Annotated in this window: 33 protein-coding genes (2 of these 33 only partly in view); 9 read left to right on the top strand and 24 right to left on the bottom strand. The window is 65.4% G+C overall.

Features of this window, described 5'->3' with window-relative positions:
• Both AC4LGL_RS14010 and AC4LGL_RS14005 read right to left on the bottom strand, forming a co-directional pair.
• Positions 1 to 19,189, bottom strand: partial view of a non-ribosomal peptide synthase/polyketide synthase gene (locus AC4LGL_RS14010; protein WP_491839207.1) — the 5' portion only. It extends 5,249 nt beyond the left edge of the window; 19,189 of the gene's 24,438 nt are visible here — the first part of the coding sequence; the start codon lies at positions 19,187 to 19,189; its stop codon lies off the left edge, out of view.
• Positions 19,179 to 19,409, bottom strand: a complete 231-nt coding sequence (locus AC4LGL_RS14005; RefSeq protein WP_055113977.1) for an MbtH family protein — start codon at positions 19,407 to 19,409, stop codon at positions 19,179 to 19,181. Before AC4LGL_RS14005 ends, AC4LGL_RS14010 begins: the two co-directional genes overlap by 11 nt.
• Before the next feature lie 656 nt (positions 19,410 to 20,065).
• Between AC4LGL_RS14005 and AC4LGL_RS14000 the strand changes: the two genes are divergently transcribed.
• On the top strand, positions 20,066 to 21,469 hold the full coding sequence (locus AC4LGL_RS14000) for a cytochrome P450 (protein ID WP_491839206.1): 1,404 nt from the start codon (positions 20,066 to 20,068) through the stop codon (positions 21,467 to 21,469).
• Between the two features lie 29 nt (positions 21,470 to 21,498).
• Here the strand turns inward: AC4LGL_RS14000 and AC4LGL_RS13995 are convergent, their stop codons facing one another.
• The 3 genes from AC4LGL_RS13995 to AC4LGL_RS13985 form a co-directional block, all read right to left on the bottom strand.
• Positions 21,499 to 22,764, bottom strand: coding sequence for a glycosyltransferase (locus tag AC4LGL_RS13995; RefSeq protein WP_491839205.1), 1,266 nt, complete (start codon positions 22,762 to 22,764; stop codon positions 21,499 to 21,501).
• A 39-nt stretch (positions 22,765 to 22,803) separates the two neighbouring features.
• Positions 22,804 to 23,643, bottom strand: coding sequence for a TylF/MycF/NovP-related O-methyltransferase (locus AC4LGL_RS13990; protein WP_491839204.1), 840 nt, complete (start codon positions 23,641 to 23,643; stop codon positions 22,804 to 22,806).
• Between the two features lie 214 nt (positions 23,644 to 23,857).
• Entirely contained in the window at positions 23,858 to 24,766 is a 909-nt protein-coding gene (locus tag AC4LGL_RS13985) for a class I SAM-dependent methyltransferase (RefSeq protein ID WP_491839203.1), read from the bottom strand.
• A 165-nt stretch (positions 24,767 to 24,931) separates the two neighbouring features.
• Here AC4LGL_RS13985 and AC4LGL_RS13980 point away from each other — a divergent pair, with 165 nt between their 5' ends.
• Positions 24,932 to 25,834 carry a GAP family protein gene (locus tag AC4LGL_RS13980; protein WP_491839202.1) on the top strand — a complete coding sequence of 301 codons (903 nt, stop codon included), beginning with the start codon at positions 24,932 to 24,934 and terminating at the stop codon, positions 25,832 to 25,834.
• A gap of 44 nt (positions 25,835 to 25,878) precedes the next feature.
• On the opposite strand, the gene AC4LGL_RS13975 is transcribed toward AC4LGL_RS13980, so the two are convergent.
• Entirely contained in the window at positions 25,879 to 26,667 is a 789-nt protein-coding gene (locus tag AC4LGL_RS13975; RefSeq protein ID WP_491839201.1) for a class I SAM-dependent methyltransferase, read from the bottom strand.
• A gap of 98 nt (positions 26,668 to 26,765) precedes the next feature.
• Positions 26,766 to 28,046 (bottom strand): glycosyltransferase, encoded by a 1,281-nt coding sequence (locus AC4LGL_RS13970; protein ID WP_491839200.1) that lies wholly within the window; start codon positions 28,044 to 28,046, stop codon positions 26,766 to 26,768.
• A gap of 315 nt (positions 28,047 to 28,361) precedes the next feature.
• Here AC4LGL_RS13970 and AC4LGL_RS13965 point away from each other — a divergent pair, with 315 nt between their 5' ends.
• Positions 28,362 to 29,120: a GAP family protein gene (locus AC4LGL_RS13965; protein WP_491839199.1), complete on the top strand. Its 759-nt coding sequence runs from the start codon at positions 28,362 to 28,364 to the stop codon at positions 29,118 to 29,120.
• A 22-nt stretch (positions 29,121 to 29,142) separates the two neighbouring features.
• Here the strand turns inward: AC4LGL_RS13965 and AC4LGL_RS13960 are convergent, their stop codons facing one another.
• The 9 genes from AC4LGL_RS13960 to AC4LGL_RS13920 form a co-directional block, all read right to left on the bottom strand.
• Complete coding sequence (locus tag AC4LGL_RS13960) at positions 29,143 to 30,420, bottom strand: glycosyltransferase (protein ID WP_491839198.1); 1,278 nt, start codon at positions 30,418 to 30,420, stop codon at positions 29,143 to 29,145.
• 110 nt (positions 30,421 to 30,530) lie between these two features.
• Positions 30,531 to 31,949, bottom strand: a complete 1,419-nt coding sequence (locus tag AC4LGL_RS13955; protein WP_491839197.1) for a hypothetical protein — start codon at positions 31,947 to 31,949, stop codon at positions 30,531 to 30,533.
• 65 nt (positions 31,950 to 32,014) lie between these two features.
• A complete protein-coding gene (locus AC4LGL_RS13950; protein WP_491839196.1) occupies positions 32,015 to 32,983 on the bottom strand; it encodes a sulfotransferase family protein in 969 nt (322 codons plus the stop codon).
• A gap of 260 nt (positions 32,984 to 33,243) precedes the next feature.
• Positions 33,244 to 33,582 carry a hemophore-related protein gene (locus tag AC4LGL_RS13945; protein WP_064887245.1) on the bottom strand — a complete coding sequence of 113 codons (339 nt, stop codon included), beginning with the start codon at positions 33,580 to 33,582 and terminating at the stop codon, positions 33,244 to 33,246.
• A 99-nt stretch (positions 33,583 to 33,681) separates the two neighbouring features.
• A complete protein-coding gene (locus AC4LGL_RS13940) occupies positions 33,682 to 36,549 on the bottom strand; it encodes an MMPL/RND family transporter (protein WP_491839195.1) in 2,868 nt (955 codons plus the stop codon).
• A gap of 40 nt (positions 36,550 to 36,589) precedes the next feature.
• Positions 36,590 to 39,490, bottom strand: a complete 2,901-nt coding sequence (locus AC4LGL_RS13935; protein ID WP_491839194.1) for an MMPL/RND family transporter — start codon at positions 39,488 to 39,490, stop codon at positions 36,590 to 36,592.
• Positions 39,487 to 39,897, bottom strand: coding sequence for an MmpS family transport accessory protein (locus tag AC4LGL_RS13930; protein ID WP_491839367.1), 411 nt, complete (start codon positions 39,895 to 39,897; stop codon positions 39,487 to 39,489). Before AC4LGL_RS13930 ends, AC4LGL_RS13935 begins: the two co-directional genes overlap by 4 nt.
• Before the next feature lie 500 nt (positions 39,898 to 40,397).
• On the bottom strand, positions 40,398 to 41,183 hold the full coding sequence (locus AC4LGL_RS13925; protein ID WP_491839193.1) for a hypothetical protein: 786 nt from the start codon (positions 41,181 to 41,183) through the stop codon (positions 40,398 to 40,400).
• Positions 41,184 to 41,192: 9 nt separating this feature from the next.
• Positions 41,193 to 42,146: a hypothetical protein gene (locus tag AC4LGL_RS13920; RefSeq protein WP_491839192.1), complete on the bottom strand. Its 954-nt coding sequence runs from the start codon at positions 42,144 to 42,146 to the stop codon at positions 41,193 to 41,195.
• Between the two features lie 244 nt (positions 42,147 to 42,390).
• Between AC4LGL_RS13920 and AC4LGL_RS13915 the strand changes: the two genes are divergently transcribed.
• Positions 42,391 to 43,719, top strand: coding sequence for an adenylate/guanylate cyclase domain-containing protein (locus tag AC4LGL_RS13915; RefSeq protein ID WP_491839191.1), 1,329 nt, complete (start codon positions 42,391 to 42,393; stop codon positions 43,717 to 43,719).
• On the opposite strand, the gene AC4LGL_RS13910 is transcribed toward AC4LGL_RS13915, so the two are convergent.
• The 8 genes from AC4LGL_RS13910 to AC4LGL_RS13875 are packed head-to-tail and all read right to left on the bottom strand — an operon-like array spanning position 43,716 to position 51,392.
• Complete coding sequence (locus tag AC4LGL_RS13910) at positions 43,716 to 44,201, bottom strand: Dps family protein (protein ID WP_491839190.1); 486 nt, start codon at positions 44,199 to 44,201, stop codon at positions 43,716 to 43,718. The genes AC4LGL_RS13915 and AC4LGL_RS13910 overlap by 4 nt on opposite strands.
• A gap of 59 nt (positions 44,202 to 44,260) precedes the next feature.
• Positions 44,261 to 46,045, bottom strand: a complete 1,785-nt coding sequence (locus AC4LGL_RS13905) for a DUF2339 domain-containing protein (protein WP_491839189.1) — start codon at positions 46,043 to 46,045, stop codon at positions 44,261 to 44,263.
• A 43-nt stretch (positions 46,046 to 46,088) separates the two neighbouring features.
• Positions 46,089 to 46,742, bottom strand: coding sequence for a response regulator (locus AC4LGL_RS13900; protein WP_491839188.1), 654 nt, complete (start codon positions 46,740 to 46,742; stop codon positions 46,089 to 46,091).
• Positions 46,742 to 47,899 (bottom strand): MacS family sensor histidine kinase, encoded by a 1,158-nt coding sequence (gene macS, locus AC4LGL_RS13895; RefSeq protein ID WP_491839187.1) that lies wholly within the window; start codon positions 47,897 to 47,899, stop codon positions 46,742 to 46,744. Before macS ends, AC4LGL_RS13900 begins: the two co-directional genes overlap by 1 nt.
• Positions 47,900 to 47,956: 57 nt before the next feature.
• Entirely contained in the window at positions 47,957 to 48,811 is an 855-nt protein-coding gene (locus tag AC4LGL_RS13890; protein ID WP_491839186.1) for a sulfurtransferase, read from the bottom strand.
• A 10-nt stretch (positions 48,812 to 48,821) separates the two neighbouring features.
• The gene (locus AC4LGL_RS13885) at positions 48,822 to 49,574 is read right to left on the bottom strand and encodes an amino acid ABC transporter ATP-binding protein (protein WP_064887265.1); all 753 of its coding nucleotides are present in this window, start codon (positions 49,572 to 49,574) and stop codon (positions 48,822 to 48,824) included.
• A 17-nt stretch (positions 49,575 to 49,591) separates the two neighbouring features.
• Positions 49,592 to 50,497 carry an amino acid ABC transporter permease gene (locus AC4LGL_RS13880; RefSeq protein WP_491839185.1) on the bottom strand — a complete coding sequence of 302 codons (906 nt, stop codon included), beginning with the start codon at positions 50,495 to 50,497 and terminating at the stop codon, positions 49,592 to 49,594.
• A gap of 7 nt (positions 50,498 to 50,504) precedes the next feature.
• Positions 50,505 to 51,392 carry an ABC transporter substrate-binding protein gene (locus AC4LGL_RS13875; protein ID WP_491839184.1) on the bottom strand — a complete coding sequence of 296 codons (888 nt, stop codon included), beginning with the start codon at positions 51,390 to 51,392 and terminating at the stop codon, positions 50,505 to 50,507.
• A gap of 207 nt (positions 51,393 to 51,599) precedes the next feature.
• On the opposite strand from AC4LGL_RS13875, the gene AC4LGL_RS13870 reads away from it, so the two are divergent.
• From AC4LGL_RS13870 to AC4LGL_RS13850, 5 genes are all read left to right on the top strand, one after another.
• On the top strand, positions 51,600 to 52,190 hold the full coding sequence (locus AC4LGL_RS13870) for an HdeD family acid-resistance protein (RefSeq protein WP_064887235.1): 591 nt from the start codon (positions 51,600 to 51,602) through the stop codon (positions 52,188 to 52,190).
• An 85-nt stretch (positions 52,191 to 52,275) separates the two neighbouring features.
• Positions 52,276 to 53,781, top strand: a complete 1,506-nt coding sequence (locus tag AC4LGL_RS13865) for a cytochrome ubiquinol oxidase subunit I (protein ID WP_491839183.1) — start codon at positions 52,276 to 52,278, stop codon at positions 53,779 to 53,781.
• A gap of 15 nt (positions 53,782 to 53,796) precedes the next feature.
• Positions 53,797 to 54,837: a cytochrome d ubiquinol oxidase subunit II gene (gene cydB, locus AC4LGL_RS13860; RefSeq protein WP_491839182.1), complete on the top strand. Its 1,041-nt coding sequence runs from the start codon at positions 53,797 to 53,799 to the stop codon at positions 54,835 to 54,837.
• Positions 54,838 to 54,857: 20 nt separating this feature from the next.
• The gene (gene cydD, locus AC4LGL_RS13855; RefSeq protein WP_491839366.1) at positions 54,858 to 56,441 is read left to right on the top strand and encodes a thiol reductant ABC exporter subunit CydD; all 1,584 of its coding nucleotides are present in this window, start codon (positions 54,858 to 54,860) and stop codon (positions 56,439 to 56,441) included.
• A protein-coding gene (locus AC4LGL_RS13850) for an ATP-binding cassette domain-containing protein (RefSeq protein ID WP_491839181.1) crosses the window boundary here: on the top strand, positions 56,428 to 57,671 show its 5' portion. It continues 289 nt past the right edge of the window; the window shows 1,244 of its 1,533 coding nt (coding positions 1–1,244); it begins with the start codon at positions 56,428 to 56,430; its stop codon lies beyond the right edge, outside the window. Before cydD ends, AC4LGL_RS13850 begins: the two co-directional genes overlap by 14 nt.

Below are 57,671 nucleotides of genomic sequence, written 5' to 3'. Positions count from 1 at the left end.
CCACCCGTTCGGGCATGCCGGCCAGGGCATCCTGCCAGTACGCCAGCTGCGAGGCGATCCGGCTCTGACTGTCGCCCAGGTCGCCGAACTGCGCGCGTTGCCACAACGTGTAATCGACGTACTGGACTGCCAGATCAGCCCAGCCGGGCGTCCGTCCAGAGCTTCGGCCCGCATAGGCCACCCCCAGGTCAGCCACCAGCGGAGTGACCGACCAACCGTCGGCAGCGATGTGGTGCACCACTGCCGCCAGTACGTGTTCGTCGTCGGCAAGGCGGAAGAGTCGCGCCCGCAACGGTATTTCGGCGGACAGGTCGAACGTGTGACCCGCGGCGTCGCCGATGGCCTGCTGCAACCGCTCCGTGGTCCAACCGGTGGCATCAACGACATCCCAGCCGAACTGGGCGTCCTCGACTGCCACCACCGACTGCCGCGGAATTCCGTCGACGGCCGGGAACACCGTGCGCAGGCTCTCGTGGCGGGCCACCACATCGGCCAGCGCCACACCCAACGCCTCGACATCGAGCGCCCCGCTGATCCGGAGTGCGGTCGGCATGTTGTAGACCGGTGACGGGCCCTGTAATTGGTCCAGGAACCACAGCCGGGACTGCGCGAACGACAGCGGAATCACCGCGGGCCGCTGACCGGCCACCAGCGGATCCAGGCGTGCCGATTCCCCGCCGATGCGGGGCGCCAGTTGTGCCACCGTCGGCGCTTCGAACAGCACCCGCACCGCAAGGCCGGTGTCCAGGGCCGTGTTCACCGCGGCGACCAGACGCATCGCAGACAGCGAATCTCCGCCGAGGTCGAAGAACGAGTCGTCAACTCCGACCCGCTCCACGCCGAGCACGCGGGCGTAGATCTCGGTCAGGATCTCCTCGGTGGGGTTCGCCGGGGCGCGGTAGTGGTCGATGTCCTGGTACTCGGGTGCCGGCAGGGCCCGGGTGTTCAGTTTTCCGTTGGGGGTCAACGGCAACGCCGCCAGGACGACCACGGCGGCCGGAACCATATAGGACGGGAGCTGCTCGGCGAGCTGGGCACGCAGCTTGCCCGGCTCCGCTGTCCCGGTCACATAACCCACCAGCCGCACGGTGTCGGGGCGGTCCGCACGAGCGACCACCGCCGCCTGATCGACGCCGTCCAAACCGGCCAGCACTGCCTGGATCTCGCCGAGCTCGATGCGGTATCCGCGGATCTTGACCTGCTCGTCAGCACGTCCCACATAGCGCAATTGACCGTCGGCGTCCCAGGACACCAGGTCGCCGGTGCGATACATGCGGGCGCCCGGTACGCCGAACGGGCAGGCGACGAAACGTGCGCCGGTCAGGTCGGCCCGGCCCATGTACCCGAGACCCACGCCGCGGCCGGCCACGTACAACTCCCCGACTACGCCGGGCGGCACCTGCCGCATCGATCCGTCCAGCACGAACAGCGCCGCGCCAGGTACCGGCGCACCGATCGACGGCGCCCCGGAACCGATGATCAAAGGCGCAGTCCTGGAAGCACATATCGTGGTTTCGGTCGGGCCGTAGGCGTTGACCATCACCCGCCCGGGCGCCCAACGGTCCACCGTGTCGGCCGAGCAGGCCTCACCGGCCACCAACAACGTCACCCCGGCCAACCGCTCAGGCGACAACATCGCCACCGCCGACGGGGTCTGGCTCAACACGTCGACCTGTTCGGCAACGAGCAGGGCCTGCAGGTCTTCTGGTGAGCGAGCCACCGATTCGGGCACGACCACCAGTCGGCCACCGTGCAGCAGCGCGCCCCAGATCTCCTCGACCGAGGCATCGAAGGCGTAGGAATGCCACTGCGTCCAGGTCTTTCCGGCCAGGAAGGTGTCCGGAGTCCCCAGCAGTTCGGTCACGTTGCGGTGGGTGATCGCCACGCCTTTGGGGACACCGGTGGTACCCGACGTGTAGATCAGATACGCGATATCGTCCGGGCTCGGCGCAGCGAGTCGGATGCCGGCGGCCCCGTCGAGATCCGGGTGTGCGGCCTCGGCGGTGTCACCGACGTCGATGACCAGCACGTCGCATCCGGCCAGCCGGTCGGCGAGACCCGCGGTGATGACCGCGGCGGCCGGCGCGGCGTCGGCGAGCATGAATTCGATCCGCGCATCGGGTAGCACCGGGTCGATCGGCAGATACGCCGCCCCGGTCCTGAGCACGGCCAGCATGGCCACCACCGCATCCGCCGAGCGCTCCGCCAGCAGTGCCACGCATGCCCCCGGGCCGACTCCATGGGCGGCCAGCTTGTGGGCCAACCGGTGTGCGGCAGTATCGAGTTCCAGGTAGGTCATGCTGCGACCATCGGCGGTGATGGCCACCGCCTCGGGTGCCCGGGCGACCTGTACGGCGAACAACTCCGGAATCGAGACGGCGGACCGGTCCGGTTCGGGGGTCGTCAGCACTGCCCGGTTGCCCCAGCCGTCGAGGCGGGCATGCTCGGCCTCGTCGAGCAGATCCAGAGACGACAGCCGCTGGGTGGGATCGGTTGTCATCGCTGCCAATACGCGTTGCCAGCGCGCGATCAGCGCCTCGATGCTGGCCGCGTCGAACACGTCGGTGCGGAATTCCACCGCCCCGCCGATCCCGGCGGGCTCACCGTCGGAGGTCCACCGTTCTCCGAGGGACAAGGTCAGGTCCATTCTGGCGGTCTGGGTGTCCACCGGCAGGGGTGTCACCTGAAGATCGCCCAGGGTCAGTCCGTCCGCCGGACCGGTGTCCTGCCAGGGAAGGTTCTGCCAAGCCAACGCGACCTGCACCAGCGGATGATGGGTGAGGCTCCGGGTCGGATTGAGGCGTTCCACCAGAACTTCGAAGGGCACGTCCTGGTTCTCGAAGGCGGCCAGGGTGCGAGTCCGCACCTGCGCCAGCAACTCCGCCACCGTGGGATCCCCATCCAGATCCACTCGCAACACCAAGTTGTTGACGAAGAAGCCCACCAGCTCATCGAGGGCTGCGTTACCGCGCCCGGCGATCGGGAAGCCAACGGCCACATCTGAACTCGCGCCCAGGCTGGACAGCAGAACGGCCAGGGAAGCCTGCATCACCATGAAGTTGGTCGCGCTGTGCTCGGCGGCCACCTCGTTCACCCGCTGCTGCAACTCGACCGGCCAGTCCACCGCCACGGTGGACCCGCGCTGATCGGCAACCGGCGGGTAGGGACGGTCGGTCGGCAGGGCCAGGTGTTCGGGCAGGCCCGCCAGCGCCTCTTCCCAGTAGGCCAGTTGCGCGGCGATCGGACTGTCGGTGTCGTCGAGATCACCGAGTTGCGCACGCTGCCACAGCGTGTAGTCGACGTACTGCACCGGCAGCGGCTCCCAATCGGGAGCCTCTCCCCTGCTCCTGCCGGCGTAGGCCACGCTCAGGTCACGTACCAGCGGGGTCAGGGACCACCCGTCGGCGGCGATATGGTGCACGACGGCCACCAGTACGTGCTCATCGTCGGCGACGCGGAAAAGCTTTGCCCGCAACGGTATCTCGGCAGCCAGGTCGAAGCTGTACCGCACCGTCTCGGCGATGCCCTCCTCGAGCGCACCGGCCGGCCAACCGGTGGCATCCACGACGCCCCAACCGAACTCGATTGCGTCGACCGGCGTCACCACCTGCCGAGGCGTTCCCTCCGGCGCGTCGAACAACGTCCGCAGGCTCTCATGACGAGCGACCACATCGGCGAGCGCCGCACCCAATGCATCCGCGTCGAGGTGCCCGTGCAGTCGCAGACCGACCGGCATGTTGTACACCGGGGACGGCCCCTGGAACTGGTCGACGAACCACAACCGGTTCTGGGCGAACGACAGTGGGATCACATCGGGGCGTTCCCCGGCCACCAGTGGCTCCAGGCGCCCTGCGCGTTCACTGACATGCAAGGCCAATTGGGCGACGGTGGGGGCTTCGAACACCGTGCGTACCGAAAGTTCGGTGTCCAGAGCGGCGTTGATCGCGGAGACCAGACGCATCGTCGAGACCGAATCCCCGCCCAGATCGAAGAACGAGTCGTCGGCGCCCACCCGCTCCACGCCGAGGACGCGGGCGAAGATTCCGGCCAGGATCTCCTCGTCGGGGCCGGCGGGCGCACGGTAGTGACCGGTGTCCTGGAAGTCCGGCGCCGGCAGCGCCCGGGCGTCGAGTTTGCCGTTCACCGTCACCGGCAGCGCGGCCAGTGCCACCACCGAGGCGGGAACCATGTAGCCCGGTAACCGTTCGGCCAACGCGGCGCGTGCCTGGACCGGATCGGCGGTCCCGGTGATGTAGCCGACCAGTCGCTTGTCACCCGGGTTGTCCTCGCGGGCGATCACCGCCGCTTGATCGACTCCCTCGAGTGCGGTGAGCGCAGACTGGATCTCGCCGAGCTCGATGCGGTACCCGCGGATCTTGACCTGCTCATCGGCGCGGCCGAAGTAGTCCAGCTGTCCGTCGGCGCGCCAGCGCACCAGATCGCCGGTGCGGTACATGCGCGAGCCCGGCTCCCCGAACGGACATGCCATGAAACGCGATGCCGTCAAGCCCGTGCGACGCCAATACCCCACGCCGACACCGGCACCCGACAGGTACAACTCGCCGACCACGCCTGCGGGTACCGGGCGCAACCACTCGTCCAATACGAAGAACGCCGCCCACGCCGTCGGCGAGCCGATCGGTGGTGCACCCGAACCGGCCTCCAGAGGCGTGCTGGCGCACAACCACATCGTCGTCTCGGTCGGGCCGTAGACGTTGACCATCACCCGCCCCGGTGACCAGCGATCCACCAGGTCCGGCGGGCAGGGCTCGGCCCCGATCACCAGCGCCGTGGCGTCCAGGCCTTGGACCGGCAGCACGCCCACGGCCGACGGGGTCTGCGTCAACACCGTGACCTGCTCACGCACCAACAGGGCGTGGAAGTCCTCAGGTGAGCGGGTCACCGACTCCGGCACCACCACGAGGCGCCCGCCGTGCAGCAGCGCACCCCAGATCTCCCAGACCGAGAAGTCGAACGCATATGAGTGGAACTGCGTCCACACCTGTCCCGGCTCCAGCGGTATCCCGATCTGCAGCGAGTCGAACAGCTGCGCCACGTTGTGCTGGGTGACCGCAACGCCCTTGGGCTGCCCGGTCGTGCCCGAGGTATAGATGATGTGGGCCATGTCGTCGGGGGCGGGCGGGGTCAGTGCCGTACTCGGCTGGACGGCCACGACGGGGTCGGCAACATCGCCGCCGTCGAAAAGCCTCAGCTGGTGACCGTCGAACCGATCGAACAGCGCCCTGGTGGTGACCGCGGCGATGGGGGCGGCATCGGTCAGCATGAAATCGACCCGGGACTCCGGCAGGGCCGGGTCGATCGGCAGGTAGGCCGCACCGGCCTTGAGCACCGCCAAGATCGCCACGACTGCCTCGGCCGAACGGGGGAACATCAACGCGACCCTCTCGCCGGGCCCTACTCCCTCGCCGACGAGCAAGTGCGCCAACCGATTCGCGGCCTCATCGAGTTCGCGGTAGGTGAAGGTCCGGTCGTCGCAGACCAATGCCACCGCCTCCGGCGTACGTGCCACCTGGGCGGCGAACCGCTCCGGCACCGACGTCGGCCGCGGCAGGTGAGCCAGGACGTCCCGGTTACCCCAACGCTGAAGGCGCGCCCGCTCGGACTCGTCGAGCAGATCCAGCGCCGACAGCTGCCGATCCGGCGCGGCCGTCATCGCCGTCAGGATCGCCTCGATCCGTTTGGTGAGGGCTTCGATGTCGGTCGGGTCGAAGACGTCGGTGTCGTATTCGAGACGCAGCCGCAGTTCGTCACCGGGTATCGCCTGCATCGTGAGCGGGTAGTCGGTGGACTCGTGGCTGGTGAACTCGGTGATCTCCAGTCCGTCGTCCACACCGGACAACGCGTTGGTGTCCACCGGGTAGTTCTCGAACACGAACAAGGTGTCGAACAGACGGTCCTGGTCAGTGATGCGATGAATCTCGCTGAGCGACAGATATTGGTGCTCAAGGGTTTTGGTCTGTGCGCTCTGCAGGTGGTCGAGCAGGTCGGTGGTGCTGGTCGCCGCGGTGATGTCCGCGCGGACCGGCACCGTGTTGATCAGCAGGCCCACCATCGATTCCGCGCCGGCAACCTCGGCCGGCCGACCCGAGACGACCGTGCCGAAGGCGATGTCACGCTGGCCGGTAAGGGAGTTCAGCAACAGCGCCCACGCACCCTGCAGAACGATGTTGACCGTGGTGTGGTGTGAGCGCGCCAGATCGTTGAGCGCCCGGGTGGCATGCTCGGACAGTCGATGCGCCCGCACGCCGCGGAGTCCCGACCCTGACTTCTGCGACGGCCCGACCAAGGTGGGTGTGTCGAAGCCGGCCAACACCTCGCGCCAGGCCGCGTGCGCGGCTGCGACGTCGCGATCGGCCAGCCAGGTGATGAAACTGCGATACGGCGTGGCCGCAGGCAGCCGAAGCCCTTGATAGCAGGCGAAGATCTCCTGCAACAGGATGGGCAGCGACCAGCCGTCGAGCACGATGTGGTGATTGGTCAGCACCACGCGGTGTCGGTTGTTCGCAGTGCGGATCACGGCCACCCGGAAGGCCGGTGGATGGGCCAGGTCGCACACCGCGGTGCGTTCCTCGGCGCAGATCTGTTGGATCTGCTCCTCGGTTGCGGCCGCGCCCAATTCGACATACCGCCAGCCCGCGGTGGGATCGGCCGGAATGATCTGCACCGGCTCGTCGAACTGCTCGCAGAACCGGGCTGCCAGGTGTGGGTGCCGGTTGGCCACGGCCTGTACGGCATCGCGCAGCCGGTGCTCGTTGAGCACTCCGGCGACGGTGATGTCCAGTTGGACGACATACAGATCGTCGTCGGGTCCCTGCGCAGTGCTGCTGTGGAAGACCAGTCCCTGCTGTAGCGCGGTCAGCGGCAAGATGTCCGCGATCCGGTACTGCTGTGACAATTCGTCGATCTCGTGCTGGGCAAGCCGGGCGGGCGCGATGTCCGAGGGCGTCAACCCGCCTCCGCCATTTCGCACGTGCACGCAGAGACCGGTCAAGGCGTCCAGCCACAGTTGGCTCAGCCGGCCGATCTGGGCGTCGTCGATCGACGAGTGTGCCCAGGTCCAGTTCGCCTGCAGATGCGGGCCGGCATCGGTGTCGACGGTGCCGGCGTTGAGGGCCACGGTGTGGGTCAGCGGCATCGATGTCGCCGCGGCCACAGCGGTCGCCGAGGCGGCTTCGGCCGGCATCTGCCACAACTCGCCGGTCGTCTCGGTGGTACCACCGCCGAGACGGCCGAGGTAGTTGAATCCGACTGTGGGGTCGGCAATGTCGAGGTCGACGTCGGGATTGAGGTAGCGCAGCAGCCCGTAGGACAAGGGATCCGGTTGGGCCCGCAGCTGTTCTTTGGCGTCTTTGACCACCGCGCCCAACGCCGGGTCACCGGCGATCACCTGATCCCAGGACAGGGCGCCGAGCGACAGTGCCACCGGGTACTTCGTGGTGAACCACCCGACCGTGCGCGACAGGTCGACGTCAGCGGCGATCTCCTCATGCCGCCCGTGGCCCTCGACGTCGAGCGCGATCGGATCGCCGCCGGTGCCCGTGAATTCAGCCAGTGCGAGCCCGAATGCGATCAGGAGGATGTCGTGCACCCCGGCGTGGAACGCTGTCGGCACCTCGCCGAGCAACATCCGCGTCGTCTCGGTGTCCAGCGATATCGGCAACTGGCCCGCGGTCGCGTAGGTATCCACCTCGGGGCGTACCGCCGGCAACACCGCAGGCGTCGCCGCGATCCGTCGCCACTCCAGCGCCCGGCTCGCAACATCTGGATCGCTCGCGTAGGCCTCCAGCAGCCCGGCCCACCGGGAGAACGACGTCCCCGCAGGTGGCAGCACCACCGGTTGGCCGCCGCGACGCTGCGCCCAGGCGATGTTGAGGTCTTCCAGGATGATTCGCCACGACACCCCGTCGACCGCCAGGTGGTGAACGACCAACACCAGCTGGGCCGTTGAGGTGACCCACAGCGCGCGCATCATTGCGCCGGAGGCCGGGTTCAACCCCGACCGGGCCGCCACCAATGCCTCGTCCGTCAGTGCGTCCACCGAATGCAGGCATTCGTGTGCGTCGACCGAACCCGGCTCGGGCGCGGTCAACGACCACCCGCCCGCTCGGTCGTCCTCGGCACGCAGGCGCAGCATGGCATGCCGATCCAGCAAGGCCTGCAACATGATTACGACGTCAGCTTCGGTCGCCCCATCGGGAGCCTGCACCAGCAGCGTCTGGTTGAACTGGTCGACCGGGCCGTCGACGTCACACAACCACCGAATGATCGGGGTGGCCGGTACCGGTCCCACGCCTTCGTCGACCGGGCCATGTGATCCGGCGGTCACACCGGCAATCCGGGCCAGCCGGGCCACGGTCTGCTCGACGAAGACATCGCGTGGGCGGCACACCAGGCCGGCCGCGCGGGCCCGCGCAACGACCTGCATCGACAGGATGCTGTCGCCGCCGAGGTCGAAGAACGAGTCGTCGACTCCGACCCGCTCCAGCCCCAGAACCTGGGCGTAGATACCGGTCAGGACTTCTTCGACGGCGTCTGCCGGGGCACGGTAGCGCTCCCCGTCTGCGTAGTCGGGCGCGGGAAGGGCCCGGGTGTCGAGTTTTCCGTTCACCGTCAACGGAAGTGCGGCCAGCGCCACCACGGCAACGGGCACCATGAAGGCAGGCAGCCGCTCGGCCAGCTCGGCGCGGACCCCGGCCGGATCCGCGGTGCCGGTGAGATATCCGACCAGCCGCTTGTCACCGGGACGGTCTTCCCGGGCGATCACGACCGCCTGCTCGACGCCGTCGAGTTCGGCCAGGGCGGCCTGGACCTCACCGAGTTCGATGCGGTAGCCGCGGATCTTGACCTGCTCGTCGGCGCGGCCCAGGTACTCCAGCTGTCCATCGGCCCGCCAGCACACCAGGTCTCCGGTGCGATACATGCGCGTTCCGACGCCGCCGAACGGGCAGGCGACAAACCGTGATGCGGTCAACCCGGTCCGGCCCACGTAGCCGTATCCCAGGCCCGCACCCGCCACGTACAGCTCGCCGATGACTCCGGCCGGTACCGGGCGCAACCACTCGTCGAGCACGAACAGTGCGGCCCCGGGAACCGGTGAGCCGATGGGGACCACGTGCGGTCCGGCGGCTTCCACGTTCAGGGGCGCACTGATCGCCACACACATCGTGGTCTCGGTCGGACCGTAGGCGTTGATCATCACCCGGCCAGGGGCCCACTGCTCCACCACCTCGGGTGGGCACGCCTCACCGACCACCACCAGTGCCGTCGACTCCAGCCCGTCGCGCGGCAACACCCGCACTGCTGACGGTGTCTGGGTGAGAACGTCGACGTTCTCGCGAACGAGCAAGGCGTGGAAGTCTTCCGGGGAAACGGTGATCTCCTCGGACACCACCACTACCCGTCCGCCGCGGAGCAGAGCGCCGAAGATCTCCCAGACCGAGACATCGAAGGCCAGCGAATGGCACTGCGGCCATACGCCGGGGTGCGGTAGACCGGCATCGAGTGTCTCGAGGAGTTGGGTGACGTTGTGGTGGGTGACCGCGACGCCCTTGGGGACGCCCGTCGTGCCCGACGTGTAGATCAGGTACGCGATGTCGTCTGCATCGGGCGCCGGTAGGGCGATACCCGACTGATTGCCGGGCTCGACACTCGCGTCGACGATCGCCAAGCCGCGTCCCTGCAGCCGCTCGACCAGATCGGTGGTGGTGACCGCGGCCACCGGCCCCGCATCGGCCAGCACGAAATCCAGCCGCGTATCGGGCACCGACGGATCGATCGGAAGATATGCGGCACCGGTTTTGAGGATCGCCAGGATCGCCACGATCGCCTCGGCAGACCGGTTGAACAGCAGCGCTACACACCGGCCGGGGCGGGCGCCGTGACCGATCAGCAAGTGCGCCACGCGGTTCGCGGATTCATCGAGGTCACGGTAGGTCCAGGAACGGTCACCGCAGGTGACTGCCACCGCTTCGGGAGTACGCGTCACGTGTTCGGCGAACAATGCCGGAACCGACACGGCGGTAGAGGCCGGTGCTGGGTCCTCCAATGCCGCCTGGTTGCCGATCGCCGCCAGACGGGCGTGGTCATCGGCATCGAGCAGATCCACCGACGACAACCGCGCTGCCGGATCGGCAGTCATCGCGGTCAGGACTCGCCGTAGCCGGGCGACCAGTGTTGCGATGGTCTCGGCGTCGAACACGTCGGTGCGGAATTCCACCGTCCCGCCGATGCCGGCCGGCTCACCAGCGTCGGTCCGGCGATCCATCAGCGAGAAATTCAAATCCATTCGCGCGGTGTGGGTATCCACCGGCACCGGGGAGACCTGCACATCGCCCAACGCCATCCCGGCAGCCGGATCGTTGACGTCGTACCCGCCCAGGTTCTGCCATGCCAACGCCACCTGGATCAATGGGTGATGCGCCAGCGAACGAGTCGGGTTCAGCCGCTCGACCAGCACCTCGAACGGCACATCCTGGTGGTCGAACGCGGCCAGACTCCGCGCGCGAACCTGAGCCAGGACCTCGGCGACCGTCGGATCGCCCGCGAGGTCGACCCGCAGAACCAAGGTGTTGACGAAGAAGCCGACCAGTTCATCCAGTGCCGGGTCACGACGTCCTGCGATCGGAAAACCCACCGCCACATCCGAACTCGCGCTCAGCTTGGACAGCAGGGTCAGCAACGCGGCTTGGACCACCATGAAACTGGTCGCATTGTGCTCCCGCGCGAACCGGGCCACCTGCTGCTGCAGCTCGACCGGCCAGTCCACCGCCATCGTCGCGCCCCGCTGATCGGACATCAGCGGGTAGGGCCGATCGGTGGGTAGCGCGGTGCGCTCGGGCATCCCGGCCAATGCGTCCTGCCAGTAGGCCACCTGCGCCGCAATCCGGCTGTGGCTGTCCTGGAGATCACCGAACTGGGCGCGCTGCCACAACGTGTAGTCGGCGTACTGCACTGCCAGATCCGCCCAACCGGGGGCCTGTCCGGCGCATCGACTGGTGTAGGCCACCCCCAGATCGGCCACCAGCGGAGTGATCGACCACCCGTCGGCGGCGATATGGTGCACCACCGCAGTGAGCACGTGCTCGTTGGCTGCCAGGCGGAACAGCCGTGCCCGCAAAGGGATCTCGGTGGACAGGTCGAAGGTGTGCCGCGATGCGGTCTCGATCGCGTCCTGTAGGCGCACCGCCGGCCAATCGGTGGCGTCGACGACATCCCAACCGAATTCCACCGGTCCACGTGCCATCACCACCTGACGGGGAATCCCGTCGGGGGCGGCGAACAACGTCCGCAGGCTCTCGTGCCGGTCCACGACGTCGGTCAGCGCCGCACGCAACGCATCGACGTCCAGAGCGCCGCTGAGGCGGAAGGCGGCCGTCATGTTGTAAACCGGTGAGGGACCCTGCAATTGATCCAGGAACCACAAGCGCGACTGGGCGAACGACAACGGAACCACCGCGGGCCGCTCACCAGCGATCAGCGGCTCCAACTGAGCCGCTTCCCCACCGATATGGCAGGCCAACCGCGCGACCGTGGGCGCGTCGAACAACGAGCGCACCCCGATCCCGGCCTTCAGCGATGTGTTGACCGCTGCGACCAGACGCATCGCGGAGAGCGAATCCCCGCCCAGATCGAAGAACGAATCGTCGATACCTACCCGTTTTACGCCCAGGACGCGGGCATAGACGTCGGCCAGGAGCTCCTCGACCGGGTTGGACGGTGCCCGATAGTGATCGGTGCCGGCGAAGTCAGGTGCCGGCAGCGCGCGTTGGTCCAGCTTGCCGTTGACCGTGAGCGGCACCGCGTCGATGGCCACCACCGCGGCCGGGACCATGTAGTTGGGGAGCCGCTCGGCCAGCTGGGCGCGGACGTGGCCCGGATCGGCGGTGCCGGTGATGTAGCCGACGAGACGCACGGGGCCGGCATCGTCGCCGCGGGCGATCACCACCGCCTGTGTCACCCCGTCGAGGGCGGCCAGGGCGGCTTGCACTTCACCGAGTTCGATGCGGTACCCGCGGATCTTGACCTGCTCGTCGGCGCGCCCAAGGTACTGCACCTGGCCGTCGTCACCCCACCGCACCAGATCGCCGGTGCGATACATCCGTTGTCCCGAACCGAACGGGCATGCCACAAACCGCGACGAGGTCAAACCTGCCCGGCGCCAATAACCCACGCCCACACCGCGACCGGCGATGTACAGCTCGCCGACCACCCCGGGCGGCACCGGACGCAGCCAGGCGTCCAGGATGAACAACGCTCCTCCGGCCACCGGCTTGCCGATGGGCACAACGGGCCCCGGGGCGAGCGGTGCGCTGATCGACGCGTACACCGTGGCCTCGGTGGGACCGTAGGCGTTGATCATCACGTGTCCGGGCGCCCAGCGGTCGACCAATTCAGGCGGGCAGGCCTCGCCGGCCACCACCAATGCAGCCGATTCCAGGCCTTGCGGCGAGATCATCCCCGCCGCCGAGGGCGTCTGACTCAGCACGGTGACGCGTTCGGCGACAAGCAGCTCATGGAAAGCGTCGGGTGATTCGGCGACCTGTTCGGGCACCACCAGCAGACGTGCGCCGTGCAGCAAAGCGCCGAAGATCTCCCACACCGAGACGTCGAAGCTGTACGAATGCCACTGCGTCCACACCTGCCCCGGCCCCGACGACACGTTGGTGTCCAGTGAGCCGAACAGACCGGGCACATTGCGATGCGGGATGGCAACACCTTTCGGGACACCGGTGGTGCCCGAGGTGTAGATGATGTAAGCGATGTCGTCGGGTCCAGGTCCCGCGGGCGCGTTGGCTGGGAGGTCGTCCACAGCCGCGTCGTCGACGTCGATGACTGGAAGGTCGCACCCGTCCAGACGCGACCGCCGGTCGGCCGTGGTGACCGCAACGATGGGCGCGGCGTCGGCCACCATGAACTCGATACGCGCCAACGGAAGTGCCGGGTCCACCGGGACATAGGCCGCACCGGTCTTCAGCACCGCCAGAATCGCCACGATCGCCTCGGCAGACCGGGAGAACAGCAGCGCCACAACCTCACCCGGGCCGGCGCCGTGACCGGCCAACAGGTGCGCAAGCCGGTTGGCTGCGACATCGAGTTCCCGGTAGGTCATCGACCGGCCGTCGAAGGTCACCGCCACGGCGTCGGGCGTGCGCGCGACCTGCTCGGCGAACAACGCCGGAAGTGACTGCGCTGTAGTTGGTTTAGCCAATACCGCCAGGTTGCTCCACTCGTCCAGGCAGGCGTGCGTGCCCGCATCCAGCAGATCGACCGACGACAACGGCCGGTCCGGATCCACGGCCATCGACGCCAGAATCGTCTTCAACCGATCGATCAGGGCCTCGATGGTGCCGAGGTCGAAGACATCGGTGTCGTATTCGACGCGTAGCTGCATCTCGCGGTCGACGCGTGGTCCGGTCTCGCGGCCGGGCAGCGCCTGCACCGCCAGCGGGTAGTGGTTGGACTCGCGGAAATCGAACTCGGTGATGGTCAGGCCGTCGACACCCAGCGGCGCGGCGGTATCGATCGGATAGTTTTCGAAAACGAGGAGGGTGTCGAACAGTTGGTCCTGTCCGGTGATGCGGTGAATGTCGCTCAGCGCCAGGTGCTGATGCTCGAGCGTGTCGTTGTGGGCACTCTGCAGCTGATGCAGGAGGTCCGCGGTGGTGGTGTCCGGTGTGAAGGTGGCCCGCACCGGCACCGTATTGATGAGCAGACCCACCATCGAATCCGCGCCCGCGACCTCGTCCGGACGCCCCGAGACCGTCGTGCCGAATGCGACGTCAGGCTGACCGGTCAGTGAGTTGAGCAGCAGTGCCCAAGCGCCCTGCAACACCACGTTGGCAGTGGTGTGATGCGAGCGGGCGAGGTCGCCGAGTGCCCGGGTGATCTCGAGAGGCAGCCGGAATGACTCAATACCGCGTTGCCCCAGCCCTTCCCGGGCCCCAGGTCCGACGAGCGTGGGAGTGTCGAAGCCGCTCAACCTTTCCTGCCACGCCTCGTGGGCGCCGGCGCGATCCCGTTCGCCGAGCCAGGTGACGAACCGGCGGTACGGCGCGGCGGCAGGCAGTCGGTGCCCACCGAAGCTTGCGAAGATCTCCTGCAGCAGGATCGGCATCGACCAGCCGTCGAGCACGATGTGGTGAGTGGTCAGTACGAACCGGTACCGGCCATCTGCGACGCGGACGAGGGCGGCCCGGAACGGCGGCTGGTTGTGGAGGTCGCACACCGCGGCACGTTCGGCGGCACAGACCGCCTGGATCTGGTCGTCGACGTCGAGGGCGTCGGCATTCAATTCGACAGACCGCCACGGCACCACGGGATCGACGAGAATGACCTGCACCGGCTGGTCGAACTGTTCGCAGAACCGGGCCGCCAGGTGGGGATGCCGTGCCGCGACCGTCTGCACCGCATCGCGAAGCCGATTCTGGTCGATCGGTCCGCTCAACGCGATGTCGAGCTGCATGGCGTAGACGTCGTCAGAGTCCAGTGCGGTGCCGGCGTGGTAGAGCAGCCCCTGCTGCAGCGGTGTCAGCGGCAACACGTCGGCGATGCGGTACTGCCGACTCAGCTCGTCGATCTGCTGCTGGCTCAGCTCGGCGGGGGCGATGTCGGACGGAGTCAATCCACCGCCACCGCGTCTCACATGCTTGCAGATGCCGGTCAGGGCCTCGAACCACAACTGACCCAATCGGTTGACCAGCTCGTCGTCGAGCGCCGAGAGCGCCCACGTCCAGTCGGCATTCAAGTGCACGCCGGTGTCGGTGTCGACGGTGGCCGCGTTGAGTTCGACGGTATGCCCGAGTGAGGTGGGCACCGCCGCTGCGATGCTCGCCGACGAGAAGCCGTCAGGGCAGATCCGCCAGACATCAGCGGACGTATCGTCCTGCGCCGTACCCAGGCGGCCCAGATAGTTGAATGCGATGACCGGGTCAGGTCCGGCCAGGTCCACGTCCGGATTCTGGTAACGCAGCAGGCCGTAAGTCAGGCCGTCGGGCTGGGCCCGAAGCTGCTCCTTGGCATCTTTGAGCATGGCGCCGAGCGCCACGTCACCTGCGACCACCTGGGCCCACGACAGGCCACCACCGCGATCGAAGTTCAACGCCACCGGGTATTTGGTGGTGAACCATCCGACGGTGCGGGACAGATCGATATCACGCGCGGGAACCCCACCCAGGTCTGCCATCTCCTCGTGGCGACCATGACCCTCGACGTCAATGGCGATCGGCGCGCCGCCTGCGCGCGTGAATTCGGCCACCGCCAACCCGAAGGCGATCAACAGGATGTCCTGCACCCCAGCGTGAAACGCGGCAGGCGCTTCGCCGAGCAGCATCTGGGTGGTCTCGGCGTCCAGCACCATCGACAGCTGTCCGGCGGTCGCGTAGGTGTCGACCTCGGGTTGCGGCTCGGGCAACGTCGCCGGTGTGGCGGCGATCTGCCGCCACTGCTGCGCCAGCTCCCCCACGTGCGGGTGCCGCGCAGCGTGAGTCAGCAGATCCGCCCAGCGACCGAAGGACATGCCGGTATCCGGCAGTGCCAGAGACTGCCCGCTGCGAAGCTGGGCCCAGGCGATGTTGAGATCCTCCAAGACGATTCGCCACGACACCCCGTCAACCGACAGATGGTGAACGATCAGCACCAGTTGGTGCGCCGAAGTCACCCACAGCGCGCTGAGCATCGTCCCGGCCGCCGGGTTCAACCGCGACCGTGCCGCCACCAGTGCCTCATCGGACAGCACATCCACTGCGTGCAGGCAGGCGGCGGCGTCAACCGAACCCAGGTCGGGAACCGTCAACGACCATCCGCCCGCGCCATCGTCCTCGGCATGCAGTCGGAGCATGCCGTGTCGATCGATCAAGGCCTGCAACAGGATTACGAGATCGGACTCGGTGGTTTCGGCGGGCGCCTGCAGCACCACCGTCTGATTGAACTGGTCGATCGGGCCGTCGGTTTCCAGGTCCTTCAACCACCGCATGATCGGGGTCGCTGTCACCGGACCCAGTCCGTCGTCGGCGGGCCCGTCCGCGATACCGGTCGTCCCGACCACCTGAGCGAGGCGGGCGACGGTCTGCTGGACGAAGATGTCCCGGGGGCGGCACACCAGGCCCGCCGCGCGGGCTCGGGACGCCACCTGCATCGACAAGATGCTGTCCCCACCCAACTCGAAGAACGATGCATCGACTCCGACCCGGTCCAGTCCGAGGATCTGGGCGTAGATGCCGACGAGGATCTCCTCGGTGGGAGTCGACGGGGCCCGATAGTCATCGACGTCGTGATATTCGGGTGCGGGCAGTGCTTTTCGGTCGAGCTTGCCGTTGACGGTCAGCGGGAACGCATCCAAGGCAACCACGGCCGTGGGCACCATGTAGGACGGCAGCCGCTCGGACAGGGCCGCCCGTGCCACGGACGGATCGGCGGTCCCGATCAGGTAACCGACCAGCCGCTTGTCGCCGGGACGGTCCTCCCGGGCGATCACCACGGCCTGCTCGACACCGTCCAAAGCCGTTAATGCGGCCTGGATCTCACCGAGCTCGATCCGGTAGCCACGAATCTTGACCTGCTCATCGGCACGCCCCAGATACTGGAGCTCCCCGTCAGCGCTCCAGCAGACGAGATCCCCGGTGCGATACATCCGCGCGCCCGGCGTGCCGAAAGGGCAGGCCACAAATCGTGTCGAGCTCAACGGAGCCCGGCCCACATAGCCATAACCCAAACCCGCACCGGCCACGTACAACTCGCCCACCACACCGGCAGCCACCGGACGCAACCAGTCGTCGAGCACGAAAAACGCCAGATCAGCCAGTGGCACACCGATCGGACTCACATCGCCTTCGGCATCCGCGGAGGTGATCTCACGGAACGAGGCATGCACCGTCGTCTCGGTGATCCCGTACATGTTGATCAACCGGGGCAGCCGAGGATGTTCGGCCAACCATGACCTCAGGCGGGGCGGTTCGAGAGCTTCTCCACCGAACACCACCACCTCGAGGGCCAGCGGGTTTTCCGGCTGTGCCGTGTCCACGGCAGCCAACGCATAGAACGCCGACGGAGTCTGGCTCAGCACGGTGACGTGCTCGTCGACGAGTAGGGCGTGGAACTCTTCAGGTGAGCGGGTCACCGATTCGGATACGACGACGAGCCGCGCACCATGCAGCAGCGCACCGAAGATCTCCCACACCGAGAAGTCGAACGCCAACGAATGGCACTGCGTCCACACCTGACCCGGCGACAACGCCACATCACGATCGATCGCATCCAACAACCGCGTCACGTTCCGGTGCGGAATCGCCACACCCTTGGGCACACCCGTCGTGCCCGAGGTGTAGATCAGATAGGCGACATCGTCCGGTGACGGCAGCACCGGCAGCGGAGTACTCGGTTGGCCGTACACCGAACGGTCGTGGACATCGATCACCGCCAACCCACGCCCACCGAGCCGATCCAACAGATCGGCGGTGGTCACGGCGACAACCGGGCCGGCATCGGCCAGCACGAACTGCAGCCGGGTATCGGGCACCGACGGATCGATCGGCACATATGCCGCACCGGTCTTGAGCACACCCAGCATCGCCACGATCGCCTCTACCGACCGCGGAAACAGCAGCGCAACCCGCTGCCCCGGACCGACACCGCGCTCGACAAGCAAGTGCGCCAACCGATTCGCAGCCGCATCCAGCCCGCGGTACGACATCGAACTATCGCCGTAACTGACCGCTACCGCCGCCGGATCGCGGGCCACCTGCGCGGCGAACAGCTCCGGAATTGCCGCCGATGACACAGCCGCCGCAACCGGCACCTCGAGCGCCGCCCGATTACCCCACCCGTCCAACTCGGTGAGCTCATCCCGGACGTCGACAGTGGAAATCGACTGTCCCGGGTCGGCCGTCATCGACATCAGCACCCGTTGGAAACGGTCCGCCAAATCGCCTGCGTCGCAGCCGGCGAAGAGCTGTCCGACGCCCGTCATGCTGACAAGGAGATCTTCACCCTCCTGGAGGAACACCAGACCGAACTGATCCACCAGCCCGGTGTGGGTCACCGTCCCTGTCCCGAAAGTGCTCCCGAAATAGGCCACGGGGATGGTCGGGATGAAATTGATCGCGGCCCGGGTGGACGGTTGCCCGGTCCCCTGGAATCGCGCCTTGTTCTCGATCGCGCGGAGCGGAAAACGCTGATGACGCATCGCTTCCTGGATGCGCGTATCCACATGCCGGCAGAACTCGGCCACCGTGGTCTGCGGTGACGTTGTCAGGACCAATGGCACGACTCCGGAAACCATCCCGGGCATCAGCAGTACTTCGGGATTCACCCGTCGACTCACCGGAAAGTCGAGGACGACCTCGGATCCCCCGGCCTCGCCATGTACGAGCAGCGCGTACGCCGCGGCGACTACCGATGCTCGGCGTACCCCGAGAGATTTCGAGAGCTCGCGCGCCCTGTCGACGGCGAAGCGATCCAATCGGATTGGCGCAGAAGGTTCGTATTCATCGACGGGGTTTGCGACTCCGGCGGCCGGTCCAGGGCGAGACTCGGACTCAGGCGGTACATTTTTGGACCAATAGGCCTGATCAACGAGGTAATCGTCGGTAGCCTCGTATTCGGACTCGCAATCGATGATGGTCTTCAGCGGCCCGAAGATCGTGGGCGGTATCGGCTCGCCGGCATCGATTGCTGTATAGGCAGCGGCAATCTGGTGAATGACGAGACCCATGCCGATGCCGTCGATCGCGATGTGGTGGCAGCACACAAAAAAGTAGAACTCGTCGGCCCGCGTCTGCATCAACGCGAACTTGAACAGCGGACCGTCGAGCGGCATCGGCGTCCGGCGGATCGCTGCGACCACCCGATAGGCGTCCTGCACCGGATCGGCCGAGTCCATCAAGTCATAGCGGCCGAGTTCGATGTCCGGATAGTCGACGACGGTCTGGAAAACCTGGCCGTCTACCTCCGAAAATACGGCTCTGAGGGGTTCGGCCTGGCCGACCACATGACGAATGGCCCGTTCGAGGACGTCATGTTCGATGACGCCGTCGAGGCGGGCAAGCATTCCCAGCTGCCACTTGACACCGGCGCGCCCGGACTCCTCGGCAAGCCAAATATCCAGCTGGCCCCGCGTGAGCGGAAGTGCCCCGTGATCACTTCGAGTATTTCCAGCCGACGGCTTACTGATCAACAGTCCGACCCTGTGCCAACCTCTCACGGAGACTCTTCGGCCGGATGTCAGGCCAATGTTGCTCGATGTACTCCAGGCAGGAGGCGCGATCCGCCTCGCCGTAGACCACCCGCCAGCCCGCCGGAACATCTGCGAAGGCCGGCCACAGGCTGTGTTGCTCCTCGTCGTTGATCAAGACGAAAAAACTGCCGTTGTCGTCGTCGAATGGATTGATGCTCACCAGTTCTCCAGACCATCTGGGCGAGTTAAATGGAACACGTTCTAAACCTAACCCAAACAGCCGGGTCGGCAGGCAGTTTTAGAAAAATCGTCAATATTTGCTGCCCGCTGTCCGTCAGCTGATGCGCGGTGGCGTTCCCCCTGTCGCAGCCCCCGTTAACATAGCGAATTAGCCACTAACACTTGGATCGCGACGCGCAATCGCGATACGTACGCAGCCACCACTGCTGATTACGTTCGTCCTCCTCGTAGGGCAATTGTTAGCTGCGCGGCAGACCTTCCCCGCCGGGCAGCCCACATCGCAGCACCAGGCCGACCTCTACGAGCCTTCAGCAAGACAAATGCAACTCATAGAAATCTACTGAGCACCAGCACAGCATTTCGCCCGGCGAACCGGAACTAATGGTCGTAACCGGAACCGGGTTGAAGGCAAACGTGCCCGCCACTCGCCAGGGTCACCCGCAGCGGGTGATGTCTCCGACCGAAAGCGCCCCGTACACATGCCAAGACTCGTACGGTTGGGAAATACCGTAGAGCCCGGATCTGCGACCTCGGATCGCGCGAGCGCTCCCCACGACCGGCCACCCGCGTCGGTTGCGATCCGAGGCCGTCGGCCTGTCCGCACCCGTACCGTCTAGTAGCTAGGGATCACGCAAAGTGTCTGCCGCGAAAACCGAACTGCCGCCCGGCCCTCCACTTCCCATGGTGGTGCAGTCCACGTTGATGGCAAGCTTCGGTCTACGCTTCCTGCGCGCGTGCCAGCGCCGTTACGGGAACATGTTCAGGCTGCGTATTCCGTTGTCGGGCACGGTCGTTTACCTCGCGGATCCTGCCGACATCAAGACGGTGTACGCCGGCGACCCTCGGGTCTTTCATTCCGGCGAAGCACATTGGTTCTTCCGCGGACTCCTCGGTGAGAGCTCGCTGTTTGTGCTCGACGAGGACGCGCACCACTCCCTGCGCCGGCTGACTATGCCGGCATTTCATCGCGACGCCGTCGCGCAGCAGGCTGCTCAGATGGTCGAGATCGCCGCGGAGAACGTCGCCGGGTGGCCGGTCGGGAAGAGCTTCCCGGTGGCACCCATGACGACGGAGATCACGCTCGAAGTGATCTTGCGGACAGTCATCGGCGCCAGTGACCCCGCGCGACTGGCCGCGCTGCGTCGGGTGGTGCCGCGGTTGCTCTACATGAAACCGTGGGAAACACCGGCGATTACGAAGCCGAGCCTGCGGCGTCATCGCCCGTGGCGAGGCGTCGGCCGGCGATTCGAGGAAGCCGACGCCCTGCTCTACGCCGAGATCGCTGACCGGCGTGCCGACCCCGACCTCGCCGAACGTACTGACGTGCTGGCCATGCTGGTCCGCGCCACCGACGACGACGGTCGCACCATGTCCGACAGCGAACTGCGCGACCAGCTCCTGACCGCGATCGCGGCCGGCCACGAGACCACCGCGACGGCACTGTCATGGGCGTTGGAGCGGCTGACCCGCCACCCGGAGGCACTGGCCAAGGCGGTGCGGGCCGCCGATGCCAGCGCAGCAGGCGACGCGACCGGCGACGAGTACCTCGACGCCGTGGTCAAGGAGACGCTGCGGATCCGTCCGGTGCTGTTCAGCTCGGGCCGCGTCCTCAAGGAGCCGACCGAGATCGGCGGCTATCGGTTGCCGGCCGGCATCATGGTCGACCCGGCCATCGGGCTGGTGCACGCGAGCGCCGAGGTGTACCCCGATCCGGATCGATTCGACCCGGATCGAATGCTCGACGCCTCCCTCAGCCCCACCACCTGGCTCCCTTTCGGTGGCGGAAACCGCCGCTGCCTCGGTGCGACCTTCGCCATGGTCGAGATACGGCTCGTTCTCCGTGAGATCCTGCGCCGGGTCGAATTGAGCACCACCACGGCAGCTGACGAAAAGGCACGGGCGAAGCACGTCACGTTCGTTCCGCATCGTGGCGGCGTGATCCATGTCCGCGCGATCCGGGATGCCGAGCCCCCGTCGCGGGCCGCAATGCCACAACGCTGCCCCGCCAGCGCTCACGGCTCGCGCGACGTGCCGGACTAAGACGCGGGACCAGGCTGATCAGAGCAGTGTCACAGCCGACCGGCGCCGGCAAGTTTCTCCACGAGATCTGCCGCGGTCGCGATACTTTCGGCGGGTTGGGTCATCTGGGTGGCGACCTCGCGCGCTCGGGCGGCATACTGCGGCTCGAGGATCGTGCGCAGGTCGGCAACCAGACTCTTCTCCGTCGTGCTCGAAAAGCGCCGGGCGGTGCCCACTTTCAGCACCTTGACCCGGCGCCCCCATAGCGTCTGGTCGAGATCGGTCGACAGGATCAAGGTGGGAACTCCCGCGCGCAGCCCGGCGGCGGTGGTGCCCAATCCCCCATGGTGCACAACCGCGCGGCAACCGGGAAAAGCCGTCGCGAAGTTCATCGTGCCGACGATCTTGACGTGCTCGGACCGAGGAACCTGGCTCAGGTCGGTTCCGGCCGCACACACCAGCGCCCGTTCGCCGAGCTGGGTGCAGGCCGAGCTGATCATCGCGAGTGTTTTCGCGCCGGATTCCATCGGCAAGCTGCCGAAGCCGAAGAAAATCGGTGGTGGGCCCGCCGCGATCCAGCTGGCGACCTCGTCATCGGAATCCCCGGGCAGATTCATCGTCAAGGCACCGACGAAGGGCCGTTGGCCGGACCATTGCGCCCATTCGTCGGCCAACCCGGGAAAGCAGGCTTCGTCATAACCTTGGATCTCCAGGCACCCGCGTTCGGTGAGCCGCCACGGCGAGGGGGACGTGGCCTTGGGCAACGCCAATTCGCCTCGCTGTATGCCCTCGACCTTCCTGGCATTGCGCCACGCAAGCCATTCGGACACCCGCATCGCCGTTCGGCCCAGCCGCCCAGGCAGGAACGGTACGAACTGGCCATTGGCGCGAAGCGGGAACAGGTGCAGCGTGGCCAATGGAATGTCGTAGTACTCAGCGACATTGCCCGCGGCGTCCTCGAAATTCACCCCGGTGAACAGCAGGTCGGCATCTTCGGCGAGTGACGTCAACGTGGCGATGATGTCCTTCCAGCACTGGTGGAACGGCGCCACAACCTCCCGTCGCAACCTGATCATCTCGCGGACCTTCCAGAAGTTCCGGAAGAAGTGGGTCCAGAAGTCGCGGTGCGCATCCAGCACTGCCTGCAGATCCGGCCCGTACGGGATCGCTGTCGGCCCGGCCGCCTCGGCAAAGCCGACGAGGTCGGGCGGGACAGCCATGTGCACGTCGTGCCCGCGCCGTAGCAGCTCGCGGCCCACGGCGACACACGGCTCGATGTCACCGCGGGTTCCGTAGCTTGCCAGCACAATCTTCATTGCAGATTCTGGCCTTTCACGTCCCTCCAACGCCTTTCGCTATTTGCGCCAGAGCACAGCAGTCCCGTCGATGTCGACGATCTCGGCGGTGATCCCGTGCTCCGCGCGGTAGTCGGTAACGGCTTGCCGACATGGCTCGAGATCGTGATAGTCGTCGATGATGCAGAAGCCCTGTGGGGACAGCCGCGGGTAGAGCGCGTCCAGCGCTTGGATTGTGGATTCGTACAGATCGCCGTCGATCCGCAGGACCGCAATGTGATCGATCGGCGCGTCCTTCAGGGTGTCCTTGAACCAACCAGGCAGGAAGCGGACCTGGTCGTCCAGGAGTCCGTAGCGCTCGAAGTTCGCCCTGACCTCAGTTTCGGACACTCCCAGAATTCCGGCCAGGCTCTGCGTCCTGAGCCCCTTGTCGGCGATGTAGTTGTCAGGGTCGGCAGGTGGCAGGCCCTGAAACGAGTCCGCCACCCAGACACTTCGTGTCTGATCCCCATACGCGGCCAGTACGGCACGCATCAGGATGCAGGCCCCGCCCCGCCACACCCCGCATTCGATCAGGTCGCCGGGGACCTCCTCCGCAAGCACCGTCTCGACGCACTGCTGAAGACTGGTCAGACGCTTCATTCCGATCATCGTCTCGGCCTCCGCCGGCCAATCGATGCCCAGGTCCCGCTTGTGCTGAACGAGGGTGCTGCGATTCTCGTTCGGAGTGGCGCGGGCAAGTCGATGCGCCCCACCACGAACCATCATGCGATTGAGGGTCTTGAAGTAGAGCCGTCGCCGCAGCGTCCACTGGGCGGGCATGCGTTCCGGCATCCCGTACCTCGTGAGGTTGCCTCGGATCAGGTCGAGGTACAGCGATCGAACATCATGGTCGGTCACGTGAAATTGGGCCCCCAGCTCGTATTCCAGTAAGTTCGAGTGACTCTAGCCTCGAGCCGGTACTGCCCGGATCGGTTTGCTGATTGCGTATGGGGAAATTGACCCGCACTTTGGCACGACAACGATAGCGCAGCGGGCCACCCCCGGTCCGAACCGCAAGATCGACTGTGCGAGAGACGATTTCCGCTGCAGCGACCCGCGGCCGCCCAATACCTCAGATTGCCTGTAGGACGAATCCCGTCTGGTCGCCCCGCCCCTGCCGGTTGAGCAATTGTGCGCGTTTTTCCCACGCCCACAGCTGCTTGGGTCCAAACATGCGAAGTATCTTCGGGTCGGTAACCGGAACATCACGTCGATAGGCTTCACTGCCGAGGAACTGGCCCAAATTCGAATCATCGAACGTCCGGACCACCCGCATTCCAGCCCGTTCGGCCGCCATTGCCATTCCCTGCCGCGACGGGATGACCATGTGCCGCGGTGCATCGGCCTGCACCCAATCCGCCCGGTAGGTGCTCCAGGCTTCCGACGAAGTCGTGGGCACACGAGCCAGGCACATGCCTCCGGCAGCGAGCTTGTCGTACGCCACCTTGAGGGTTTCGACCGGGTCAGGAACGTGTTCGAGCGAATGATTGAACATGATGAGGTCGTATTTGCCGTCGACATCGCACAGATCTGCCTTCATCAGCGGCACGCCTTCGGCAGATTCGCCATCGGCCTGGATGAACGGGTCCGCGCCGGCCAAGTTGTTGAACCCGATTCTGGTCAGACGGTCCAGCAGTCCCCCCGTGCCACAACCGACGTCCAGAATTCGCGCGTCGTGCGCCACCGCCAATTGAGCGAGCATTCTGACGACGTCGCCTCCGAGAAGCACGCGGAAGAGTCCTTCGGTCAGCCGCGACTTCATGAACGCACCGACAATGGGATTGCCTCCGCGCAGTTTGTACTCGTCATGCTGGGTGACCAGCCATCGAAAGGCACCCGGTTGCGCTGACGCGCTGTGCGAGTAGTAGTTCGAGGGATAGTGACGCATGAGGTCTTCGCCCTCAAGCTCCTTGTCGATCTGCAACGTATCGCACGCAGCGCAGCAGAAATATTCAAATTGTTCCCGAGTGCCGAACATCATCTCGCGAACTTCAATCGCCGGATGGGGGCCAGTCGATCCGCATAACCGGCAATCTCTGGTTATCGCGGACACTCGGCCATCCTCAGAGAACTCCACACCACCGCGAGAGCATAGCGTCTGCAGCCTGCCACGGGGCCGAAACCGGAGTGCCGGCAGGGACGGCGCATGAGCCAAGTTGGTGCTGGCAAACCGACTTTGGCGTGCCGGGACAGCATCACTCAGGACACCGACAGTGCGAAAAGAGCGGAGCGGCTGGAGCGACCGGGTAGTGTTTCGGCCGTGTGGGGATCGGTGCTGGCGCTCGGGATTTTGGTTGGCCTCGATCCCATGCGCATCGGCATCACCCTTCTCGTGATCTCGCGGCCGCGACCCGTGCAGAACCTCCTGATGTTCGGCGCCGGCTGCATGGCTGCATGCATTCCTACGCTGATCGTTCCGTTGACGCTGCTGCACGCGACCCCGCTGTTCAAGTCCACCGCGGAATCCTGGGCCAAGAGTTCGACCGGCGGTTACATTCAGATCGGCATGGGAGCGGTCGCGCTGACGACTGCCACGGTGCTGACGGTGCACTTCTGGGTACGTCAGCGGGCGAAACTACCGGCCACGGACGGTGGCGCGTCGACCATGGTCCTGGACACCGACACGTCGACGCCGGTCTCGCGGCTCCTCGCCCGCGCGAAAGAAGAACCCGAAGGCGGCACGTCCTTCTTCCGGCGCCTGCTGCGGCGCGGCCACGACGCCTGGGAGAGCGGAGCCCTGTGGGTCTCGTTCGTGATCGGCTTCTCATTTGCCGGGGCCCCACCCGACGTGGCTCTGTTCCTACTCGCGATCGTCGTCGTTTCCGGGGCTGCGGTCGGCACGCAGATCACCGCCGCAATCGCATTCATCGTCGGCATGCTGGCGGTTGTCGAGATCGTCCTCGTCAGCTATCTGGCCGCTCCCAGGAAAACCGAAGCGGTGCTGCAACGGCTGCATGACTGGGCGTGGGCTCACCATCGAAAGATCCTGGTGGCCATGTGCATATTGGCCGGCATCATGCTGATTGCCAAGGGGTTGAACACCATCTGAGCCGGGCCACGACCCGACAGATGACGAAAGTTCAATCGACTCCGCTAGCCACCATGCCGGGACCGGCTGGCCACCGCCACCGTCGGGCCCAGCCCCCGTCGAGTGCGGAACTCGACCGTGATCGACGGGTCGGCGTGCCGGCCCAGCGCACGCAATGCCGCCGGGCTGTAGGCGCGCAGGGAGCTGATGAATCCATCGTGTTGCAGCGGCGAGACCTTGACCAGCGGTAGCACCACCGCCAGCAGAACGACGTGCAAAGGAGCGGGCGGCCTGGGGAGGTCGACTATCAGCAGCTTCTTCGCCGCCCGAGTGCCCGCCGCAAACACCTGGACGGCGAGTTCGGGGGACAGGTGATGCAACGACAACGCGAACACCGCCAGGTCGTAATAGCCGTCCGGCGCGTCGATTTCGGTGGCGTCCATCTCCCGGACGACGGCACGCGGGTGGCTGCCGAGATCTCCGGCGGCCATGCCCGCCACAAATGTGGGCTCGATGTCGGTGACCGTCATCTGCGCAGAAGGATGCATCTCCAACAGCTTGCGCGACAACCCGCCGAGGCCCGCACCGAGTTCGAGGATCTTCGGCGCCGGCACGTCGGCCACCTCGCGAAGCACCATCCGGGCGCACTTCTCGTGGATGCCGATCCGCCGCCGCCCTCCGGCACGGTCGAGCGAATCCATGACCTTGCGCTTCAGATCATCGACGTCGTCGCGATCCAGGTACTCCAGTCGGTCGGTCTGCAGTCGCCGGTCCAGCCAGGACGCGTCCGGCCCACCCCGGGGCATGTTCGCAATGTCGGAGGTTCTGCTTTCCACCCAGACATCATGGGTCATCGCGCTCGCGATCCGACCAGAAGTCGTAAAGTCACCGCGATTGCGGCGCGACAAAAAGGCTTTCACCGTGGCGACGCCGCTGTCCCCCGTCAGGCTGATCAGCCGGCACGCTTGAGGCGACCGAGCTTTTCCAACAGGTCGGCGGTGGTCGCCACACTTTCGGCGGGTTTGGTCATGCGAGTGGCGACCTCGCGGGCGCGAGCCGAATACTCCGGCTCGAGGACGGTACGCAGATCCGCGACCAACGTCTTCTGGGTCGTGGCCGAAAGGCGCCGAGTGGTACCCACTTTCAGTCGCTTGATCCGGGCGCCCCACAGCGTCTGATCCAGGTCCGTCGAAAGGATCAAGGTGGGAGCCCCGGCACGCAATCCCGCGGCGGTGGTACCCGCGCCGCCGTGGTGCACGACCGCACGGCACACCGGAAAGGCAGCCGCATAGTTCATGGTGCTGACCACCTTGACGTGATCGGAATGGGGCACGTCGCTGAAGTCACTCGCGCCGGCGCACACCAATGCCCGCTCGCCCAACTCCTCGCAGGCGGCACTGATCATTGCCAGCGTCTCGGCGCCGGAGTCCACCGGCATGCTGCCGAAACCGAAGCAGATCGGCGGTGCCCCCGCGGCGATCCAGGCAGCGACCTCGTCATCGGTGTCGGTCGGCAACTCCATCGTCAACGCACCGACGAAGGGCCGCTGCCCATCCCATTCCGCCCATTCCTGCGCCAGCCCGGGAAAGTAGATCTCGTCGTAGGCCTGAAGCTCCAGCGAGCCGCGCGCGGCCACCCTCCACGCCGAGGGACCAGTTGCCTTGGGCAAGCCAAGTTCGCGGCGCTGGGGATCCTCCAGCCTTTTCATCATGGGCCAGCTCAGCCACTCCGACGCCTTCATCATTGCGCGAGCCAACGGCGCCGGTAGCCCCGGGACGAGCTGCCCGTTGGGCCGCATCGGGAACACATGCAGCATGGCCAACGGAATCCCGCAACCCTCGGCGACGTTGCCTGCAGCCTCCTCCCCGATCACCCCGGTGAAGAGCACGTCCGCCCCGTCCACCAAAGACGTCAGCGTCTTACTGACGTCTTGCCAGTACTGGTCGAACAGGTGCCATTCCTCGCGCAGCAAACCGGCCAGATCCCGGACCCGCCAGAAGTTCCTCCAGAACTTGCGCAAGAAGCGCGCCCAGAAGTCCCGGTTCAGGTCCTGCCACACCCGTACGTCCGGCCCGCAGGCGATGGCCTCCGGTCCAGCCGCTGTCACGAACTCGACCAGATCGGGCGAGACGGCCATGCGCACTTCGTGGCCGCGCCGCACCAGTTCACGACCGACCGCAACTCCAGGCTCTACGTCACCACGCGTCCCATAGAAAGCCAGCACAAATTTCATCGCGGAGCCTCTAGCCTTTCAGTTGTCGAGCCTGTGAGCTGCCCGAAGACATCGGTCATTATCCCCATCCCCTGTCAGTTCTGTTCCAAAACGGAGCAGCTGAATCCGGAAGAGAATACGGAAGATTCGACCGACGCCCTCACGCAACCGCAGTCCGTCGGCGCCGTCGGCCCGTACCAGAGCGCGACTTCTGTCGGAACGCCGGACGGAACGGACCAGGGTCACGTAGGGCCAAGATCGAACAGGTTGCCAAAGGCCCAAAAAATAATTAACTAGCAGGTAATGTTCCCCGCCGTGTGGGGCTCATTACTCGGGATGGCGATTCTGATGGCGTTCAATCCCGCGCTTCTCGCCCTCATCCTTCTCGTGATCTCGCGTCCACGGCCGGTACAGAACCTGCTCGTGTGCTGGATCGGCTGCCTCACAACGAATATTCCCGCGCTGTTGGTGCCGGTGGTATTGCTGCACCGGGCGCCGATGTTCAGTCCCCAGACACCGGCCGCCAGCGCCGCGGCCCGACACATCCAACTCGGTATGGGTGTGCTGGTGTTATCGGTCGCACTGCTGATCGCAGTTCGTTACTGGGTACGTCAGCGAGCACAGGTGCCGACGCCTGCCGGCAACGCCCCGAGCGAGGTGCCGGAATCCGAGGGGACGGGCCAGATCTCGTCGCCGTTCGCCGGCGTGGGGGAAGCGACGGAAGGCGGCGACTCCGCAATTCGCCGCCTGTTCCGCCGACTTCAACGAGCCTGGGACAGCGGCGCTCTGTGGGTCGCGTTGGTGTGCGGTTTGGGATTCATCCCTGGGTTTCCGCTGGTCCTTTTTGTGGCGACCACCGTCGTGTCCTCCGGGGCGTCGACGGGCACGCAGATCATCGCCGTCATCCTGTTTGTCGTCGCGATGTTCACCGTCTTCGAGGTCGCCGTCATCAGCCATCTGATCGCTCCGGCACGAACCCAAGCTGTCCTTCAGCCAGTCCACGACTGGGCGCTGGCCAACCGTCGCCAGGTGATGATAGGCATCTTCGTGATGATTGGATTGCTGCAGGTGGTAAGGGGATTGGGCATCATCTGAGCGGCAAGCTCGGATGATCACCTCATTCAGAACGTCCTGACCGGACGAACCGTTCCAGGTGATCCGCGGTGTCGGCGACGCTGTCGTCCGGGGTGGTCATCTGGGTAGCGATCTCTCGCGCGCGGGCAACGTACTGGGGGTCGAGAATCGTGCGTAGGTCTGAGGCGAGCCGCTCACTGCTGGCCGCCGAGATGCGCCGTCCGAAACCAACTTTCAGCTGTTCGACGCGAGATGCCCACAGTGCCTGGTCGAGCGCCGTCCAGTAGACGAGCATAGGTACCCCGGCGCGCAGGCCCGCGGACATCGTGCCCATACCGCCGTGGTGCACCAATGCGCGGCACGCTGGAAACACAGCCGCGAAGTTCATCGTGTCCACGACTTTGACCTGGTCGGAATCGGGGACCTGGCTGAAGTCACTCGAACCGGCGCACACCAACGCCCGCTCCCCAAGCTCCGCGCAGGCCTTCTCGATCATCGTCAACGTGTCGGCGGGAGACTTGACCGGTGTACTGCCAAAGCTGAAGAAAATGGGCGGTGTTCCCGCGGCAACCCAGGCAGCGATCTCGTCATCGCCGTCTGTGGTCAGCTCCATCGTCAGTGCACCGACAAAAGGCCTTTGGTCAGTCCATTGCGCCCACTCGGCAGCCAGACCGGGAAAACAAACCTCGTCGTAGGCCTGTATCTCCAGTGATCCGCGTTCGGTGATCCGTCGCGGCGAGGACCCCGTGGCCTTCGGCAGACCCAGTTGACGACGCTGCGCGTCGTCGAACTTCTTCACCCCGCGCCAATTCGCCCACTGGTACACCTTCAGAGCGGAACGTCCCAATGAGGGTGGCAGGAATGACAACATCCGACCATTGGGCCGAACCGGCGAGACGTGCACCGTGGCCATCGGGATGCCGTAGTACTCAGCGACGTTGACCGCTGGGGGTTCGAAATTCAGGAATGTGATGAGTAGATCCGCCCCGTCGGCCAGCGACGTCAGCGTCGTCGTGATGTCCTCCCAGAACCGGACGACGGACTCCCCGATCTCGCGCATCTCGCGCATCAGTTTCATCAGTTCTGGGATCTTCCAGAAGTTGCCGAAGAAACGGACCCAGAAGTCGCGGTGCGCGTCCGCCCATACCGCCGTGTCCGGACCGTAAGGGACCGTCTCAAGCCCGGCGGCCTCGGAGAAGGCAACCAGGTCGGGCGGGACGGCCAAACGCACGTCATGCCCGCGGCGCTGCAGCTCACAACCGACCGCGACGCAGGGCTCCACATCGCCGCGAGTGCCGTAGCTTGCCAGCACGAGCTTCATCGCGCGTCTCTCGACATGAACTCTCCAGTTGGGACCTGTTGGCGAACAATGGTGTGGCAGATGATCTTCGGGATTGAACGGTCTAGGCTACCTACCGCACAGCTGGTACGTCAGTGGATCTCGCCGACAAGATCAAAATCAGCCAGCGTGCGTTCTGCCAGTTCCCGCAGGGCGAATGTCGTGTTCTCCGCGCCGGGTTGGTAGGCCCCGACGCTGATGAAGATCTTGCCACTCAGGCGTCCAGAGAGGATGACCAATCGGCCGCCGGTCCGCTCGAGGAGCTGTCGCGATTCTTGTTGCCCGGTGGTCCGCGCATTGGCGAACTCGGCCACGGTGCCGTCGGCCTCGCTGATGAACGAGCTGAGATCGCCCAGGTAAGAACAGAACACCGCTTGGTCCGGGTCCGCGGGCACTCTGGCGACCATCTGTTTCAGCATCCGCTTCGGCATGAACGACGGCAGCCACAGGAGCTGCTTGGTCTCCTCTGAGGTCTCCTTCAAGGTCGCCAGCGTCTGTTTGATGGCGGCACGGACCTCGCGCAGATCCGTGCCGACAGGTGCCGGGTCGATCGTGACGCGCGCATACGACAGCGCCATCGCACGAGTGTCGTCCTCTGTGCGGTCGCTGATCGGGATCTGGAGGGTGACAGCGCCGTCCTTGTCGCGAGTGCGGCCGATGTGCTCGCCGAACTTCGCGGCAAAGGCCGCGGCCAGCGTGTGACTCGCTCCGCCGAGGGCTTCCGCGCGCGCGTCCCACTCACCGAGGTCGACGTAGACCGTCAGAGCCGGCACGAGCACGATCTCATCGGTGCCGACTGCCTTGGCCGCCCGGGCAGACTGCGGTGCCGATGACGTGTTGTCCTTCTCCTTGGTGCGAGCCTGCTCTCTGGCGGATTTCACCGCCGTGACGAGGGCTCGGGCCGCCTTGGGTACGTCCCGCGCGGTTTGTCGGGCATCTTGCACCAGAGCGCGCATTCGAGTACGCGACCGTGGCGGTGGGTAGCCGAGATCGCGCGTCTTGCCCAGTGTCCCTTCGACTATCACGAGCGCAAGTCCGAGCCCGTCGATCAGGTTGTGCGAGAGCACCAGGCTGACCGCGGTCGAGCCGTCGTCGAGGCGTACGACACCGATGTGCCAGCCCGGACCCGATTCCGCATCGACCGGAAGCTGCGACCGCTCGTCGACCCAGGAACTGAAATCGGCACGCGGACGGGTCGACTCAGCGATGTCGACATCTGACGGTCCCCGGTCCACAACCCATCGGTGCCGGGCGACCGGCAGCGCGGGACGCTCGATGCGACGCCCCAACAAACCCTGGCCGAGATGATGGTGAAAACGCCGCAGCCCATCGAGATCGACGGCGCGGTCGTACAGCCAGGTGACCTGGATGACCACCTTCATGCCGGCAGCGCGATGCTCCGCCAACGACGCCTCGTCGGCCAACGCGAGCCGATTATCCAGTTGCACACGTTCTTCGGATACGGGGCGCGGTCTCAATGACTCCCGTGCACGACTTGTTCGTCCCGACACTAACTAGCCTCTTTCATCATCGGCAGTGCGCTGCGTAACTGCAGCGGTCCCCGGTTGCAGACGGGTCAGGCCCACGTCCCACGACGCCGGTTGGCCAGTGCAACGGCCTCGTAGCGAAACTTAAGGATCGACGGCCGGATGAATCGGTTGAGCTTGTTCAACCGGACGGAGTTCTCGAACACCGACCGGAAACCCTGTTCGCTCGCCCGGTACGCCGTATACACGCGATCCAGCTCGACCTGGTCTACAGGTTCGTCGCGTGCAGCCGCGCTCAACGCGTCGTAAACCGAAGAAATCCAGTCTGTCCCGAAAGTTTCCGTCACCGGGCCGGTATGCCGCTGGCGGTGGAGATCCGGGGTGAGGAACTCCTCGATGGCGTCCTCATCCCGGTTGTCCAGATCGATGCCGAGGGCCAATGAGATCCGTTTGACTTCCCGACGCCAATCCTCGAGCAGATTGGCGTACTCGACGAACACGCGCGGCAGCTCACGGGTATCTCTTTCGGCCAACAAGTTGAACTTCAGCCACAGTGCACTGCCGAGCTCCGGTGATGTCAGGAAGTCCGCGGCACCTGACGCGATGACCTCCTGCGGAGGACGCACCATGTTCACGACAGCGATATCGAAGCCGGCCTGCCGTGCCGCTTCGAACCACAAACTGGACAGCAGCGTTATCTGCAGGTCTTTGATGAGTACGACAGGCGCTGCCGGCAGGGTGGCGAGAAACTGTCCGATCTTGTTGATACAGAAAGCCTTCTGGTCTGCATCGAACCCCCCGTCCTCCTGCAGGCGTAGTGACGGGTCGAACACGGCGCTGCCGTAGCGGCGCAAGATCGTGTTGTTGAGATGGAGCGAAGCGCGCGGCTCCCAGTAGCCACGCGGGTTGCGCGGGTCTGCGCCCGACAGCCCCGCCGGGAGCGTGGCACCGCAGAGCGAGAGGACCCGGGTGACCGCAGAGGTTCCGGATCGAGGCACACCCAACACGAACAATGCGACCGGCCGAGCCGTCGAACCGCTGTCACTGGCGGGGGTCACGAGCACGACTCCTCGAACGGCGTTGCGGGCAGCTCACGCGCGGAGCAGATGGAAGGAGATCCTGCGACGCGTTGCGCAGCGGTGTATCGGCTCTGACTCATGACGGCAGAGTATTCGGAAATGCGTTGCTATCGTGGCGAATTGCTATAGGCCGCACAATCTGTTGGCTTTCGGTCACCGATCTCGCCGAGGGCACCGACAGTGGGCCCCGCCGGCCCGCCGAGGACGAGCGAATCGACCACGGCGGCGCCGACTTCAGATCAGAAGTTGTTGCAGGTGTTGAAGGCTTGTTCGATGGTGCCGAGGTACGGCTGGAACATCGGAGCATTCGCCACATCTTGCGCAGTCTTTGCCCGTTTGGCCGGTGCGTCAGCGATGAACTCACGCAAGCCACGCTGCAGGATCGGAGATTGATCGAATGCCATCCGGACTTGCGGATCCTGCGCATCGAGCGCCGACACCAACTGCGGGTATGTGCACGTCGTGTTGATGGCCGAATCCAGATTCGGCCCCGCGGACGCGATCCCGGCCCCGGCGGTCAACGACAAAGCCAGGCCGCCGAGCCCGACTGCAAGTCTGGTCAACGACAGACGGAACATATTCAAACTTCCTCCCTACCATTGCTCCCGACCATTCCGACTGTAATCGGCCTGGGCGGATCTCACCCATGCTTTGTTCAGCTCCATCACAGCGCGAAATCAGGCCTCCTGCTTGACCAGTGGGTCAGCGGGCACCCTGACCGGGCCCAGAACGGCACTCGAGGGCCGCTGACGGACCCGCAGCGGCCACCAGAACCACCGCCCGAGCAGCGCGGCGATCGCCGGAGTCATGAATGCACGTACCACCAGGGTGTCGAACAACAGACCCAAACCGATGGTCGAACCCACCTGACCGATGATGCGCAGATCGCTGACCACCATCGACAACATCGTGAACGCGAACACCAGACCCGCGGTCGTCACCACCTTGCCGGTGCCGCCCATGGCTCGGATGATGCCCGTATTGATCCCGGCGCTGACCTCTTCTTTCATCCGCGATACCAACAGCAGGTTGTAGTCGGAGCCCACCGCCAACAGGACGATCACCGACATTGCCAAGACGAGCCAGTGCAGCTCGATGCCGAGGATGTGCTGCCAGACGAGCACCGAAAGCCCGAACGCCGCACCGAGCGAAAGCGCCACCGTGCCGACGATGACCAGAGCGGCGACGAAACTCCGCGTCACGACCAGCATGATGCCGAAGATCAGGCAGAGCGCCGCGACACCCGCGATCAAGAGGTCGAATTTCGACCCGTCGCGCAGATCCTTGTACGTCGCAGCGGTTCCGGCGAGGTGTATGGAAGCGTTCTGCAGCGGCGTCACCTTGATCGCCTCTTCGGCTGCCGTCCGCACAGCATCAACCCGCGAGATGCCCTCGGGAGTTCCGGGATCACCCCGGTGCGTGAGGATCAGTCGGACGGCCTTCCCGTCGGGCGAGAAGAACAGGCTCATCGCCCGTTGGAAGTCCTTGTTCTCGAACACTTCCGGAGGCAGATAAAACGAGTCGTCGTTCTGGGCGCCGTCGTAGATCTTGCCCATCGCGCTGGCGTTCGACGTCGTTTCATCCATGATGGCGATCATTCCGGACATGGTGCTGTGCATTGTCAGCATCATGGCCCGCATTGACTTCATGATCTCGATCATCGGCGGCAACTGAGTGACGAGCTGTGCCTGCAACCCGTCGACTTTCACCAAGTTGTCGAGAAGTTTGTGCATCTGAAGGCTGAGCTGGTCGGTGCTGTCCAGCGCGTCGAACACCGATCGGATCGCGAAGCAAATGGGAATGTCGTAGCAGTGGCCTTCCCAATACAGGTAATTGCGAATCGGCCGGAAGAAGTCGTCGAAATTTGAAACGGTGGCCATCAGATCATCAGTAAGTTCGGCAGTCTCCCCGGTCACCTCGACCGTGTTGTGGGTGATCGAGCCGATCAACTTCATCAGATTGTGAGTGCCCTCCATCTGCGTGATCATTCTCTGCATGTCGTCCGCCTGCTTCAACATGCCATTCATGCGATCTTTCGCGAACGGCACGATCTGTCGGAGGCCGGCGCTCTGCAGGCTGATCTGAAACGGTATCGACGTGCGCTCGATCGGGCTGCCCTCAGGCCGGGTGATGCTCTGCACCGTGGCGATCCCGGGAACCGCGAAGATCTTCTTGGCCAGCTTGTGCAGAACCAAGAAATCTGTCGGGTTGCGCATATCGTGGTCGGCTTCGAGCATCAGGATGTCGGGCGTCATCCGAGACTCGGGGAAATGACGCTCGGCGGCCGCATATCCGACATTGGCCGGGATGTCCTGGGGCACATACAACCGGTCGTCGTAGCTGGTCTGATATCCGGGCAGGGCCAGCAGTCCGACGAACGCCACCGCGCACGCCCCGGCAAGAATCGGCACCGGCCATCGGACCACCGCCGTGCCGACCCCCCGCCACCGGCGGACCATGAGCTTCCGCTTCGGTTCGAACAGCCCGAACCGGCCGCCGACGGCGATCACGGACGGAACCAGCGTGACGGCCACCGCGACGGCAACCGCCATGCCTATTGCGGAAGGAATGCCCATCGTCTCGAAGTACGGCAACCGGGTGAAGCTCAGACAGTAGATGGCTCCGGCGATCGTCAAACCGGAGGCCACCACCACCTTGGCCACACTGCGATAGGTGGTGTAGAACGCGGTTTCTCGGTCTTCTCCGGCTTGGCGCGCCTCGTGATATCGCCCGATGAAGAAGATTCCGTAATCGGTGCCGACCGCGATTCCGAGCGATACCAGGAGATTCACCGCGAATGTAGACAGCCCGAGAACCTGGTGATCGCCGAGGAATGCGACGACTCCCCGGGCCGCCTGCACCTGGATTCCGACCATGGCCAGTAGGAGAACGACGGTGATCACCGAGCGATACACGAAAAGGAGCATCGTGCAGATCACCACCAGCGTCACCAGCGTGATCTTCATGATCGACGTATCGCCGGCATGGTTCATGTCGGTGATCAACGGGGAAGGACCCGTGACGTAGGCCTTCACCCCGGGCGGCGGGACCGTCCCCGCGACGATGTCCCGGACCGCTTCCACAGATTCGTTGGCCAGGGCCTGCCCCTGGTTACCAGCGAGATTCAGCTGGACGTAGACACTCAGGTCATCGGCGCTCTCGACGCCCGACGCGGTGAGTGAGTCCCCCCAGTAGTCCTGAACGTGCTGCACATGTTTCGTATCGGCTCGCAGCTGACGAACCAAGTCGTCGTAATAGCGGTGCGCGTCCTCGCCGAGGGGTTTGTCACCCTCCAGAACGATCATCGCCACGCTGTCGGAATCGGATTCGCCGAACACCTGCCCCATGCGCTGCATCGCCTGAAACGACGGCGCATCCTTGGGAACCAGCGATACAGAGCTTTCCCGTCCGACTTGTTCCAATGACGGAACTGCGAAGGTGACGACGGCGATGATCGCCAGCCAGCCGAGAATGATCGGCACCGACAGTCGATAAATCACCCGAGCGATCAACGGCGGCCGGTCGCTGGTGTCCCGACTGCTCATGCGGCCTTCACCGCACAGAAGGAAGACGCATTCATGGCTGTCAGCGCTCTTCTCTCTGCAGGATCGACCGCACGAGCTGGCCGCGACCGGAGGGACGCCCCGTTGCACTGAGCGGCCGTGGATGCACCCGCTGCGGCCACCAGAACCACCGCCCCAGCAGCGCGGCGATAGCCGGCGTCATGAATGCGCGTACCACCAAGGTGTCGAACAACAGGCCGACGCCGATGGTCGCACCCAACTGCCCGATGGTGACCAGGTCACTGACGACCATCACCAACATGGTGAACGCGAACACCAGTCCGGCGGCAGTCACCACCTTGCCGCTGCCGCCCATGGCCCGGATGATGCCGGTGTTGATCCCGGCGCCGATCTCCTCTTTCATCCGGGACACCAGCAGCAGGTTGTAATCGGAACCCACCGCCAACAGAACGATCACGGACATCGCCAGCACAACCCAGTTCAAGGGCATACCGAGGATGTGCTGCCAGATGAGCACGGAAAGTCCGAAGGCCGCGCCCAGTGAAAGCGCCACCGTGCCAACGATGACCAGTGCCGCGATGAAGCTTCGCGTCACGACCAGCATGATGCCGAAAATGAGGCAGAGTGCGGCGACAGCCGCAATCAGAAGATCGTATTTGGACGCTTCGACCAGGTCTTTCACAGAAGCTGCGGTGCCCGTGAGATAGATCGAGGCATTTTGTAGCGGGGTGCCCTTGAGCGCTTCTTCGGCCGCGGTTTCGATCGGGTCGACCAGCGACATGCCCTCGGTCGTTGCCGGGTCGCCTCGCTGGGTGATGAGCATGCGGGCCGCTTTCCCGTCCGGTGACAGGAAGATGTCCATGACGCGCTGGAAGTCCTTGTTCTCGAAGACTTCCGGAGGCAGATAGAACGAGTCGTCGTTCTGGGCGGCGTCGAATGCCTTGCCCATCGCGGTGGCGTTGTCGTTCGACGTCGCCATTTGATCCATGATCCCGGACATGGTGCTGTGCATCGTCAGCATCATCGTTCGGGTGGATTCCATGGTCGAGATCATCACCGGAAACTGCGCGGCCAATTGCGGCAGAATTGCGTCGAGTTGATCGAGGTTGTTGACCAGGCTGACCATCTTGACGGTGATTTGGTCAATTCCGTCGAGCGTGTCGAAAACCCCTCTGATCGACGAACAGATCGGAATCGTGTAGCAGTGCGGTTCCCAGTAGAAGTAGTTCCGGATCGGTCGGAAGAAATCGTCGAAGTTCGCAACGTGATCGCGCAGTTGATTGGTCACCGTTTGCAGCTCGTGGGTGTCGGCGACCATTTGATGCGTGGTGCTGACCATCTCTTCGGTCAGTGCTTGCATGCGCTTGACGATGGCGATCGTCTTGGTCATGTCGTCGGCCTGCACCAGCAGGTCTTCCATTCGATCCTTCTGGAACGGCATCAAATGGGTCTGAGACGCATTGCTCATGCTGAGCATGAACGGAATCGTCGAGTGTTTGAGCGGCTCGCCGGCGGGACGGGTCGGCGCCTGGACCATGGAAACTCCCGGTACCGACTGCACGCCCTTGGCCAGCTTGTTCAGGGTCAGGAAGTCGATCGGATTCCGCATGTCGTGGTCGGCCTCGATCAACAGAATGTCGGGCGCCATCATCAATGACTGGGGAAAGTGCCGCGTCGCCGCCGCATATCCCACATTCGCGGGGATGTCCTTCGGGATGTAGTTCTGGTCGTTGTAGCTCGGCTTGTACGCGGGAAGCGCCAGCAGTCCGATGAGCGAGACCGCGCACGTCGCGACGAGAATGGGCCCGGGCCAACGAACCACCGCCGTGCCCACCTTCCGCCACCGGCGGGTGGTGAGCTTCCGCTTGGGTTCGAACAGCCCGAAGCGGCTACCCACGGCGATGACTGCGGGAACGAGTGTGACGGCCACCAAGACTGCGGCTGCCATGCCCACGGCGGTCGGGATGCCGAGGGTTTGATACACCGGCAAGCGGGTGAAGTGCAGACAGAGAATCGCCCCGGCGATCGTCATGCCGGAACCCACGACCACCTTCGCGACGCTGCTGAACGTCGTATAGAACGCCGACTCTTTGTCCTCGCCGGCCTGGCGCGCCTCCTGGTAGCGCCCCGTGAAGAAGATGCCGTAGTCGGTTCCCGCCGCGATCGCGAGCGCTACCAGCAGATTGACGACGAACGTCGTGATACCGATGACGCCGATACTGCCGAGAAACGCCACTACCCCTCGGGCCACCGTCAATTCGACGCCGACAACCACCAGCATGAGAATCACGGAGATGATCGACCGATAGACGAGCAGCAGCATCACGAAGATGACCGTGAGGCTCAACGAGGTGACCAGCCCCACCGTGCGGTTGCCGGCCGGTCCCAGATCCGCGGCGAATGCCGCCGGCCCCGTGACATAGGTCTTGATTCCCTGCGGCGGCGGAATCCGGTCCACGATCGCCCGCATCGCCTCAACGGACTTGACCGCCGAGATGTCCGCGTTGCTGGTGAGCGTCACCTGTACGTAGGTGGCCTTGCCGTCGACACTCTGCGCGGCGCCCTGGGTCATCGGGTCGCCCCAGAAATCCTGGACGTGCACGACATGCGTGGTGTCGGCCTTCAACTGACGGACGATCTCGTCGTAATAGCTGTGTGCAGCGTCGCCGAGGGGTTGCTCGCCCTCCAGGACGATCATCGCGACCGCGCCCGAACCGGCTTCGCCGAACAGTTGCCCCATGCGCTGCATCGCCTCGAACGACGGTGCCGCGATGGGATCCATCGCTACCGGATGCTCTTTCTCCACCTGCTCGAGCGACGGAACGGCGACGCTCAAGATGACGGTGATCGCCAACCATCCCAGGATGATCGGCACCGAAAGCACGCGGACCATGCGTGCGATGAACGGGCGGCGCCTCGCTATGGGCAACGGCTCCGTGATCGGCTCACTGTCCGTGCTCATGCGGCCTTCAGCTGACAGAAGGTGAAGGCACTCACGCCAGTCCGGACCTTCTCGTCCTTCACCTCGTCTCCGACGAGGATGCGGCATCCGATCGAGTCAGTATTGCCTTGAGCGGAGATGTTTCCCATCGCCGTCGCATCCGAGATCGGGAAGTCCATCGACCATGGCAGCGGCGCATCCCTGACGAGTTTCGGTTCGGCATCGGCATCGAAATAACTGATGGTCGCCAGCGTCCCCGGGGGGCCGAACACCTCGTAAACCAGGTGCTTGGGGTCGTGGGGCCGCTTCTCCTCACGCTCGGCGCTGGTGTAGGCAGGGCGGCTCTGGCTGCCGAAGACGCCGTGCAATCGCGACACGGTAAATCCGCCTGCGACTCCCACCACCACCAGCACCAGCGGAATCCACAGCCGCTTCAGGATCCTGAAAATCGCGAGTTCCTCCGACTGTCTTCCGTGCCGGCACCCTGCGGGTGCTCAAACATGCATTTGCAGATCGGATGCGAACGACCGAGCCCCGGATGCGGTGGCATCCCAGGCCGGACCCTGCACGAAGCTCCCGCAAACGTGCGGCGCCCTTCGATGAGCGCAACCGATCCCGAAGAGTAAACCATGCCGGTGCGTCAATATGGCGCAAACGGGACAGATGGCCGGAATCGGTTCAACGCCTTGACAATCACCCTGTGGCCACTCCCGGTGGCACACCGACCGACACCCCGATCAATGCCACTGTCGTGGGCACTGCCGACCCGGTGTCTCACGGTGCCGAAGCTAGGAACTAGCTATGAATCCGACCTGAAGGACCACGAAGTGTGCCATTGCCGCAGGCGGGTCGACGCAAACTGTGTGGCGGCGATGAATCCATAGAAGCACACGCCGGCATCCACGCCCTCAGTAGCCCCCGACGAGCCTCAGCTCACCTGAACGGCTGGGGCAAGGTCCCCGATGACCCGACGAATGGTGCCGGCTCGGGGCACCGCACCCGCGGGGTACACGACGGTGATGTGCGAGCGCAGGTTGCTGGTGCGGATCATCCACACGTGGGTGTACACCACGCCGCGGATATCGCGGGACGAATGGCTGACCGCCGTCACACAGTCCCATGGCAGGAACCCCGGGTCATCCTCGGAGGGCGGCGGATAGCCGATTCCTTCGCGTGACAGCCAGAAGTGGGTGCGCCCGTAGGACCGGATGCTTCGCACCGGAACTGCGATGGCCGCCGAAACAAACCCGACCAAGGCCATCACGGCGATGACGGTCACCCCGAGGGCCGCCAGTCCCGTCGTGCCGGGCCGGTCGAGACCGCCGTGCTGGATTGCTCGCCGAACGAAACGACCTAGGCCAGAAGCCGTCACCGCCAGGACGACCACGGCCAGAGTGGCGAAGAGCCAGAACACCAGACCGAGCGGATTACGAACCTCGAGCACGATGTCGTCCGGCGCATCCGGCGGTTCACCCTCGGGTTCAGCGGTGGACGCACAACGAAAGGCGACGGTCCCGAATCCGGCCCCCATGACCAGGACTCCCATCAGCGGGACCCACGGTGATCCCGCCAGATCGCCGTGGGCCCAACCAAGCACTACGAGCACTCCCCCGACGACCGAGGCGACGGCCGCGGCGGTGAACACCCAGACCAGTGGGCCCATCCGGTACCCAACCGCAGCAGAACGTCTGCGGTCATGCTCGCCGCGTGTCATGCGGTGCCGCTACGGCAGGAAACGAGCGATCTGGGGCGACGGAAGTGTCTGCGCCGCGCGCGCCTGCCGGACACCGACTGCTCCCCCGGCGGCCGTCATCAACAGCATGCCTGCGAGTCCGGGCAGCACCGCGAACAGCAGATCGCTGGTGCTGGCCGTGCGCAGATAGTCGGCGTATCCGAGCCGGAAGGACTCCGGCACCGCAGGCACCGAAAGCGGCTGCGCCGCTGGCGGTTCGGACCGCGGCGCAGGAATGATCGGCGCGCTCGGTACCGCTGGCGGCGCCCCTGCCGGCGGGGCCGCGGGCACCGGGACTGCGATGACGGGAGCGGGCGGGGCAACCACCGGAGCCGGAGCGGCCGGGGATGCAGCGATTACCGGCGCCGGCGCGGCGGGAGCTTTGGGCGGGGTCGACCGGATCACGATCGTGCGACTGCTCGGAGCGGTCGGCACCGGCGCGAGGCCCGGGGCCCGGCCGAGGTTGCCATTGGTCGGCGCCCCCGCCGCTCCGCCTCCTCCGCCACCGCCCGACACGACAGCCGAAGGGGCCTGGGAAGTGCCGCCGGTGACGGCCGCGGTGGGTGCCTGGGCGGTCCCACCCGACAGGACCGCCGACGGCGCCTGCCCGGTCGTGCCGACGCGGGCCGACTGCGGTGATTCAGCGGATGTTCCCGAGCGGGCCGCAGTAGCCGGTGCGTCACCGGCGCCCGCTGTCGTGACCCCGGAGTTGGTGGTTGCGGTCTTGGTGGTCCCGGTCTTGGTGGTCCCGACCTTCGACTCGGGCTTGGAGCCATTGGAGACCCGCGGTCCGCCGAGGCTGCCACCGGAATTCTTGACTCCGCCGCCACGCTGCGGGCCAAACTTGGCCGCGGGACCGGACTTCTTGTTCTTCTTCTTGTGATCGAAGAGGTCGTGGATGTCGATCCCGAACAGATGCGCCGAAGCCACAGCGGTGCCGGTCATGCCAGGTCCGACCACCATGGCGCCACACGCGATCGCACAGCCTGCAGCGGTGTTTCGCACCCATGACCGATCCACGTCGAGATCCCCCCAAAGAAACGAGATCGGCGGCACGACGGCCGCGCGCACTGGAACAAGTTCCCATTGTGACATACCGCCATTCCGTCGGATTTGCTGGACAGTGATTCGAAATAGCGGCCGCGTCAATGTCGGCCAATCCGGTGGTTTGCGGCGATACCCTTTGTCCGTGGTGGTCAGCGAGTTCCGCCGGTCGGTCTGCATACCTGAGATGGCGTTGAGCAACCGCGTTCCGGCCCGCACTCGGCACTACGCCGAGAGCGTGTCGAGCCGACTGCGGGTGTTGACCATTGCGACGTGGATTGCGGCCGCGGTATCCGGTGGATTCGGGGTCTTCCAACTGGTCCTCGGCGGGCCGATGTGGCGGTTCGGGTTCGTCAACCTCGGATCCGCAGCGTTGTTCCTGCTAGTGCCGCTGTTGTACCGGTTCGGTGAACTGATCGCACCGCTGGCGTTCTTCCTGTTCGCCTACGTGTCGGTGTCGACGATGTGCTTCGCGGTCGGGACCGGTTCGGGACTGCAGTTCTACTTCGTGGTGGCCGCGTCACTGGCGGTGCTGGTGTTGGGAATCGAGCGCATCGTGCTGGCCGGGGTGCTGACGGCGCTGGCGGTGGCCGCCGCGATCGTGCTGGAAGTGCTGGTCCCTGAGGATCGGGGCCTGGGGCCACCGTGGACGCTGACTGCGGGGTTCATCCTTTCGGCCGTCTCAGCCGGAGTAATGGTGTTTGCCACAGTCTGGATGTCGTTACGGGAGATCGCGCGGGCCGAACAGGCAATGGAAGCCGAATATCAACGATCCGAGCAACTGCTGGCCAATATCCTGCCGGCCACCATCGCCCAGCGACTCAAGGAACCCTCACGCACGATCATCGCCGACAAGTACGACGACGCCTCGATCCTGTTCGCCGATATCGCCGGCTACACGGAGCGGGCCAGTGACCTCACCCCCACCGATCTGGTGCGCTTCCTGGACGTCCTGTACACCGACCTCGATGCACTGGTGGACCGCCATGGTCTGGAGAAGGTGAAGACCAGCGGCGATTCCTACATGGTGGTGGCCGGCGTGCCCAAGCCACGCACCGATCACATCGAGGCACTCGCCTGTTTGGCGCTCGATCTGGCCGACGCCGTAGCCGACCTCAAGGACCCCCAGGGGCGCGCGGTGCCGTTGCGGATCGGCCTGGCCGCCGGACCCGTGGTGGCCGGGGTGGTCGGGGCACGCAAATTCTTCTACGACGTCTGGGGCGATGCGGTCAACGTCGCCTCACGGATGGAGACCACCGACGTGGCCGGCCGAATTCAGGTGCCGCAGAACGTCTATGACCGGATCAGCCACGCGTTCGTGCTCGAGGAGCGCGGTGACGTCGAGATCAAGGGCAAGGGCGTCATGCACACCTGGTACCTCGTTGGACGCCGCGGCGACGAGGCGGCACGCGCCCGGCCGGAGGTGGCCGGTCCGATGCGTGCCGCCTCGGTCGAGCCGCCGAGCGACGGCTAAACCTTGCGGTTCTCCGACTTGATCAGCCACGCCAGCTTTTCCAGACCATCGATCAACTGGTGCAGGATGTCAGCGGTGGTCGGGTCGTGCGCGTCGACCTCGTCGTGCACCCCGCGCATCGTCTCCACGGTCGCATGGATCCGCGTGGTCATGAGGTCGACCACCTCAGCCGTGCTGCGCTCGTAGGCGGGGAACTCCGGCAACGTGGTGCCGGCCACGACGGTGTCCGACCGTCCGTCGGGCACTGCGTCCAGGGCACGCATCCGTTCTGCGACCGTGTCGCTGCCTTCCCTGGCGAAATCGACGAGCTCGTCGAGCTGCAGATGCAGGTCCCGGAAGTTCGTGCCTACGACGTTCCAATGCGCCTGCTTGCCCTGGATGCCGAGCTCGATCAAGTCGACCAGCACCTGCTGTAGGTAGCCGCTGAGCTCGGGCGCGGCCTGGTATCCCTGGATATCGGATTCGATTCGACGTGTACTCATGCCAGTTACAACCGTCCCTAATCTGGAATCACTCCAGATTATGGAAGATGTGAGCACCTTCACACAGACTGCTGGTCGGCCGCCTGATCCTGCTGATTGAGCAGTCGTGCATACCCCGCTCCCATTCCCAGCAGCGCCAACCCGACCACGATGAACACCGCCACCCGGAAGATTCCGTCCAGAGTCCCGAGGTCGAACAGGAACAGCTTGGCCATGGCCGCCGCGACGAGCGCCATACCTCCGCCGATCGGCAGGGACCGCTGCGCCTTGGGGCGTCGCGCCGCGTAGCCGAGCAGGCCGGCCGCCACCGCGATCCAGCAGATCGTCGCCACCATGTGACCGCCGAAGAAGCCGGCCCCGGTGCCGCCGACTGCGACACCGGCCGTCACGGTGAACACCGTCAGCGCGTATCCGGCCACGAGAGCCGCAGCCGCCCACACCAGCCGGAGCAACTCCTGATCCGCGGCACCCTCGGCCGACCACGCCCACGAGACCGCCGCCGCCGCTGCGATCGCCAGGACGCTGCCGATCAACACCGAAACCGTAAGTTCTGCAGACATTTTGGTGGCGTGAACCAAGATGTCGGGACCGGCGGAATCGAGATAGATCATGCCCCCGACCGCGGCTATCCCGAGGGCAATAGACCGCGCGACACCGGCGTAGCGCCCCGCGAGGGCGACCACCGTCGCCATCGCCAACAACACCGGGCCGGCCACCGGTCCGTCGAAGGCCACCAGCACCGCAATCAGTGCAGCTGCAGCCGCGAGTACCGCCCAGATCTGGCGGACCACCACGACCACCCCCGGAATGCGGTCGCCGAAGGCCACGATCGCCGCCAGGGCGGCCGCCAACGCCGCCGCCATGAGGGCCGCGATCACGCGGTCGACGCCGGCCGCCACGCACAGCACGGGAAGAACGCCGCACGCCGTCAGAACGGCCGTCGCCGACGGCTTGGTGGTCCAGCGCAGCACCAGCAGCCCACCCGCCAACGCCAGCACTGCGGCGAGCCCGCAGGCCAGCGCGAGCAGGAGATCGGTCCGACCATCGATTGCGGCGGCCGCGAGCCCCATCAACAGCGGCAACGTGGCCGCGGCAACACCCGCGGCATACAACCCGGTCCAGTCCCGGCCGAACTGCACCGGGAGTGCGGCAACCGACAGAGCCAGCATGAACCCGATCAGCAGGTGGGTCACCCCGTCGGTGACGACGGGCGCCAGGGCGATCAGCGGCACCAGCACCAACAAGCCCAGCTGTTCGGAGTTCCACCGCCGTGCCAGCAGCAGGCCGCCGCCACCGATTGCGGCGGCCAACAGAAGGCCGATCGGCGCTGCCACCCACTCATAGATCGTGGTCACGGCGATCACGTCGATGTACGCGGCGGCAACACCGGTGGCGGCCAACGCGATGGCCCCCACCCGGCCACCCGGCCGGCGATGTAGCCACCATCCGGCGCCGACCAGTCCGGCGGCCAGAACGGCCCCTGCACCCACCCGGAACTCCGGTCGCAGAATGCCGGCCTGCGCGGCCAGCACCAACAGCAGCACCACACCGGTGAGCGTCACGGCCACTCCCGCTACCGCGAGCGCCTTGCCGATCCAACCTTCTGAGCGCTCCGGGCGGAACGCGGGCTCAGACCTCGGCGGCACCGGGGCGGGCACCGGAGCAGGGGCGGCGGGCCAGGCAACCGGAGCCACAACAGGGACCGGGGGCGGTACGGCGACCGGAACCTGATCCAGCCGTCGACCCAGCTCCCCCAGATCCGCCGACACCCGGTTCATGTACGCCGAGATCGCGGCCAGGTCAGACGACATCCGGGCGATCACGACCCGATGGGATTCGCTCATGCGGTCATGGTGGCAACAAATGCGGCCGCCCGGATGAGTAGGACTACTTGTCGAGGCCGTGTTCGATGGCGTAGCGGGCCAATTCGACGCGGTTGGCGACCTGCAACTTACGGAACGTCGCCTGGACGTGGTTCTCCACCGTGCGGTGACTCAGGGAGAGGCGCGTCGCAATCTGCTTGGCCGTCAACCCCTTTGCCACAAACCGCAGCACTTCGGTCTCCCGCTCGGTCAGGCTGGGCGTGGCCGGGCCGTCCTCCGGGCGTTGGGCGATACGCCGGTACTCACCGAGCACCAGTCCGGCCAACCCGGGGGTGAACACTGCGCGCCCCTCCGCGGTGGCCCGTACCGCCGCGGTCAGTTCGGCTTTCGACGCGCTCTTCACCAGATAACCGGTGGCCCCCGCTTTCACCGCCTCCAGAACATCGTCGCGTTCGTCCGAGGCCGAAAGCACCAGCACCCGCGACGACGGCGACACCGTGAGCACCTCCGCGGTGGCCGTGGCACCACTGCCGTCGGACAGGCTCATGTCCATCACCACCACGTCAGGCAGCACCACCCCGGCCCGCCTCCGCGCCGAAGCCACCCCGTCGGCGGTGGCCACGACATCGAATCCCTCGTCGGCAAGGTCGCGTGCCACCGCGTCACGCCAGATCGGGTGGTCGTCGACGACCATCACCTTCAGTGCGGTCTCGGTCATCACTGTCCCCTCTCGAAGGCGTCACGGCTGCCCGAAGAGCGGGGCAGCGTGAGCTCCCATTCCGTGCCACATCCGGGTGCAGTGTTCAGCTGCGCCTGACCGCCCAGCCAATCCATCCGTCCCACAATCGATTTCGATATGCCGACATGCCCTTCGCGGACCGCCTCTGCCAGTCGTCCGTCGCCGATCCCGATCCCGTCGTCGCGGATACTCACCGTCACCGAATCGCCGAGATCCTCGAGCAGGACGAAAACCCGGGCGTCAGGTCCCGCGTGTGCGGCGGCGTTGTCCAAGGCATTGCCTGCCGCAGCGAACAATTCATGGGCGGCATCGTGGTCCAGCAGCACGGGTTCGGCCGGCAGGCTGACCGAAATTCGATCAGACGCTCTGGACCGCAGTAGGGCACCGATATCGGTGACCCCGCCGGTGTGAACCTCCGGATCAGGTGCGCTGACCAGCCTGCGCAACGCGCGCTCCTGTTCCCCGGCGAGTTCGGCCAATTGAGCTGTCTCACCACCGATTTCGCGGCCCCGCCGCGAAACCAGGGCCAGCACCTGAATGGCACCGTCGTGGACCCGTCGCGACAATCGTTCCCGTTCCTCCAACGACGCCGCCAACCGCACCGCCCGCTCCAACTCGGCATGAGCCCGGCGCGCGGTCTGAGCGGCCATCCCTACCGCGAGGCCCACGGCCAGCTCGATGACGATGGTGGCATTGCGCCCGAGATTGATACTGACGTAGCCCTTCAATGCGGCCGCGGCGGCCATCACCGCCAGCCCAGCTCCCATCCCTCCGACCGGACCGAACTGCAGTGCCGCCGAAATCGTGGCGTTCGTCGCCCACAACGTGGTGGGCCAGGACTGATTGTCCGCGATCCAGTGGTCGGATGCCACCAACTCGGTTGAGAGCATGAGGCCAAGAACGACCACGATCTCGGCGATCACCCACGATGGGCGCCGGCCGAAACCCTGTAGGTAGGCGATCGCACAGGCGATGCTCCACGCGATGAGCACCGCGCACAGCACGCCGGCCAGTACCGGGCTGGTCAGATCGTCGTTGATCGCGACCTGAAAACCCAGCGCGTACAGGCAACTCAGTAACCGGAAGATCTGAGCGGCACGCCACAACGGGGTGACCGGGTCCGGGCTGCGCTGCATCGGCTCAGCATAAAGTCGCTGACCGGCGCCGCGGAGCACCGATGTCGCGCGTCGGAGCTACTGCTCACCCCGGGCGACCGGACGATCCGGATCCGATGCCCACTCCGACCATGACCCGGGATACAGCGCCGCATCCACCCCGGCGGCAGCCAGTGCGGCCACAGCCAGCGCCGCGGTGACCCCGGAGCCGCAGTAGGCACCGACGTCCGCGCCCGCGACCGAGCGATCTGCGAGCAATGCCTGCAGTTGGGCGTCCGCAACCAATGTGCCGTCTGAGGAAAGAAACTGGGTACTCGGCAGATTGACCGCCCCGGGGATGTGACCGGCCACGGGATCGACGGGTTCGACGTCTCCGCGGAACCGTTCGGGCGCCCGCGCGTCGAGCAGCACCTCGACCCCGGTCGTCGCCTGTTCGGCGGTCAGGGTGCGCAGGGCCCCTCGGTACAGGTCGTCGTGTAGCACGTCGACGTCCCCGGGCTGCGCTGCAACCGGGCCGGAGTCCAGGGCCTCCCCCGCCGCCGACCACGCCGCCAGACCGCCGTCGAGGATGCGGACGTCGTCGATGCCGGCCGCGGTCAACACCCACCAGGCACGGGCCGACCCGGCGCGGTTCCAGTCGTCGTAGACCACGGTGGGCACGCCCTTGCGCACACCCCAGCGACGCGCCGCCGACTGAAGGTCAGATCCGGACGGCAACGGATGACGACCCCGACCGGTGACACGGTGGTCCGTGAGCTCATCATCCAACGAGACGTAGACCGCACCGGGCAGATGGCCGCTCAGGTACCCCTGTTCGCCGTCGGGCTCAGTCAACGACCATCGCACGTCCAGCACGATGACGGGATCCCCCGAGTCGATGCGCTCGCGAAGGTCACCGACGGTGACGAAGACGTCTTCACGTGTGGAAGCCACACCGTCGACGCTACATCACCTTCGACAGAAACTCCTTTGTGCGTTCATGTTTGGGGTTGGCCATCACCTCGCGGGGATTTCCGCTCTCCACGATGACACCGCCGTCCATGAACACCAACTTGTCGGCGACCTCACGGGCGAAACCCATCTCATGGGTGACCACCACCATGGTCATGCCCTCACCCGCGAGTTTCTTGATCACCGCCAGAACCTCACCGACCAGCTCGGGATCCAGCGCCGAGGTCGGCTCGTCGAACAGCATCAGCTTCGGGTTCATCGCCAGCGCCCGGGCGATGGCCACCCGCTGCTGCTGGCCACCCGAGAGTTGTGCCGGGTACGCGTCGGCCTTGGCGGCCAAACCCACCTGATCGAGCAGATCCTTGGCCCGGGCCAGCGCGGCATCCTTCTTCACCCGCTTGACGCGCATGGGCGCCTCGATGATGTTCTCCAAGGCGGTGCGGTGCGGGAACAGGTTGAAGTGCTGGAAAACCATGCCGATGTCCCGGCGCTGCCGGGCAGCATCTCGCGGAGCCATCTCGTGCAGCTTGCCACCCCGTTCGCGATACCCGATCAGCTCTCCGTCGACGTAGAGGCGGCCCGCGTTGACCTGCTCGAGATGGTTGATACACCGCAGGAACGTCGACTTGCCCGAGCCTGACGGCCCGACCATGCACAACACCTCACCCCTGCTGACGTCCAACGTGACGCCTTTCAGGACGTGCAGGGCACCGAAGTTCTTGCAGACACTCTCGGCCCGCACCATCGGTTCGGCGGCGGCGGTCATGGATGTGGCTCTCCCATCTGGGCGTTGGCCAGGGCCTGCAGCTGCTTGGAGGTCAACTTGCGCGAGGCACCACGCGCGTAGTGCCGCTCAAGGTAGTACTGCCCGACCATCAGAATGCTGGTGATCGCCAGATACCAGGTGGACGCCACCAACAGAAGCGGGACCGGCTGAAACAGGTCCACGCCGATATCTTTTGAGCGGCCGTACAACTCGAAGCTGTACGGAATCGCGGTGACCAGCGAGGTCGTCTTCAGCATGCTGATGAACTCGTTGCCGGTCGGCGGGATGATGACCCGCATGGCCTGGGGAAGCACCGTACGTCGCATCGTCATGGTCCACGACATGCCAAGCGCCACCGAGGCTTCCGTCTGGCCTTCAGGCACTGAGTTGATACCCGCCCGGATGATCTCTGCCATATAGGCGGCCTCGTTGAGGCCCAGACCGAGAACCGCCAGCCAGAACACATTCGGGTCAGAAAGGGTGAACTCGAAAAGCTTCGGGCCGAACGGGACGCCGATCTGAATGTTCTTGTAGATCACCGGGACCAGGCCCCACAGCACCAACTGAACATAGATCGGGGTGCCGCGGAAGATCCACAGGTAGGTCCAGGACACCGCTTTGAGCACCGGATTCGGTGACAACCGCATCACCGCGAGGAGGACACCCAGGACGAGCGCCAGGATCATCGAATAGATGGTCAGTTGCAGCGTGTTCCAGGCAGCTTGCGAGATGCGTTGATCGAAGAGGTACTTGCCGTACGTCTCCCACCCGTACGCCTCGTTGGTCGCAGCGCCCCACAGGAACAGCCCGATCAGGACGAGGATGAGGATCGCCGCCACCCAACGCCATGGATATCTCAGCGGGACGGCGTCGATGGCGGCCGGCGAGGATTCATCACTCATCGGCGGCTCAGCTGGTCGCACCGTTGATGACCGGCTTCTCGATCATCCCCTTCTCCGCGCCCCAGTTCGTGGCCACCTGCTTGTACGCACCGTTGTCGATCAGGTGCTGAAGCGCCTGTTGCAGCGACGCCGCCAGCGGCGAACCTTTCTGGACCGCCCAGCCGTACGGAGCCGAGTCGAAGATATCCCCTGCGGCTTCGAGTTTCCCGTTGCTCTGCTTGATCGCATACGCCGTCACCGGCGAATCCGCCGACATGGCGTCGGCCTGGCCGAGCATCACCGCGCTGGTGGCGGCGGTCTGGTCGTCGAACTTGATGACGTTGATGGCGGGCTTGCCCGCGTCGACACATTTCTTGCTGCGCGCCGGCATTTCCTCGGTGTCCTGCACCGTTGCCGTCTGCACCGCGATCTTCAAACCGCAGGCATCTTCGGGGTTGATCCCGGCACCGACCTTCTGCGCCCACGATGAACCCGCATTGAAGTAGGTCACGAAGTCAACCTGCTCTTCACGCTTCTTCGAGTCGGTGAACGACGACATGCCGACGTTGTAGTTCCCGCCCTGCACCGACGGGATGATCTTGTCGAACAACGACGCCCGATACTCCGGAGTGAGACCCAACGTGGCGGCGATCGCATTCATCAAATCGACATCGAAGCCGATGATCTTGCCCGCGGGATCTTTGAATTCGTTGGGCGGGTACGTCGGGTCGGTGCCGATGACCAGCTTGCCGCTCGACTTGATCGGCTCCGGCACCGAATTGGCGATCGCGTCGACCTTTTCAACCTTTGCCGCCGTCGTCGTCTTGGTTTCCGACCCACCGGATTCGGTGTTGTTCGCGCAGCCCGACATCGCGAGCGCGCCGCTGGCGGCGACCACCACCGCGAAACGCCACATCTTGCTTCGTCGGGGACGACATCCAACTGTCACGGTTGCCTCATTTCTCTGTCTGCGGCTGCGGTCGGACTGTTCCAAAACGAAGAGGTTAACGGCCGCGGGCCGGGGATGCAGCGCCGGTAACGGAACCTTAACTACCAGGCTGCGACACCACAGCCGTAACGCAAAAACCGCGATCTACATCTACGTTTGTGTCAAACTGCCTGCATGGAAACCACTGCTGCCCCAAGCTTGTTGCCACATCTGTGGAAATCGACGCTGGTTTCGGGAATTCTCGCCGTCATCCTCGGCGTCCTGGCGTTGGTCTGGCCCGGGATCACCATTCTGGTGGCCGCGATCTTCTTCGCCGCGTACCTGTTGATCACCGGTATCTCGCAGCTCGTCCTGGCGTTCAGCATCCGGTCATCGGTCGGTGGGCGGGTGTTGCTGTTCATCGGCGGCGCCGCGGCACTCGTGCTGGCCGTGCTCTGTTTCGTCAGCCTGCAGAATTCGTTCGAACTGCTGGCGATCTGGATCGGTGTCGGGTTCATCTTCCGCGGTGTCGCAACGACGATGTCGGCCATCGGAGATCCGTCGCTGCCCGGGCGGGTCTGGGAGATCATCATCGGCATCATCAGTGTGATCGCCGGCATCATCATGTTCGTCGCCCCCATGGAGGGGTTGGTCGCCCTCGCTCAGGTCACCGGGATCATCCTCATCGTCGTCGGCGTATTCGAAGTGATCTCCGCCTTCGCAATCCGTAGCGAGGCCAAGAAACTCCACGCGGCAATCTCACACCAGGCGCCTCCGGTGACATAAGACACCGGTCATGTTCGGCGCCTGGCCCGCAACCTTCTACTACACTCCGTCGTAGATTGGTCTGAGACCTCGGAAGTAGGGCCAGATGGACGCTTTGGACGTATCGCGGTGGCAGTTCGGAATCACCACCGTCTACCACTTCATATTCGTACCGCTGACCATTGGGTTGGCGCCGTTGATCGCCATCATGCAGACCGCGTGGGTGTTCACCGGCAACGACAGCTGGTATCGCCTCACGCGATTCTTCGGCAAGCTGTTCCTGATCAACTTCGCGATCGGTGTGGCCACCGGCATCGTGCAGGAATTCCAGTTCGGCATGAACTGGAGCGAATACTCGCGTTTCGTCGGCGACATCTTCGGCGCGCCGCTGGCCTTCGAGGGCCTGGTCGCGTTCTTCGTCGAGTCCACGTTCATCGGCCTGTGGATCTTCGGCTGGACGCGACTGCCGCGTGCCGTTCATTTGTTCTGCATCTGGATGGTCGCCTTTGCCGTCAACGCTTCGGCGTTCTTCATCATCGCTGCCAACTCGTTCATGCAGCACCCGGTCGGGGCGAAGTACAACCCGGAGACCGGGCGGGCTGAGCTCATCGACTTCGGCGCGCTGCTGAGCAACAACACCGCGATTTGGGCGTTCCTGCATGTCGTCGCCGGGTCGCTGCTCACCGCAGGCACCTTCGTCGCGGCCGTGAGCGCCTGGCTGATGGTGCGCGACCGGCGCAGGGCAACCGCCGACCAGGCGGCCGCCGAGTCCACCGACGTGTCCGACGCCGCAGCCGGAAACGATTCCGCTGGAATGTACCGACCCGCAACGATTCTCGGCAGCCTCGTGGCGTTGGCCGCAGTCGCCGTGATCTTCTTCACCGGGGACATCCAAGGCAAGTTGATGTTCGTGCAACAGCCGATGAAGATGGCCTCGGCCGAATCCCTGTGTGACACGCAGACGGACCCGGACTTCTCGGTCCTGACCGTGGGTACGCACAACAACTGCGCGAGCGTGACCCACGTGATCGAGGTGCCCTACGTGCTGCCCTTCCTGGCTGAGGGCAAATTCAGTGGCGTCACCCTCGAAGGCGTCAACGACCTCCAAAAGCAGTACGAATCACGGTTCGGACCCGGCGATTACCGGCCGAATCTCTTCGTCACGTACTGGTCGTTCCGGGCGATGATCGGCCTCATGGTGGTGCCACTGGCGTTCGCCCTGCTGACACTGTGGATGACCCGCCGCCGACGGCTTCCCGATCAACGGTGGTATGGCATCTTCGCACTGATCACCCTGCCCACGCCGTTCCTGGCCAATTCCGCCGGCTGGGTTTTCACCGAGATGGGCCGGCAACCCTGGGTGGTGGTCCCGAATCCGACCGGTGACCAGATGGTCCGACTGATGGTGCAACAGGGCGTGTCTGACCATGCGGCCGGCACGGTGTTCTTCTCACTCGCGGTCTTCACCCTCCTCTACGGCGGGCTCGCGGTCGTCTGGTTCTGGCTGCTGCGCCGCTATGTGACCGAAGGGCCACAGGAACACGATTCCGAGCCGGCCCCGCCGACGCCTCCTGACGAGGACGAATCCGCCCCGCTGTCTTTCGCGTACTGAGAGGACTGATCTCAGATGGGACTCCAAGAACTCTGGTTCATACTCATCGCCGTCCTGTTCCTCGGATTCGTGGTTCTGGAAGGCTTCGACTTCGGTGTCGGGATGCTGATGGCCCCGCTTGGCAGCGCGGGCGAAGGCGACCCGGAAAGCCGCAGGCGAGCCGTGCTGAACACCATCGGACCGGTGTGGGACGCCAACGAAGTGTGGCTGATCACCGCGGGCGCAGCCATGTTCGCGGCATTCCCCAACTGGTATGCGACGCTGTTCTCCGCGTTGTACCTGCCGCTGCTGGCGATTCTGTTCGGGATGATCCTGCGCATCGTGGGCATCGAGTGGCGCGGCAAGATCGACGACACCAAGTGGCGCAAGTATGCCGACCTGGGCATCGCCGTGGGATCGTGGCTGCCCGCCATACTGTGGGGTGTCGCTTTCGCAATCCTGGTGCGCGGCTTGCCGATTGATGCCAACCATCGGGTTCACGCCGGGATCGGTGACGTGCTCAACGCCTACACGGTGCTCGGCGGGCTCGCGACAGCCTCACTGTTCGCCTTCTACGGTTCGGTGTTCATCGCCTTGAAAACCGCTGGGCCCATACGCGACGACGCGTTCCGGTTCGCCCGGATACTGACGCTGCCAGTGATCCTGCTGGCCGGCGGCTTCGGACTGTGGACGCAGTTGGCCCACGGCAAGCCATGGACCTGGGCGGCCCTGGCGGTCGCGGTGGTCGCACTGCTGATCTCGGTGGCACTGATGTGGTCTCGGTCGCGGGAAGGCTGGGCCTTCGTCGCCACCGTGGTGGTCGTGGCCGGCGTCGTCGTCCTGCTGTTCGGTGCGATGTACCCGTACCTGCTGCCGTCCACACTGAGCTCGGAGTGGGGCGTCACCATCTACAACGGCTCCTCCACCCCGTACACCTTGAAGATCATGACCTGGGCGTCGTTGACCCTGCTGCCGCTGGTCCTGGTGTACCAGGGCTGGACCTACTGGGTGTTCCGCAAGCGGATTTCGGCAGACCGTATCCCCGCCCCCATCGGACTGTCCCGGCGGTCGGTCTGAATCTCTGGCGCGCACTCGGTATCCGCGGGGCCACCGGCGCTACGACGGGGTTACGGCGCTACCTGCTGGCGGCGGTGGTCTGCGGCGTGACCATCAGTGCCGGCACCATCGCCGCAGCGGTGGTGCTGGCACACATCGTGGCCGCGATCATCGTCCACCCTGGCTCGGCGGCCCGTCACGGCGGCGCACTGGTGGCACTGTGTGCGCTGTGGATCCTGCGCGCGGCCGCGCACTGGCTTCAGGGCCGGCTGTCGCAGCGCGGCGCCACCGCGGTGATCGGGGAATTGTCCAGCCAGGTCTTGCGCTCGGTAACCTCTGCACCACCAAGGCAATTGGCGGCCGATCGCGATGCCGCGGCGGCAGTGGTGACCCGCGGCCTGGATGGTCTACGCCCCTACTTGACCGGCTACCTCCCCGCGGTGATCCAGGCCGCGGTCCTGACACCGGTGGCCGTGATCGTGATGGCTTGTTACGACCTTCAGTCCGCGGCCATCGTGGTGATCGCGCTGCCGCTCATCCCCGTGTTCATGATTCTGATCGGCCTCGTCACGGCCGACCGGTCGGCCGCCGCTCTGGCCGCGATGACCACCCTGCAAGCCCGGCTGCTCGACCTCGTGGCCGGGATCCCCACCCTGCGCGCCGTCGGCCGGGCCGCCGGCTCAGCCCAGCGCATCACTGAACTGGCTGCCGCGCACCGACGCTCGGCCATGGCAACCCTACGGATCGCGTTCCTGTCCTCATTGGTGCTCGAACTGTTGGCCACCCTGGGCGTGGCTCTTGTTGCAGTCAGCGTCGGCGTACGACTCGTGTACGGCGAGATGGACCTGTCTGCGGGCCTGACCGCCCTGTTGCTGGCTCCCGAGGTGTTCTGGCCACTGCGCCGTGTCGGCGCTGCCTTTCACGCGGCTCAGGACGGCAAGACCGCCGCCGAACAAGCTTTCAAGCTCTGTGAGACGCATCAGCCCGCCGGAGGTGCTCTGCGCGTAGCGGATTCCGCTCCCGCGATCGAGTTGGAGGGTCTGGGGCCAACCATCGAACCGGGCAGGGTCACCGTGCTCACCGGCCCCAACGGAGCGGGAAAATCGACTGCACTACAGGCCATTCTCGGTTTGGCCACGCTTCCGTCCGGGCCCGTACGGGTCGATGGAGTGGATGTCGGTGACCTGGACATGACGGCGTGGTGGCACCGCATCGCCTGGCTGCCGCACCGGCCCGTGCTGATCCCGGGAACGGTCCGCGAGAACCTTGAGCTGCTCGGACCACTGACCGACCTGGCCCGGGCCTGCCGCGATTCCGGCTTCGACGACGTGCTCGACGACCTTCCTGACGGGCTGGACACGAGGATCGGCCGCACCGGGGTCGGATTGTCACTGGGACAACGACAGCGGTTGGGGCTCGCCCGCGCGCTCGGGGCCTCGGCACGGGTACTGCTTCTCGATGAGCCCACCGCCCACCTCGATTCCGCGCTGGAACAACGGGTGCTGCAGGCGATCGTCGGCCGGGCCCGCGCCGGTGCCACGGTCATCGTGGTCGGGCACCGGGATCCGGTGGTGGCCATCGGCGACGAGGTGATCACGATAGGTAGCGCACATGTTTCGACGTGATCCGCTGCTGCGGCTGGCCCTGGACCTGCTGCGACCCCGGCTGAGCCGGCTGATCCTGGCCAGCGTTCTCGGAGTGCTCTCGCTGGGCAGCGCGCTGGCCCTGGCGGGTATCTCGGCGTGGTTGATCACCCGGGCCTGGCAGATGCCCCCGATCTTGGACCTCTCGGTGGCCGTCGTCGCGGTGCGTGCGTTGGGTATCTCCCGCGGTGTGCTCGGCTACTGTCAGCGGCTGGCCGCCCACGACACGGCGCTGAGGGCCGCGGCCAACGCCCGCACCGGGTTGTACCGCAGACTCGCCACCGGACCCGACGACGATGCGATGCGACTTCCGAGCGGGGAGTTGGTTTCCCGGGTCGGCAGTTCCGTCGATGAACTGGCCGACGTCGTAGTGCGTTCTGTGCTGCCGATCGTGGTGGCCACAGTGCTCAGCGCGATCGCGGTCGGTGTCATCGCGCTCATCTCCCCGGGCGCCGCGGTGGTCCTGGCGCTGTGCCTGCTGATCGCCGGCGTGGTGGCCCCGGCACTCACCGCCCGCGCCGTTGCAGCCGCGGAATCCGTTGCCGTGCAACATCGTGGCGACCGCGACTCGGCGACGATGTTGGCCCTGGAGTACGCGCCGGAGTTGCGGGTGAGCGGACGCCTCGACGATGTCATCGCCACCGCCGAGCGCCACCACCGCGACTGGGGCCACGCCGCTGACCGAGCGGCCGCCCCGGCGGCGTTGGCCGCCGCGATGCCCAGCATCGCCATTGGTGCCAGTGTCCTGGGTGCGGTCGTCGCAGGCATCGCACTGGCCCCCACGACCGCGCCGACCACCTTGGCCATCCTGATGTTGTTGCCGTTGTCGGCTTTCGAGGCCACAACGGCCCTGTCCGACGCTGCTGTCGGGCTCACGAAGTCCCGTATCGCCGCACGGCGCCTGCTCGAGCTCATCGAGGGCGATCCCCGGGCCCGCCGACGTCCCGAGGCACCCTCGGTCGATCTGCCCGACGGCGGCCGACTGGCCGTCGTCGGGCCGAGCGGCTCGGGAAAGACGACGCTGTTGATGGCGCTGGCCGAACGACTCGATGAAACACCTGGACGCGCAGCGTTTTTCGCCGAGGATGCACACATTTTCGAGACCACTGTGCGGGACAACCTGCTCGTGGTCCGCGGGGATGTCACCGACACCGAATTGCTGTCGGCGATCGAGCGTGTCGGTCTCACCGACTGGTTGGACGGCCTGCCCGA

The sequence above is a fragment of the Mycolicibacterium arcueilense genome, assembly GCF_058536225.1.
The sequence above is the reverse complement of the archived record's forward strand: the minus strand, read 5'-3'. Positions and strand labels throughout refer to the sequence as shown.

Excerpts from the sequence above, each read along its gene's own strand:
- AC4LGL_RS13975 (WP_491839201.1), bottom strand. The coding sequence starts at position 26,667 with ATGACCCATGATGTCTGGGTGGAAAGCAGAACCTCCGACATTGCGAAC.
- AC4LGL_RS13980 (WP_491839202.1), top strand. The coding sequence starts at position 24,932 with ATGAGCCAAGTTGGTGCTGGCAAACCGACTTTGGCGTGCCGGGACAGC.
- AC4LGL_RS13885 (WP_064887265.1), bottom strand. The coding sequence starts at position 49,574 with ATGGTGCGGGCCGAGAGTGTCTGCAAGAACTTCGGTGCCCTGCACGTC.
- AC4LGL_RS13945 (WP_064887245.1), bottom strand. The coding sequence starts at position 33,582 with ATGTTCCGTCTGTCGTTGACCAGACTTGCAGTCGGGCTCGGCGGCCTG.
- AC4LGL_RS13880 (WP_491839185.1), bottom strand. The coding sequence starts at position 50,497 with ATGAGTGATGAATCCTCGCCGGCCGCCATCGACGCCGTCCCGCTGAGA.
- AC4LGL_RS13970 (WP_491839200.1), bottom strand. The coding sequence starts at position 28,046 with ATGAAATTTGTGCTGGCTTTCTATGGGACGCGTGGTGACGTAGAGCCT.
- AC4LGL_RS13960 (WP_491839198.1), bottom strand. The coding sequence starts at position 30,420 with ATGAAGCTCGTGCTGGCAAGCTACGGCACTCGCGGCGATGTGGAGCCC.
- AC4LGL_RS13865 (WP_491839183.1), top strand. The coding sequence starts at position 52,276 with ATGGACGCTTTGGACGTATCGCGGTGGCAGTTCGGAATCACCACCGTC.
- AC4LGL_RS13935 (WP_491839194.1), bottom strand. The coding sequence starts at position 39,490 with ATGAGCACGGACAGTGAGCCGATCACGGAGCCGTTGCCCATAGCGAGG.
- AC4LGL_RS13965 (WP_491839199.1), top strand. The coding sequence starts at position 28,362 with ATGGCGATTCTGATGGCGTTCAATCCCGCGCTTCTCGCCCTCATCCTT.
- AC4LGL_RS13870 (WP_064887235.1), top strand. The coding sequence starts at position 51,600 with ATGGAAACCACTGCTGCCCCAAGCTTGTTGCCACATCTGTGGAAATCG.
- AC4LGL_RS13925 (WP_491839193.1), bottom strand. The coding sequence starts at position 41,183 with ATGACACGCGGCGAGCATGACCGCAGACGTTCTGCTGCGGTTGGGTAC.
- AC4LGL_RS13995 (WP_491839205.1), bottom strand. The coding sequence starts at position 22,764 with ATGAAGATTGTGCTGGCAAGCTACGGAACCCGCGGTGACATCGAGCCG.
- AC4LGL_RS13875 (WP_491839184.1), bottom strand. The coding sequence starts at position 51,392 with ATGTGGCGTTTCGCGGTGGTGGTCGCCGCCAGCGGCGCGCTCGCGATG.
- AC4LGL_RS13985 (WP_491839203.1), bottom strand. The coding sequence starts at position 24,766 with ATGATGTTCGGCACTCGGGAACAATTTGAATATTTCTGCTGCGCTGCG.
- cydB (WP_491839182.1), top strand. The coding sequence starts at position 53,797 with ATGGGACTCCAAGAACTCTGGTTCATACTCATCGCCGTCCTGTTCCTC.
- macS (WP_491839187.1), bottom strand. The coding sequence starts at position 47,899 with ATGCAGCGCAGCCCGGACCCGGTCACCCCGTTGTGGCGTGCCGCTCAG.
- AC4LGL_RS13905 (WP_491839189.1), bottom strand. The coding sequence starts at position 46,045 with ATGAGCGAATCCCATCGGGTCGTGATCGCCCGGATGTCGTCTGACCTG.
- AC4LGL_RS13910 (WP_491839190.1), bottom strand. The coding sequence starts at position 44,201 with ATGAGTACACGTCGAATCGAATCCGATATCCAGGGATACCAGGCCGCG.
- AC4LGL_RS13940 (WP_491839195.1), bottom strand. The coding sequence starts at position 36,549 with ATGAGCAGTCGGGACACCAGCGACCGGCCGCCGTTGATCGCTCGGGTG.
- AC4LGL_RS13900 (WP_491839188.1), bottom strand. The coding sequence starts at position 46,742 with ATGACCGAGACCGCACTGAAGGTGATGGTCGTCGACGACCACCCGATC.
- AC4LGL_RS13920 (WP_491839192.1), bottom strand. The coding sequence starts at position 42,146 with ATGACCGGCACCGCTGTGGCTTCGGCGCATCTGTTCGGGATCGACATC.